The organism is Paenibacillus terrisolis (assembly GCF_056171975.1).
On the sequence record NZ_JBKFGG010000009.1, the window covers coordinates 1 to 57,671 of the forward strand.

Genomic DNA, 57,671 nt, shown 5'->3' on the forward strand with positions numbered 1-57,671 from the left:
CCGGTATTAGCTACCGTTTCCGGTAGTTATCCCAGTCTTACGGGCAGGTTGCCTACGTGTTACTCACCCGTCCGCCGCTAAGTCATCCCCGAGGGGATAACTCCGCTCGACTTGCATGTATTAGGCACGCCGCCAGCGTTCGTCCTGAGCCAGGATCAAACTCTCCATTAAAGTGTTTGTCTTGCTCATTTAGAAAAACTGACGAGAAATAAATTTCTCATTTTAATACTCACTCGTTGTTCAGTTTTCAAAGATCAACTTCGCTTTTCTTCGTCGCTGCGTTTCAGCGGCGACTTAAATAATATATCATATTGAGAATCAGATAGCAAGCACTTTTTTGAAGCTATTTTCTCGAAAGCAGCAAGCCATCTTCCCCTGTCAGTTTTTCAACTTTTGGGGAAATTTAATATATCACACTTTTCGAGCTTACTCAAGCGATCTAGTTATGAAATTTGTCGATTAATCCCGCCAATTTAAAAGAAAAGAACGAGGGAGAAAGAACCCCTCGTTCCAATCAAAAGATTAATCATTAATCCATGGATTGCGGCGTCCTTTACTTGCGTAATTTTCGGAAGCCTGACGCGCTTGCTTTTTTCCGTTCTTTTTAGTGACTGGACTTCCGGATATTTTTACGCTTTTAGCAGATTTGGAAGATGGTTTGGACTTAATACGATTCTTTTGTTCTTGTTGTTCCAGGGCAGCTGCTTCGGATAATTCGGCAGTTTCGGCTTCCCGGCCATCCTTCAAAAATTCCGGTCCGACATAGCTTGGATTGGGCATTGAAGGGTAGTATGGCGATTGGGATATCGGGCTAACATTGGTGGGCGAGCCCGGCGCAGTCGAATATGGACTTACCGGATTGTAGGACGGCATGCCGCTTACCGGATAAACATAAGGTCCATAGCAAGGGTATGATGCACCACCTAATGGATTCCAATCGTTGCCGGGTGCGTAAGAGGCCGGGCTGTATTGCTCAGGCGAAACATACTGCGGATTAGGAAGTGGCGAGGACGATATTCCGGGATACTCCCCCATCGGAGCCTCTTGACCCATAACCATTGACGTTTGAGGCATTTGCGGCAGATCGTAGTATGAAGAAACGGGCATCGCCGGCGTTTGATATTGATAGAACAAATGGCTGCTGTCCGGCTGTTGGTACGAGTAAGGCGAAGCGCCCGAGCACCCGCATGGCGATTGTGGGTACACAGAGGACGGCATAACCATTTGAGGCTGCTCCGAGTTGTAATATTGCGGCGAATACATGCTTGGATATTCCGTTTGCGGCATATACGGCATTTCCCCATATGATGCGGGCGAAATACCGGTAGGGCCGTAACCCGTTGGACCATAACCTGCAGGGCTGTAGCTCGTCGGTCCGTAAGGCCACTCTTCACCTTTCATCGGCTCGCCCTTTAATGACTCGCCTTTTAAGGCTTCGCCCTTCATTGGTTCGTAATTGATCGGCTCGTATTTGACCGGTTCGTACTTCATTGGCTCATACTTAATCGGTTCATACTTCGGAGGTTCGTATTTAATCGGTTCATACTTCGGAGGTTCGTATTTAATCGGTTCATAATGGATCGGTTCAATTTTCGTTTCGTATTGATACTGTTCGACTTCAATTTTCACCTCAACCGGCGTCGGTTTAGGCGGTTCCACCTTAACGGGCTCTTGTTTCACCGGAGCCGGTGCGGGTACATTGATAGGCTGCGTTGGCTTGGGAGCTGTTTCGGCTTTGGGGGCCGTATTCTTCTTGCCCGGAGCATTAGGAATGTTCGACATTCCTCCGTGTCCTGGATTTTGAGGAGACATTCCGCCTGATCCGGAAGGAATGTTGACCACATCTCCGATCTTCAATTGATTGGGATCACTAAACTGCGGATTGGCGGAGATTAACGTCTGCAAAGGAAGACCCCATGCCTTGGCCAGCTTCCAGAGCGTATCGCCTTGCTTCACAACATGATTATAAGTATTTCCACCACCACTGCTACCACCGCTACCACTATTGCTACTGCCACCAGTGCCACTGCCGCTGCCGCCGCCGATTTGAACGGCTTCGACTGGAATTTTCACCTTATCCCCAATGGCAAGAACGTCGGGATTGGCGATTTGCGGGTTTGCTTCAATCAATTTCTGCAGAGGCACATTATACTTTTTTGACAATTCAAACAAAGTATCGCCTTTTCTCACAATATGGATTTTCACGCGTCAAAGACCTCCTAGGTTTCTTCTCCGGTACGTTACACATTCGCCCGGGGCCCATTTAATACATCCTATGCAGGCGCCCGGTTTTTGACATCCCTGAAAATAAAAAATCCTACCCCTCCTCTGATTAAGAGGCGGAAGTAGGAAAGGAATTTCAGGTCAGCTAGCGGACATTACCAGACTTTCAGGCCGTCTTTGTCTACGATGGCGCGGAATTCTTCCAGCAAATTCAAGGTGATCGGACCGGCATGTCCCTCGCCGATAATCCGGCCGTCGGCTTCGCGGACCGCGATAACTTCAGCCGCTGTACCGGTCAGGAACACTTCGTCTGCAACATAAATATCGTGCATGGTGAATGGCTCTTCCTTGATTTTATAACCCTTTTTGTTGCAGATTTCGATGATCGCCTGCCGGGTAATTCCGTCTAATGCTCCGAGATAGCAAGGCGGCGTTGTGATAACCCCGTTTTTGATAATGAAAATATTGTCACCCGATCCCTCGGTCACATAACCTTGGGCGTTCAGCATAATCGCTTCACCCGCGCCGGAGAGATTGGACTGGATTTTCACCAAAATGTTATTCAAATAGTTCAGCGATTTGATTTTCGGATTCAGCGCATCCGGAATGTTGCGTCTGGTGGAGACGGATACCGTTTTGAGGCCCGTTTTGTAGGCTTCCTCCGAATAGATCGCAAGTTGTTCCACAATAATGACGATCGAAGCTTTAGGGCAGCGGTTCGGATCCAAGCCAAGGTTGCCCATTCCCCGGGAAACGACAAGACGGATATAACCGTTGCGCAGTTCGTTGCGGCGCAGTGTTTCGACAAGGGCGTCTTCCATTTCCTGATAGGTCAGCGGAATGTCGAGCATGATGGATTTGGCCGAATCATAGAGCCGGTCCAAGTGCTCTTTGCATTTAAAAATATTGCCGTTATAAATACGGATTCCTTCAAAAATCCCGTCACCGTATAAAAAACCGTGGTCGTATACCGAAACCTTTGCATTTTCTTTTGTCACGAACTGCCCGTCCAGGTAAATCACTTGCTCTGCCACTCTTACTGCACCTCCGATTTTTGTACCTCAAAAGAATAACTGGGATAGCTTCCTAAAATGCGCATCTGGCATCCGAGCGCCTCAATTTCCTCGATAGCCGAGGGAAGCAGTACGGAACCCATATCCGCGAGTACATCCATAACAAAATAATAATTCCCCAGGCGTTTCTTGGTCGGCCGCGATTCGATGCGAGACAAATTCAGTTTGCGCCAAGCAAACGCGGACAATACTTGATGAAGCGCGCCCGGAAAATCATCCGGCAAGGTGATAAGGAGACTCGTCTTAGGGTGAGAGTTCCCCGCCGGAAATTCCAGCGGCTTAGGCCCGATCAGAACGAACCGGGTGTAATTGTTGTCATGATCGGTAACTTTGCTCGCAAGAATGTCCAATCCATGCCTTACCGCTCCCAGCGCGGTTCCCACGGCCGTCCAGCCTTTGCCCGGATGCTGCTGAACAATCTCGATCGCTTCCGAAGTGCTTCCGACATGCTCCAGCTCCGCGTTTGGCATCCGCGAACGAATGAACTGCAAACATTGGGCCATCGCGACCGGGTGAGACATGACCTTGGTTACTTTAGAGTAGTCCACCGCTCCCGAAGGAGCCGCCAGTTCATTGAACCGTCCGATCAAGTTCTGAATGGAAGGGTATACCCATTCCACCTGCATTGGAATATCCACCTCGTGAACCAGCCAATCCATATGCAGGCTCACCGAACCTTCAATCGTGTTCTCCATCGGAATAACGCTGTAATCGCTTTTGCCGCTTGCCGTCGCCAGAAAGACGTCGGAAATTTGCTTAAAATGAAGCAGTTCTACCGGCTCATCGCCGAATAGATGCAGCGCCGCTTCATGGGATACCGTTCCTTCAGGCAACAATGCTATCCGTTTCATGCCGAGACTTCCCCTTTGATGATATCCAATAATGAACCTTCCTTCTCCATAGTAAGCTCCATGACCCCAAATGTGCAAGGTTTGAGCCGCATTGTCCGTGCATGGATCCCCTGTTCGCCTAAGACGCCCAGCAGAAACTTCTCCAAATCAGAGAAAGATGATCTCCTCCGGTCGACCAAGGCAAGCAGCGTCGGACCCGCTCCGCTAAGCGCAGCCCCTAATGCGCCATGGTTGGTTGCCTCCTCCAAAATCCGGGCCATTCCGGGAACCAGCGCCGCCCGGTAAGGCTGATGGAGCCGATCGCGCATCGCCGCTTGGATCAAGTCCAGCCGTCCCGCGGCAAAAGCCGCAGTTAGCAGCGAAGTCCGGCTGACGTTATAGATGGCGTCACCCAAGCTTACGCTGGCCGGAAGCGCCTGGCGCGCTTTCGACGTAGACAATTGAAAATCCGGAATGGCGACAAGCACGTCCAAATCGGCCGGTGGTTCGATACGCAGAACATCGGCGTGGGTTCCGTCCCATACGGCAGTAACGATACCGCCAAAAAGCGAAGCGCCTACATTGTCGGGATGATCCTCCAGTGCGGTTGCCATATCGAACAGCTTTGCTTGATCCAAAGGCGATCCGATCAGCAGGTTGGCGGCGAACAGCGCTCCGACGATTGCCGAAGCGCTGCTCCCAAGCCCGCGGGTAAGCGGAATATCCGAATACATCGAAAGTTCCAATTCAGGAACAGTAACGCCTGCCTCGGCAAAAACCGATTGGGCTGCTTTATAGATCAGGTTGGTTTTGTCTTGAGGCAATCCCGTCATTTCATTTCCGTAAAAATGAAAAACCGTCGTTTCCGCGGGTTTCATTTCAAGATAGGCGTAAAGGGAAAGCGCCATCCCCAGCGTGTCGAAGCCAGGGCCCAAATTTGCCGTACTGGCCGGCACCTTCACTCGCACCCCTTCTCTGCGAATCATGCCTGTGCTCCCTGAAGCTTGGCGATTGCCGCCAACACGGCTTCTTCCGTATCCTGCACGACGAGAGGCTCTCCGCCCACGCTTTTGATCGCGATGTTCGGATCTTTCAGACCGTGGCCGGTCAATACGCAAACTACCGTCTCGCCGCCTTTAAAATAGCCTTCCCGTTTCAGCTTGTATACGCCGGCAATGGAAGCAGCCGAAGCCGGCTCGGCGAAAATCCCTTCGCGGGAAGCGATCGTGCGGTAAGCGGCCAAAATTTCTTCGTCGGTCACATAATTGATTTGTCCGCCCGATTCTTCGGCCGCGGCAACCGCCGTTTTCCAGCTTGCCGGGTTTCCGATGCGAATTGCTGTCGCAATCGTTTCCGGCTCAAGGATTGGCTTGCCTTTCACGATCGCCATAGCTCCTTCCGCCTCAAAGCCGACCATGCGCGGCAACGAAGATGATTTGCCGGCCGCAAAGTACTCTTTGAAGCCTTTCCAGTAAGCCGAGATATTCCCGGCATTCCCAACCGGAATCGCCAAGACGTCAGGCGCTTTACCGAGCTGGTCGCACACCTCAAAAGCCGCGGTTTTCTGGCCTTCGATCCGGTACGGGTTCACGGAATTTACCAGCGTAATCGGATGTTTGGCGGTAATGTCACGGACAATTTCAAGCGCACGGTCGAAATTGCCTTCGATAGCAATGACTTTAGCGCCATAAATCATGGCCTGAGCCAATTTTCCAAGCGCAATATTGTTATTCGGGATCAGCACGATGCAATCGATGCCCGCGCGTGCGGCATAGGCGGCGGCGGCGGCCGAGGTATTGCCCGTCGAAGCGCACATGATCGTGCGGCTCCCCTCTTCCACCGCTTTGGCAACGGCCATTACCATACCACGGTCCTTAAAGGAACCCGTAGGATTAAGTCCCTCGTATTTAAAGTAAAGATCCAGTCCCAGTTCCTCCGATAAGTTTTCGGCCCGGACCAGCGGCGTGTTACCTTCTTGCAGCGTGAGGGCCGGCGTTTTGTCGTTCACGGGCAAGTATTGTTTGTGCGTTTCCAGCAAACCTAGATATCTCATGCGATGAACCCCTTTATGTGAATTTTATTAGCCTTCAACCCGGTACACGCTTTTGATCCGATGAATAACATCAAGCGATTCAAAATGATTGAGCACCTTATCCATGCTTGCTTTGCTGGCGTTATGGGTCACGATCATGATTTCTGCCCCAGGTAGATTCGTATTCGGCGTTTGGACCACCGATTCAAGGCTGACCTCAAACTCCGCAAACACCTGCGTGATTTGAGCAAGTACCCCGGCTTTGTCGTCGACGTGGAGTAAAATAAAGTTCTTATATGCGATCTGTTCGTCGCTTTTCAGCTTCTTCGGCTTGTAAGGAACGATTGCTTTCAGGCCGTTTACGCCCAGTTTCAAATTCTTCACGACCGCGACAAGATCAGCCACGACGGACGTCGCCGTAGGCAGTTCCCCGGCACCCGCTCCGTAAAACATCGTCTCGCCCACCGCTTCGCCGAACACATAAACCGCGTTGAACACCCCGTTTACCGCCGCGATCGGATGCGTCTTTTTGACCATCGTCGGCTGCACGGTAATGCTGAATTCCTCATCCTGCCGGTCGGCGATGCCCAGCAGCTTCATTTCGTAACCAAGTCTTTTGGCGTACAAAATATCCTCTTTCGATATGGAAGAAATGCCGCGGACTTGCACATCCGCAAGCTCCACATTCGCCCGGAATCCCAATGTGCTCAGGATCGCCATTTTTCTGGCCGCATCCAAGCCTTCCACGTCGGAAGTAGGATCCGCCTCGGCATACCCAAGCTGCTGCGCTTCCTCAAGCGCATCCTCATACGATGCGCCCTCCTGGCTCATTTTGCTCAAAATATAATTGGTCGTTCCATTAACGATCCCCATGATCTTCATAATCCGATCGGAAGAAAAGCCCTCAATCAGCGTGCGGATAATCGGAATGCCGCCGGCAACGCTTGCCTCATAAAAAACATCGCATTGATTTTCCATTGCTTTGGCCAGAATTTCGGAGCCATGCAGCGCCATTAAATCCTTGTTGGCCGTAACGATATGTTTCCCGCGTTCCAGCGCCTCAAGAATATAGGTCTTGGTCTGCTCAACGCCGCCCATAACCTCTACGATCACGTCGATTTCAGGGTCGCGGATCACTTCCCACGGATCCTCCGTCAATTTGCTGCGGTCCACCTCGATGTTTCTGATTTTATCCAACGTCTTAACCGCGATTTTCTCAATAAGAATCGGAGAACCGACCTGACGGCTTAAATCCTCCTGATTCCCTTCCACAATCCTGACGACGCCGGTTCCGACCGTGCCAAGACCAAGCAGACCTACTTTTACCGGTTTCACTCGCAATCCCCTCCCGTTGCCCTCATGCGCTCTATCTCTAAAATCCGCTTAACCTTGCCCGACGATTTGCGTTCTCTTTACGCCGGGAATTCCCTGCAGCATTTGCAGCATATCATCCAATTCTTCCGTCAAACGCGAGGTTTCCACGGAGATGACCACATTCGCTTTCCCCTGCAGCGGGATGCTCTGATTGATCGTCAGGACATTTCCTCCCGAACCGGCAATCAGCGCAAGCACCTTGGAAAGAATGCCCGACCGATGCTCAAGATCAAAGGAAACGGTCACGATGCTCTCACGTTCAATCTGGTTAAGGAGGTGAATTCCATCCTTATATTTATAAAAAGCGCTGCGGCTTAATCCAACCTGCATCACGGCTTCATGAACCGTCTTCGCATCTCCGGCGGCAAGCAGTTGTTTCACTTGCAGCGTCTTCACTACGGCTTCCGGCAAAATGTCCTCTCGGACCAAATAATAACGTTCCTTCACAAACGTCCTCTCCTTAGAGACTATTGTATTCATATAGTGGACATTATAACGAATAAAAAAGGTTCCGGCAATCCCTTTCGGCACAAATCGGCGCGGAATTTTTTATGAACATTGCTATGTAAAACAAAGAAAAGCACCAAACGGTGCTCTTCTTCAACTCAATAATAGTAACTGCTGCCCTCTACGAATTCGAACTCGAAATCGCCGATCCGGACGATGGTGCCGTCTTTGGCCCCGCGGTTCCGCAGCTCCTCGTCCACACCCATATGTCTGAGCGTTCTGGCGAGCTTCAAAATCGCATCATGCGAATTCAGCTGCATCCGTTTCATCATCCGCTCGATTTTCGCGCTTTCCACCACGAACATTTCGTTCTCCCGCGTGATCGTAAAGCTGTCATCCTCCGCCTTATCCAGCTTGTATATCTTGCGCTCGCTGAGCTCGGTGACTTCTTCAATTGCAGGGGCCTCCGGAATTTGATCCAGCATATCCGCCGCGCGGTACATTAATTCCTGCACGCCTTGGCGCGTCAGAGAAGAAATCGGCATGATTTCCACATCGTCCCGGACGGCCTTGACCTGCTCGCGGAATTTCTCCAAATTGTCCGCGGAGTCCGGCATATCCATTTTGTTGGCGGCAATGATTTGCGGACGATTCTCCAAATCGACGTTATATTGGCGGAGCTCTTCATTGATCTTCATCCAATCGTCAAACGGATCGCGGCCTTCCGAACCGGCCATATCCACGACATGGATTATCAGCCGCGTCCGCTCCACATGACGCAAAAATTCATGCCCGAGTCCGACCCCTTCGTGAGCGCCTTCGATCAGTCCAGGCAAATCGGCCATAACGAAGCTTCTGCCCTCATCAACGTCAACTACGCCAAGATTCGGTGTAATCGTCGTAAAATGATAGGCGCCGATTTTAGGCTGCGCGGCGGATACCACCGATAGGAGCGTTGATTTCCCCACGCTTGGGAAACCAACGAGCCCCACATCCGCCATCACTTTCAGTTCCAGCACGATCCAGCGCTCTTCGCCTTCTTCCCCGTGTTCCGCCAGCTCCGGAGCCGTGTTGTTCGATGTGACGAAGCGGGTATTGCCGCGTCCCCCACGTCCTCCGCGGGCGACGACGATCTGCTGGCCGTGCCGCGTCAAATCGGCGAGCACTTCCTGCGTGTCGTCATCGATGATGACCGTGCCCGGAGGAATCCGCACAACCATGCTCTCGGCATTGGCGCCGTGCTGGCTTTTGTTGCGTCCCTTCACGCCGCGCTCAGCCTTGAAATGCCGCTGGTAGCGGAAATCCATCAACGTCCGCAGACCTTCGTCCACACGAAAAATGACGTCGCCGCCCCTGCCGCCGTCGCCGCCGGCCGGTCCGCCTTCCGGCACGTATTTTTCCCGGCGAAAAGCAACGATACCGTCACCGCCGTCGCCGCCCTTGACATAAATCTTAGCTTTATCTACAAACATTCATTCACCTCATTTAAATTTCGCAATGCATCCTCAGCCAATAAGAAGACGACTTCGAATCGACCTGTTCGGCGCGCACCTTTTTGCCCGATATCCATTCTTCAATGTGTTGCTTCAGGCTCTCCGCGTTCCCCGGCGAGTTCAGTTGATCGAAACGGATCAGCACCTCATTGTTCTCCGTGGTTATCGATATTTTGAGCTGCAGGATTTCACCCCATGATGACCGGCCGGTAAACTGATAGACCCTCACTGTCTCGATAATCGCTTCGGTCAGTTCTTCCGCGTCTTCCGCAGACAGCAGCTTACCCAGCTGCAGGTCGTCTTCAATCTCGATCTCAAGTTGAACCGAACGGTTAACCTCGCGGAACGATTGCAGATAGAAGATCAGAGACGGAATTCCGAGTCTGGAGATTTTGCTCTCTGCAGCCATTCGTCCTTTTATTCTTTCCACGCAGTCGGCCAGTTTATCAATTTTGCCGAGCTTAATATACCCGTACAATATTTGCAAATCGTTCATCCAGTCATGGCGATGATGACCAAGCGTCGCCGTAGCCGTTCGCTGGATAGATTCCAGCAAATGCTTCCGCTCCTCCGCCGCCTGTTTTCCGGTATGCCGTATGTACCACCAGAAAATAGCCAGCAAACATAATCCCAATATAACATGCCCGATCGGCGATTGGGCGAAATAAATAAGGACCAGACACGCAATTATCAACAGCAGAACAATGGCCGGCGCCGTGAACCGATGTTTCATGAGTTTCCCCGTTCCTCTAACAGATTGGGTGCGATTTCCACCCTGACATCAATACCCAGTATATCATAACCTCGTCCTAATATCGCTACAACAATCCGCCTAATGCTAAAATAACCCCACACAAAGTGGGGCTGTGCTCTGAAGCCTATTCAGGCGCTTGTGGAACCCCAGGGACTTCTTTCTCACAAAAAAGCCCCGGCACCAAAAGTGCCAGGGACTTTTATAAGCATCCTAAGAACCAATCAGCTCTTAAGCTTCGACTGTTGCCGCTACAGGAGCGGTTTCCACAGGGTAGACGCTCACTTTTTTACGATCGCGACCCCAACGTTCGAATTTTACAACGCCGTCAACTTTCGCGAACAGCGTATCGTCCGAACCGATGCCTACGTTCGTTCCCGGGTGGATTTTCGTTCCGCGTTGGCGAACGAGAATGCTTCCGCCCGTAACGGTTTGTCCGTCAGCACGTTTAACGCCAAGGCGTTTCGCGATGCTGTCGCGTCCGTTCTTTGTGGAGCCTACGCCCTTTTTCGAAGCGAATAACTGGAGATCCAATTTCAACATAGTAGTCTACCTCCTTCTTCAAATATTAACGTTCTGTATCTGAATATACTCGTCGTACGTTTCTTCGATAGTCTCCAACATAACGACTAAGGAAGCAAGCAGCAACTGAGCCTTATCAAACGCCTCCGGCTGAACCTCAAGCGGAAGACTCGCGCTCAAGAACCCATCCTTCATCCTTGAATTCATCACAATTCCCGCAAGCGATTCAATGGAATTCACCGCACCTACGGTAACGGCGGAAACCCCGGCACACACGATATCTTCGCCGCGATCGGCAAAACCCGCATGACCTTCTACTTTGAATCCCTCGATGTCGTTATTTTCCCTGCGCAAAACGGAAACGATAATCACTTACCGCACCTTCTTACGCTTGGATTTTCTCGATAGTCACTTTAGTGTAAGGTTGACGATGACCTTGCTTCTTGTGGTAGTTTTTCTTCGGTTTGTATTTGTATACGATCACTTTTTGGCCTTTGCCGTGTTTTTCGACTTTCGCCGTTACACTTGCGCCGGATACCAATGGAGCTCCCGTCACCAATCCTTCACCTTTAGAAACTGCCAATACACGGTCGAACGTCACGCTTGCGCCGTCTTCTGCGTTCAATTTTTCGATGTACAGAACATCGCCTTCTTGAACACGGTATTGTTTACCGCCGGTTTCAATAATTGCGTACATTTGCTTGCACCTCCTCATGTCTCAGACTCGCCTGATTCAGGTGCACCCTGCAAAAAGAGGATGTCTTTCGAACCCGATCGGAGCGGTTACAGCATGTGCACAAGCTCACTCATGACACATACTCAAATATAATATCATGGGGCACACGGAATATCAATTTATTTTTAACGGAGTTAAGCTCCGCAGGTTTTAAATTCAAAAGTCACGGACGAGAGTTCCAGACTACATTTTCCTCGCGAATTCTTTTACGGGTCATTTCCAACAGCCCGAGCTTGGTCCAGCCCAAAATATGATGCTGCGTCCGGTCGCCGTACATGGATTGCTCCAGCTTGTCGCATACCGCATCACGGTGTTCGTCGCTCTCCATATCGATAAAATCGACGATAATGATCCCCCCGGTGTCCCGAAGCCGGATAAGCCGCGCCATTTCCTGTGCCGCTTCCAAATTGGTCCGGAAAACGGTATCCTCGAGATTTTCGCCCCCGGTAAATTTCCCGGTATTGACGTCGATCACGGTCAGCGCTTCCGTCGTGTCCCAAACCAGGTAACCGCCGCCGGGAAGCCATACCTTTCTTTGAAAATCCCGATCCAGCTGAGGTTTCACATCATAGTGCTCAAAAAGCGCAGCGGTCCCGTTATAAACAACGATCCGCGGGGATTCGCCCGGCAGCATTGCCTGCAGAAAAGCCAACGCTTCCTGCGCCTGATCCGAACAATCCATAATCAGCTCGTCCGTCTCCGGACTGTATACATCCCGCATCAATCTTTGAACCATGCTGAGGTCCTGATGCAAAAGAGCAGGCGCCTGAGCCTTTTTTGACTTGTCCAAAATGGAGTTCCACTGTCCGCGAAGCTGAGACAAGTCCTCGGCAATCGCCTCCGGCTCTTCGTACTCGGCGATCGTACGCAAAATAAGCCCTTCCGCTTCGGTGCGAATCTCTTCGCCAATGGATCTTAGCCGCTGCTTTTCTTCTTCCTTGCCGATTTTCTTGGATACGGCGACATATCCCGCCGTAGGCATGTATACAATCCACCGCCCAGGCAGTGAATAATGCGTCGTCACTCTCGCCCCTTTATTTCCGATTGCCTCCTTGATCACCTGCACAACCATCTCATGACCAGGCCTCAGCAGCTCGGTAATGGACGGCTTTTGCTTCGGCTGCTTGTCGAGATGCGGACGCAGCACGTCATCGATATAAAGGAATGCGTTTTTCTTCTGTCCGATATCCACAAAAGCCGCCTGCATGCCGGGAATGACATTCACGACTTTTCCTTTTATAAAACTGCCAACCAGTCCCCTATTCTGAGAACGCTCCGCCGCATACTCTACCAGTCTGCCGTTTTCCAGAAGCGCCATCTCGGTAGAGCCGGGCTCGCAGTGAACAATCATTCTTTTCATGATCTCACCCTTCGTCTACGTTCTAACAGAAACATTGTCCCATTTATTATACCATGACTTCCCCTTTTAGGCTTCGGGCCCCCCTTTTAAGTAAGAGGTGATCACCCTCTGTTCCGGCACAACGGCAACGATATTCCCTTGATGATTCATTACATATATAAAATGGTATTTTTCCCGTTTAAACAGACGTAAGATATGGTCCAAAGGTTTCGACTTGTCCGCGATTATCGGTTGAGCCAGACTCCCGTGCAAAAGATGCCTGGAAAAACTCCGGTCCCGGCTCATCAGAAAACGCAAAAAACGATATGGAATGTTGCGGTAATCCGCAAAATTGGAGTACAAAAGGAAGATGCCGATCATCAGCAGATTCAGCTGCATACCCCCTTGTCCCCCAAGAAAAGGCATGACCGCATAAAGGATAACCAGTAGGCTGAACAATAAGCTGACTCTAAGCGACCAGATGAGCGCAGCATGATAAGGAAGGGCGAAGCTGTAGACGGCTTGGCAGACTTTTCCGCCGTCCAGAGGCAGAATCGGCAGCAGGTTAAACAAAGCGATAAGCAGGTTGCTCTGCACAAAATAAAGCAGAAACGGCCCGTCCCAAATCCCGGCGGCATGTACAAGCCAGCTCGCGCCGATCAGCAGTAAATTTTGCATAGGGCCTGCCAAAGCAATGGCGATCTCTTTCCAACCCGTCAAATAGCCGGTATCGTCCATCACGGCCACACCGCCAAAAGGAAGCAGCTGCACCGACAGAACGGTAACTCCAAAGATCCTCGCCGCCGCAATATGTCCAAGCTCATGAATAAAGACGATCACAAACAGCGCAAGCAGTTCCAGAAAATGCCCCGTCAAAACCGAGGCTAGCATAATGATGACGAACAGGGGATGAAACGAAATCGTGATGCCGCCCCATTTAATCAAAAGGTATCACATCCGCAGGATCAATATATTGGTCGTTCTTTTTCAAGGCAAAATATAGCGTGGTCAGCGGCGGTTCCGACACCGGAGCAAGCGTGCCCACAGGATCGCCGCCTTCCAGCCAATCACCTTTCTCGACGGAAACCTGATCCAAGTGGCCATAGATCGACACATACCCGCCGGCATGCTGAACAGTCACCGTCCGGCCCGTCAACGCATCCTGAGTTACGGTTAGGACCCGCCCGGTCTCCACGCTTTTTACCAGTGATCCTTGACCCGCTTCATCATTCGGGATAATCTCCACCCCCTTCAAGCTGAGAGCAAAGGAACCGGCAAGCGTCCCGCCGAGCGGAGCGGTAAATGCCCCCGAGGCGCCGACCTTAATTCCTTTTTCATCTCGATGCTTAAAGATCGGTATAAATGAAGGGGCGCCGCCGAAATTACGTTCGTACCAAGCTTGGGCAGCCCCAAAATCCATCTCCTCGGTCAGCGACTGGGCGACAAAAGCGCGAAAGGGCAGCGACCAGGAAGGCTGGTACCGCTCCATGCCCCAAATCCCGGCAAACAGTATGCCGGAGATCACGAGACGAACCAGCAATGCCCTCATAAAAGGGTGCCGCTTGCCGCCCTCTATATCATCCCCGCCCGTCCCCGAGCTAAAACGGCTTCCCGTTTCTTCCCACCGTCCCTGACCCATTTTCCACAGCAGTTCGGGATCCGGCTCCTCTCCGTTTGAGACAATCGGAGCTTTCGCCGGGACCGCATACCTAATATTACGTGCTACCGACTGGCCCGCTTGTCCCTTCCTATGCTCCGGGGGGATCGTTCCAACGGCATCCTCCATCGTCAGTTGCCGGATACGTTCTTCCCTCCGCTTCTTCACGTTTGACTTCACGCTCATTATTCTCATCCCCCGGTCAACTTGTTCTCATATAAAGAAAGTCTTCAACTACGAAATGTTTCCTAAACCTTAGTCCGGCCGTCCTATCCCGCACCGTGTTGTACTTATACATATGAACAGCTTGGCCGGAATATGAACAAGCTTAGAGGTTAGTGAAGGAGGAACTACCCGTGCCTTTTGCTCATCCAATCGTTGATATTGCCGGATTATCTCATTTAACGAGTAGAGGAGAATAACCCACCCGGGGCATAGCGACCACTAATGTTCCGACACAGCACCATGTTGCATAATACGCATCATTTTTGACGGTAATGGGCCGCTGCATCCTGTTTTGTTGCAGAAAGTGCAACATTCAGCACGGGATGGCAGCCAAAAGGTGGCATTAGGCTTAAATTTGCTGCACTTAGTACAACATTTCATGCGTTTCCCCGGATTATGGCTCAAAATGATGTATGAAATACAATATTGACGGTCGCCTTTGCCGCCGGATGGTCCCCTCTAAAGAATCTGCTTAATCCAAACCATCCGGCGGCAACAGCGATCGCAGGCCCAAGCTTTCTCGCAGGTACAAATAAGCACCACATATAGTTGTTCTTCAAAAGGAACTACGTCCCACCCGCCTCTTTAGGCAGCAAAAAACCGGCGCCAGAGCACCGGTTGCTTTATTCCACCTTATACTTTTCCTGATGCAGCATAATACTAAACGCAAGCCCAATACAGAGCATGTTGATCAGCAGCGAAGTACCCCCGTAGCTGATAAACGGGAGTGTGATTCCGGTAATCGGCATCAAGCCAATCATCATCCCCACGTTCTCAAAAATCTGAAACAGGAACATGGCGACGATACCGACGATCATATACGCGCCCCGTTTGTCGATACAGTGCAGAGCAATAAGGATCATCCTATAGATAAACAAGAAGTAGACCAGCAACAGCACCGAAGCCCCGAGAAAGCCGAACTCCTCCCCAACCACGACAAAGATTGAATCTGAATATGGATAAGGAACAAACTTTTTGTTTTTCAGCTCGCCTTTCATATATCCGTCGCCAAGCAGTCCGCCGGACCCGATCGCGATTTTGGCATAGTTGGACTGGTGTTTGTCATCGCTCGAGGCTTGATCCGGATTAATAAACGTATTGATCCGCTGATACCAATGCAGCTTCTCATGCTTCTCCATGTAATCGTGAATCTGCTGATTATATGCGGTAAAAAGCGTGACAAACAAAATGAGCGCCGCAACAATCGCCGTGAGAGCAATCAAAACGTGGCTGTATTTGGCGTTGCCGATCCACAGCATGGCGACAAGCACGACAAGATAAATAATGGCGTTCCCGAGATCGGGCTGAATCAGTACAAGCAGGAAAGGCAGGAGCGTGACGAGCGAGATCGGGACAATATCGCGCCGAAACCGCAGGTTTTGTCCTTCCCTCTGCCCCAGCAAATAAGCGGTAGTTAAAATCAAAATGACTTTGACCAACTCGGCCGGCTGAAATTGCAAGCCGCCCGGAAGCTTGAACCAGCTGCGGGCCCCGTTGATTTCCGGAGCAAAGAGATAGACCAGCACAAGCAGCACGCAACCAGCAGCGTATGCATACCAGCTATAACGCAAAAGGGTACGGTAATCCACCAGCGCCAGACCGAAAACAACAATAAAGCCGGCGATATAAAAGAAGACGGTCTTTAGATCGTATCCTTGGAACTCGCCTTGATAAGGAGCGATCGCACTGCGAACCAGCAGGGTGCTGAACAGCATGAAAACCGCCAGGATCCCCACCATAATCCAATCCATTTTCTTAATTTTAAAAAACAATGAAGATCAACCCATTCCGAAAAACTTCTTGAAGCGCGTAAATACACCCTTTTTCTGATCCAGCAGCATCAGCGGCACGGTATCGCCTAAAATGCGGCGTGCAATGTTGCGATAGGCAATGGCTGCCGAAGAATCCGGATTCATGACGGTAGGCTCCCCGCTGTTTGCGGCTTTGATGACGAGTTCATCATCCGGAACGATTCCGATCAAGTCGATATTCAGCACTTGCAGGATTCCTTCGATATCCAGCATATCTCCGGCTTTCATCATGTTAACTTTGATCCGGTTCACGATCAATTTCGGCGAGCCGATGTGCGAGCTTTCCAGCAAGCCGATGATCCGGTCGGCATCGCGAACGGCCGCATGCTCCGGGGTTGTTACGACAATGGCCTGATCGGCCCCGGCAATCGCGTTTTTGAACCCCTGCTCAATTCCGGCAGGACAATCGATAATGACGTATTCGTAATCCTTTTTAAGTTCCAGGATAATATCCTTGACTTGCTCCGGCGTAATTGCGTTTTTATCTTTCGTTTGCGCTGCGGGAAGCATGTACAGCTCATCAAAACGCTTGTCCTTGACGAGCGCTTGGTTCAGCCGGCATCGTCCTTCGGCCACATCGATTAAATCGTAGATAATCCGGTTTTCGAGCCCCATCACGACATCCAAATTGCGCAGGCCGATATCGGTATCGACCAAACACACCTTTTTGCCAAGCAGCGCCAGCGCCGTACCGATATTGGCCGAGGTCGTTGTTTTGCCGACGCCTCCCTTGCCCGACGTGACAACGATAGCTTCTCCCATCATTTACACCCCTTTAAACACGTTGAAATCCGGTCTGACCCGGGTCATATTGATGATCTTATCAATCTGCATTTTGCCATCCAGCAAGAAAGCAAACTCCATGCTGGTTTCGCGATTCCCCCATTCGTCCGGCGGCCTGCTGATCGTTTCGGCGATTCTTAGCTGCGTCGGAGCGAGATAGGAAGCCGCGATGACCGCCTTTTCATTACCGTCAACTCCCGCATGGGCCATCCCTCTTAAAGCGCCAACAATCATAATATCCCCGGTACAACTGATCGCCCCCCCGGGATTTACGTCTCCGAGGAATAACAGATTACCTTCATGGCGAAGCACTTGTCCCGAACGAACGATCCCCGCAATGGTATCGAAGCGGCCCTCCTCGTTTTCGCGGACTTTAAGCGCCGGCGTCTCGATAGAGCGGACAAGCAAATTGCCTTTTTGCTTCAATATATCAAGAATCAGCTCTTTTTGATCTTCCGTTACCAAGCGGTTTCCGAGCTTTACATCGACATGAATGATAGGTCCGGTCAAAATGTTCTGGTGGGTATGCTCTAATTTAAAACGAAGCTCCTCCAGAAGAATTGAAAAATCGCACTTGTCGTCCAGCAGGAAAACCAGGCCATCCTTCATGCCTTTAATCGTCACGTGGTTGGATTTTACTGTCATAAGCCTGTCCCTCCCTCCTATTCAATTCGCGCAAAAACTCGGAAGTTCCTGCTTGGCGCGAGGAAAAGTCCGGGAGTCAAGCATTCTCTTCGGGGGAGCGTCTCTTGGATATCAGCTCCATTTGGCGCCGCATCGGAACGTAAATCAAAAGCGCAAACAAAAACTGCACGAAAACATCCGGAATAATGTGGTTCATCAGCGCCCAGGTGTACGGCTCGTGCGTAAGCTCAAACAAAGAATAGGTTCCGAACAGAATCGAGTCGAGCAAAACGCTACCGAGCAGGACGATGATCATCATCAGCGGAAGGGGCGCCCGCTGCGACCGGGACAACAATCCCATCAAATAGCAGGTTAACCCCATGGCAAAGGAATAAGGGCCGATCATGGCTCCGTAAAACACGATGTCCTGCAGCAATCCGAAAGAAAGTCCAAGCAAAAGTCCCATATGCCGGTCGTGATACACCGAGAAAAACAAGATGCCTACAAATACCAGATGCGGGATCACCCTCGTCTGCCAACCCGGCGGAATCAGCCATGGAACGATCGATCCTTCAAGAATAAACAGGACAAAAAGCAGCAGAATCAGAATGAACTTTCGTTTTCTCACTGCTCCTCACCATCCGGTACGAACACGACAAACAATTCCTTCCAGTCCGTAAAGTTGGCCGCCGGTTCAATCGAAGCCGTATAAGTAAGTCCGTACTCTCCAACCGCAATGTCCTTCACCTTGCCGACCACAATGCCGCGGGGGAATGTACCGCCGATGCCTGACGAAACGACCACATCCCCTTCCTTGATCGGCTTGGGATCTTGAACCCGGCTCATCAGGAACATGTTCTTGTTCTTATCGAACGTTTCAATCATCCCGAACACGTCGTTCTCCTTGCCCTGTACCGTAACGGCGATTCCGTTCGAGTTCGGATCCTTGGCGTCCATGGAGGTAGCAAGCTTGACCGTCGAAGTAAAGTTGCTGACATGGCTTACCACACCGACCAGTCCTTTATCCGAAGCTACGGCCATGCCTTCTTTTACGCCTTCGCGCGCGCCGATGTTCACAACGATCGTCCGGTTCACCGGATCATCGTTAACGCTGACAACTTGGGCGATTTTCCAAGTATAATCGTACTGTTCTTTCTGCGCATTCGTGAAGTCGAGTTCCTTCTGCAGGCGTTTATTCTCCTGGTCGATCCAGTTGTACGTGGCCTTATCCCGCGTGTAATGGGCAAGCGCAATTTTAAGCTGCTCGTTTTCTTCCTCCAGCGCACGCAGGTTTGAGATATCCTCAAACAAGCCCGCTACATAGCTAGCGGGCTTGTAAAACACGTACTGCACGAAGCCGACGGTGTCTTTCACGAACTTCTCCGGCCACGACAAGGCGTTTCTCGGGCCTAATGTAAATCCCATGACCGCAATAAATAAAATGAGTCCCATCAATAAAACGAATAATCTTTTGTTGCCAAGCAGCTTAAACAGTTTAAGCACCCTCCAACCTACCATTTTTCTATGAGTAAAACGGCTCGGCCGCCCACAAGGTTACAAAGGCGGCGCCGTTTTATCTATGGAGTGTCTTCTAGCATGCGAGCTTAACGTTGTCTGGCCCGAAAAGCCGAACTGCTCTTCGATTTAAACAAGTGAATGTTGTCGAGCGCTCTGCCGGTACCGATCGCAACGCAATCCAGCGGATTCTCCGCGACGATGACAGGCATGCCCGTCTCGCTAGCCAGCAGTTTGTCCAGATTACGCAGGAGCGCCCCTCCTCCGGTAAGAACGATCCCCCGGTCCATAATGTCGGCGGCAAGCTCCGGCGGACATTTCTCAAGGGTGACTTTGACGGCATCAACAATCGCGCCCACCGTATCGCTGAGCGCATCGGAAATTTCATCCGAGGTGATGGTGATCGTCTTAGGCAGGCCGCTCACGAGATCACGCCCGCGGATTTCCATCGTTTCCACCTGTTCCAAGGCCAGGGCGGAACCGATGTCCATCTTCATTTGCTCAGCGGTTCTTTCCCCAATCATCAAATTATATTGCCGTTTGATGTATTGGATGATCGCTTCATCCATTTCATCGCCGGCAACGCGGACGGATTTGCTGGTAACGATGCCGCCAAGCGAAATAACCGCGACTTCGGTTGTGCCGCCGCCGATATCCACAACCATGCTGCCCGTAGGTTCCCAGACAGGCAGATCGGCTCCGATCGCCGCGGCAAAAGGTTCTTCAATCGTGTAGGCTTCGCGTGCGCCGGCTTGCTTCGTAGCGTCCTCAACCGCGCGCTGTTCAACAGCAGTAATTCCCGAAGGAACGCAGACCATAACGTTAGGATGGCGTTGAAACAGCGAGCGTTGTTTCTGCGCCTGACTGATAAAGTATTTAATCATCGTAGCCGTCGTATCGAAATCGGCGATAACTCCATCTTTCATCGGACGAATCGCACGAATGTTGCCTGGGGTTCTGCCGATCATTTTCTTGGCGGACTCGCCAACAGCGACAATGTTTTTGGTATCGGTATGAATCGCAACTACCGACGGTTCTCTCACAATAATTCCTTTACCGCGCGTATAAACCAGCGTATTCGCTGTCCCTAAATCAATACCCAAATCTTTTGTAAAGCCACCTAACATGATGTTATCTTCCTTTCCTTCTGTATCTAATCAATTATATTACATCAAGCCCTGCTCCTTCAAACTGACGAATTTCCCGTCTCCGATCACGACGTGGTCCAGTACGTCGATTCCTACGATTTCCCCCGCCTGGCACAGTCTTTTGGTCATTCGGATGTCTTCCGCGCTTGGCGTCGGATCTCCGCTTGGATGATTGTGCGCACAGACGACGGACGCGCTGCTGCATTTGATTGCGGCGCGGAACACCTCGCGCGGATGAACGATAGAAGCGTTCAGGCTTCCGATAGAAAGCGTCTCCTGAGCAATGATATGATTTTTCGTATTCAAAAAAAGGCAAACAAAATGCTCTTTCTGCAAGTAGCGAAGCTGTTCCATGAGATGGTCTGCCGCATCCTTCGGACTGCGAATCACCATCGTTTCCGGCAGTTTGGTTCTGGCCAGCCGCTGCCCAAGTTCAATTCCCGCCTTGAGCTGAATCGCCTTGGCCGGTCCGATTCCCTTCAGTTTCAGCATCTCTTCCACGCTTAAATCCACCAGGCCGCGAAGGCCGCCGATTCCGGCTAGCATACGCTGCGCCATATGAACCGCAGATTCGTGACGCGTTCCCGTGCGAAGCAGTATCGCAAGAAGTTCCGCATGGCTGAGCGCTCCGGCTCCGTATTGGATCATCCGCTCGCGCGGCCGTTCCTCCGTAGGAAGATCCCTTAGCATATAGGGTGTAGATTGCATAAATATCCCTCGCCTCCGAATGTTTTGGCAAAGCCTCAAGCTTGAGCAAGACTTCGTCGTCCAATCATCGGAAGGATATGCTTTATCACTTCCACTTTCAGATAAGAACACTACAATACGCGAATGCCGAACTCCGACAGCATCTCGACCAGAAGAGACAGCGGTAAACCCACAACGTTAAAGTAGCACCCTTCAATCCCGGTCACGATCGTAGCGCCAAGGCCCTGAATCGCATAGGCCCCCGCCTTGTCCAATCCTTCGCCGCTGTTCGCGTAAGCCGCAACCTCTTCGGGCGACAAAGGCCTCATCGTAACCAGGGTAGAGCGAAAATCGATTTTTTGTTTCCCGGTAAAGCCGTCTATGCAAGCTACCCCGGTAAATACCTGATGGTTTCTGCCTTGCAGGGAGTTCAGCATTTCCGCCGCCTCCTGACGGTTCCTCGGTTTGCCAAGCACGACTCCGTCTCTTACCACAATCGTATCGCTTCCAACAATGACGACATCCCGTTTCGTGATATCCAAGCCGTGATAAACCGCCTCCGCTTTGCGCCCCGCCAGTTCCATCACAATTCGTTCCGGAGCCCATGTTTCTGGAGTTGTTTCGTCGGCATGGCTGGGAACGATATCAAACGGAATATTCAGGGATGCGAGAAGTTCGCGCCTGCGGGGAGAAGTCGAAGCAAGAATAATGCGGCGTACAGCTATGGAATCCAACAGCGGGACACTCCTTTTCTGACGAATTCAAGTCGTAAATGAGCCGTCATTTACAAGAAAAAACGGCTTCCAGCGCCTCTCTTTGGGCGGGCCCGTTTCTAAAACTGCGCGGAATCGACAACTTAACGCTGTCATCCTCGCCATTTTTTGACACTTTATTATTATACGGTTAAATCATTCCCAATACAAACACAAAAAAGGCGGGGGAAAGTATTTCCATTCCCCGCCTTTTCCAGTCATTCACTCGAGTTAATTGGATCGGTTGAATAGCATTTGTTCCGCCATGATAAACCGCATCGTCTCGTTTTGTACTTCCCAGAGCAGCGTTTTGGCTCCGCTTTTGTTGTATTCGGCCATTCCTTCCACGGCGCTGTTCATCGCTTTTTCCATCACGCCCGCCTCCGTCTCCTTATCCTGGGACCATTTGCCCCGGACGGCCGACGCACTCTCCGTCCACAGTTGGTGCTTTTGAATGATTTGCTGCATCTCGTCCGCTTTCTGCTCTTCCGGGACAGACCCGCTTAACAAGGAAGCGGATGACGAACTGAGCAGCCCTATAAGCTCGGCGCTTTGGGCCAAATAGCGCTCTAGAACGGCCGTATCCCCGTCAAATTGCAATGCGGCGGAAGCCGGCAGCGTGATTTCATGCAATATGAGGTGCACTCCCGCGGATTTTAGCTGGCCGCTAAGCAGCTTAGCCTGCTCCCGGTCCGTGGAAACCCCGGCGTATACGCGTTTTTCGTCCATCGAATCCCGCGCGGCCGCAACCCCGGAGGCTTGCAGCTCTTCCTGGGCCAATTGAACCCCCTGGGACGTGCTGAAAACACCGTATTGCAGAAAATAGTACGTTTGCTCCGGAAGAGCCAGATTGACTACCGGGATGTTTTTTTCGGGAGCATCTTCGTCCGTGGTTATCCCCTCAATCGGTCCCATGACGGAAACGTCGGCGGTTTCTTCCGAGGCAATCTTGTCGGAGGAGCCAAATCCCGGAATCGGGACGGTGACCTCCTGATTAAATATCGAAAGCACCACGAATCCGAACAGCACTCCCGTCAGGATAGCCCCGGTCAATGAGCCGGCCACCTTCCACCCGGAATTTTTCCGTGGCCGGGTCGGATATTCCTGGTAATCTTGAAGATAGCTGCTCCTGTGGTCCTCAAGTACCGGGCCGAGCGCATGATCTTCATCCGGGCGTTCGTCGTACCAATAGTTTTGCGGATATTCTTCGAACTCCCTGCGTTCACCTTGTGTTTCAAGCCTTGTTTGTCCATCCGGAAAAACGGCTACCCCCATGCCCATGTGATTCGTAAACGGATCTCCCCACTCTTCCGGCGCCTCCACCGCCCTGTAGGCGATTGGTTCCACGGGCACAAGCTCCGGCACTCCCCGTGTGTCCTCCACTTTTTGCGGGAATTCGACAATGCGAGTTTCCGGCATTCTTCGCGGCTCATCTCTGCCTGCCGCTGGGCTATCAGGCTGATCCGGCCGAATTTCCCGCCCTTGACCATCAAACCGGAATGTCATTTTGGCTTTGTTCACGGTCCGCACGCTCCTTGTCCATTCTTCTAACATACCATATGAACTTTGAGAGCTTTATATGCCATTTGCCGAGCGGGTTTGTCTTTCATTTTGGGCCGGTTTTGTTCCAAACGTAAAGAAAGAATGCTCCGAAGAGCATTCTTTGCGCCAGCTAGTATTCAGATAAGCCGACCCGGTTACTTCGATAATCCCTTGGCCAGTTCGTATCCTACTTTATAAATATCTCCGGCACCCATGGTAAGCACCAGATCGCCAGGCTGAATCCGTCCCTGCAAATCGGACAGCACATCCTGTTTCGTGGACAAATAACGCGCTCCGGCATTGCTGTTTTCCTTGATCAAGTCAACCAGCTTTGAGGAGTGAACGCCTTCGATCGCTTTTTCTCCGGCCGGCGAGTAAATATCGGTGATAATCACTTCGTCCGCGTCGCCAAACGCCCGGCTGAAAGCATCCAGCAGGAAGAAAGTCCGCGTATAACGCTGTGGCTGGAATACAGCAATGATCCGCTTACCGGTTGCTTTTGCGGCAGCAATCGTCGCCTGAATCTCCGTTGGATGATGCGCGTAATCATCGATGACCAGAATGCCGTCCGTTTCACCAAGGACCTGAAAACGCCGCTTGGCCCCGTGAAATTGATGGATCGCTCCGGCAATTGCCTCAAACGGAATCCCCGCCTCCAGGCATACGATAACGGTTGCCATAGCGTTATAAAGATTATGCCTGCCTGGCACGGACAACTCGATGGTTCCTAGCATTCGCTCGCCGTGGTTCATAGTAAACGAAACGCAGCGGTCGCCAAGCTCGATATCGCTGGCCGAATAGTCACATACCGTTTCGATGCCGTACGTGATGGTCCGGCTGTTCAGTTTGGGCAAAAGTTCACGAATGTTAGCGTCGTCTCCACAGATGACCGCTTTCCCGTCAGGCTTGATTTGGTTCAGGAATTGAACGTAAGCTTCCTTAAGCCGCCCGAAATCGCCGCCGTAATTTTCAAGATGATCGGCTTCGATATTCGTGACGACACCTAGCGAAGGGTGGTACTGCAGGAAGGAGCCGTCGCTCTCGTCGGCTTCCGCTACTACGAATCTGCCCTGGCCCGCTTTGGCATTGGTTCCAACATCCATGATTTCTCCGCCGATAATGTACGTCGGATCGGTTCCGCACTGTTCCATGACCAGCGCGATCATGGAAGACGTCGTCGTTTTTCCGTGCGCACCGGCAACCGCTACGCCGGTCCGCTCATTCAGCAAACGAGCCAGCATTTGCGAACGGTGCAGAATCGGAATGCCCTGCTCCTGCGCTTCAATGCGTTCCACGTTGTCTTGCGGCAGCGCGGTGGAGTATACGACCAAGTCAGCCCCATGGACTTGCTCCGCCGTATGACCGATATAAATTTTCGCCCCTTTGGCGGCGAGTTTCTCCGTAAGCTCTTGGGCAGCGACGTCCGATCCTGTCACCGTGTAGCCCATCTCCAGCATAACGCGGGCTATGGCACTCATGCCATAACCGCCGATGCCGATAAAATGTACGTGTTGTTCCGTTGTATTTAACAAAATGGTCACCAGCCTTTTTCAGAATCGGTTTGATGCAAAAGGGTTGCCCGCACATCCGAAATCATATACAGCGTGCCCGTCACCACCCCAAGATCTTCCCGTTCCGTCCGTGACTCCAAAAGCGAAAGGGCCTTTCTCCAGTCACGTTCTACGATGATTTCCAAATCCGCTTTCGCTTCCGTCCCCTTAAGTTCCGTCACGAGATCGTATAACGCCTCGGCATCCATTTTCCTGCGAAAATCGGGCTCGGTCAGAATAAGCGTATCCACTATTGGTAATATATGCTTTAAGTAGCCACGATGATGCTTATTGGCCAGCATCCCCATCATCAAATGCAGCTTGCGGTAACGGTAGACTTCAGGCAGGCTTTTCGCCAGTACTTCAGCCCCTTCCGGATTATGGGCGCCGTCCAGCACAATGCGCGGTTCGTCGCTCACCTGCTCCAAGCGTCCCGCCCAAAACGTATCGCGGAATCCTTTCAGCAGCGGTTCGTCCTCCAGAATGAAAGCCATATACTGTCTTAGTATTTCCAAAACCATCATAACGCCGGCGGCATTTTTACATTGATGTTCTCCCTGCAGACCGATCGTGAGATCAATCTCCCGAAATGGTCCGCGAAACCGGAGCATTTGCTCTTTTTCACCGAGCTGCTGCCGACCGAAAGAGAAGTTCTCCTCCATCAAGTACAAGGCCGAATGCTTCGCCGCTGCCGTTTCCTTCATGACAGCGACGGCTTCCGGCTGCTCCACGCAGCTGACGACCGGAACTCCCGGCTTAATAATTCCGGCTTTTTCGCGGGCGATTAATTCAATGGTGTCCCCAAGCACGTCCGTATGATCATATCCTATATTTGTAATTAATGATACGATAGGCGTCACAATGTTGGTAACATCCATCCTGCCCCCAAGACCGGTCTCCCATACCACGACATCGGGATAGCAAACTTCCGCAAAATACAAAATGGCAATCGCCGTGCTGACCTCGAACATCGTCGGCGATCCCTGTTCGGTTCCGGCAATTTCCCGCACGAGCGGAAGCACCCGGTTGGACAATTCCAGCAACGTCCGTTCAGGGATATCCGCACCGTTAAATTGAAACCGGTTGGTGAATTTGGTGATATACGGAGACGTAAACGTCCCCACCTGATAACCGCATGCCATCAGCGTACTGGTCAAAAAAGCGCAGGATGAACCTTTTCCGTTCGTTCCTGCCACATGGATGAACTTAAGCCTCCGCTCCGGATGCCCAAGCCGCTCCATCATGAGCTCGATCCGTTCCAGCCCCGGGCGGATTCCGAATGGAATCAGCCCATTAATCCAATCTACCGCTTCAGCATAACTTCCGATCTGCAGCGGTTGTATTTCTTCGTCGGTTTGATCCCCCATGCTAGTCACCTTCATCTATTTTGGTTTGCTTAGCCTTTCAATTCTTCGATCCGGGCCAGCACTTTATCGCGTTTTTCGCTATAGTCCGCCATTTTGGCGCGTTCTTCCTCGATCACCTTCGCCGGCGCTTTTGCAACAAAACCCTCGTTGGCGAGCTTTTTCTCCACGCGCTCCACTTCATTATTCAGGTTATCGAACTCCTTGTTCAAACGTTCGATTTCCTGCGCGATGTCGATAAGGCCGGAGAGCGGCAAATAAAGTTCGGCTCCGGTCACGACCGCGGTCATGGCTTTATCCGGCACGGCGGCCGATAATGAAGCCTCATATTCCGAGGTGTTGCAGAAGCGGCGAATATAATGCTCGTTGCGGCCAAGAATGTCCAGCAATTCTTCGCTGCCCGGTTTGACAAGCAGTTCGATCTTTTTGCTCATCGGCACGTTGACTTCGGCGCGAATGTTGCGGACCGAACGGATAATGTCGATCAAGAGACTCATTTCCTGAACGGCATCCGGTGCTTCCAGCGCCGGATCGTATTTCGGCCATTCCGCTAAGGTGACCGTTTCGCCACGATGCGGCAAATGCTGCCATATTTCCTCGGAAATAAACGGCATGAACGGGTGAATCAAACGCAGCGTACGGTCAAGCACAAAGCTAAGCACGGATTGGGTTTTCCGTTTCGCCCCGGCGTCTTCCCCGTAGAACGACAGCTTCGCGAATTCGATGTACCAGTCGCAAAGGTCATCCCAAATAAAGTTATACAGCACCCGGCCGGTCTCGCCGAATTCATAAGCATCGATCAAACGGGTAACTTCCTTGGCCGTTTCATTGAACCGGTGCAAAATCCAGCGGTCCGAGGTGGACAAGTCTCCGCTGATATCGATATCCTCGTAAGTTACGCCTTCCAGATTCATAAGCGCAAAGCGCGATGCGTTCCAGATCTTGTTGGCGAAGTTCCGGGCCTGCTCGACGCGTTCCCAACGGAAACGCAAATCCTGCCCCGGGGTGCTGCTGGTTGAAATCATATATCGCATGGCGTCCGCGCCATATTTATCGATAACTTCAAGCGGATCGACACCGTTGCCGAGCGATTTGGACATTTTCCGTCCTTCGCTGTCACGCACAAGACCATGCATGAGAACGTCCTTAAACGGAATTTTGTCCGTAAATTCAAGCGACGTAAAGATCATCCGGGCAACCCAGAAATAAATGATGTCGTAGCCGGTTACCAGCACGTCTGTCGGGAAAAAGCGCTTGAAATCTTCGCTGTCCGTATTCGGCCAGCCCAGCGTGGAAAACGGCCAGAGCGCGGAGCTGAACCAGGTATCGAGCACATCCTCGTCCTGCTTCAAATCGTCACGGCCCAGTTTGGCGCGGGCTTCCTCTTCGCTGCGGGCAACAACCATTTCACCGGTTGCTTCGCAGTACCACGCCGGAATGCGGTGTCCCCACCACAATTGGCGAGATATACACCAGTCACGGACATTTTCGATCCATTGCAAGTAGGTTTTATCGAAACGATCGGGAACAAAGTTAACGCCTTTGCCGGATTTTTGCGCTTCGATCGCCACTTCGGCCAATGGCTTCATCTTCACGAACCACTGCGTGGACAAATACGGTTCTACGACAACGCCCGTACGTTCGCTATGTCCGACTTGATGCACATGATCTTCGATTCTGATCAAAACGCCCATATCCTGCAAATCCTTAACGATTTGCTTACGGCATTCGCTGCGGTCAAGTCCTTGGTACTTGCCGGCGGCGGCATTCATCGTGCCGGTTTCGTCCATAACGGTGATTTGCGGCAAATCATGGCGAAGCCCAACCTCGAAGTCGTTCGGATCATGCGCCGGGGTAATTTTAACCGCGCCGCTGCCGAACTCTTTCTCGACGTATTCATCGGCGATGATCGGAATTTCGCGGTTCACGATCGGCAGCAGCAGCGTCTTGCCGATGAGATGGCCGTAGCGCTCGTCTTTCGGATGAACCGCCACCGCGGTATCGCCGAGCATCGTTTCCGGACGGGTGGTCGCAACCGTAATCGAGCCGCTTCCGTCGGTCAGAGGATACTGCAGGTGATACAGATGACCGTTAACCTCTTTATACTCAACTTCAATATCGGATAACGCCGTACGTGCCGCCGGATCCCAGTTGATGATATATTTGCCCCGGTAGATCAGGCCTTTTTCATAGAGTTTGACGAATACCTCGCGGACCGCTTGCGAGAGCCCTTCGTCAAGCGTAAAACGCTCACGGGAAAAGTCGAGCGAGAAGCCCATTTTCGCCCATTGCTCGTGAATCGTTTCGGCATACTGGTCTTTCCATGCCCACACCTGCTCCAGGAACTTTTCGCGGCCGAGATCGTAGCGCGTAATTCCTTGTTCGCGAAGTTTTTGCTCCACCTTGGTTTGGGTAGCGATGCCCGCATGGTCAGAACCGGGAAGCCATAAAGCGTCAAAACCCTGCATCCGCTTGGTCCGGATCAGGATATCCTGCAGCGTAAAGTCCAAAGCGTGGCCGATATGAAGCATGCCGGTAACGTTTGGCGGCGGAATAACGATCGTAAAAGGTTTGGCTTCCGGTCTTTGACCGGCTTTGAAAAACTCGTTCTCCATCCAGTAGCTGTACCATTTCTGTTCAGCCGCTTTCGGATCATACGTGGTTGGCATTTCTGCCATGGACTGCTGACCTTGGTTTTCTGTCATATATTCGACCTCCATCACAATTAAGCATAGCCTTGAGCAAGCAGCAGCATCCCTTAAGATTTGCGGCAAGGACTTCTTTCGCGTCCGCTCGGCCATGGTTTATCCACTCTTTAAGGCGGAAAACAGAAAAAGCCTCTCGTCGCAAAGGACGAAAGGCTTGCTTTCGCGGTACCACCTTTGTTTCGCAAGGCCCGGAATTCCCAAATCAAATCGGAAAAAGCACCGGCGGCACTCGCGACACTCATGCAAATAACGGCTGCGGCCGGCCTGTTCTAACAATGGCGTTTCAACTGCTCAAACAGGCAACTCCCGGGCGACTTCGGCCAGTTCATCATCCTACGGAATCTTCCAGCGATTCAATCCCGCTCTCTGAAGGGTTCACTGCCTACTCTTCCCATTCGACGTTGATTGTCAAGTCATTTCTTGTTTATCTGTATTATCATATCCCGAATGCGCGCAGGAGTCAATATTTGACACAAAAACGGGCGGCAGGGCCTATAAACACCCGCAAAACAAAAAACTGCGCGAAATCATGCATCGCGCAGTTTTAATAAAGCGTGTCGGCCATGCCGGCGATTATGGAAGGTACAAAACTTGACCTTCCGCCAGATGATGCTCGGAGAGGCGGTTATAAAGCTGCAATTCCCGCGAACTCAAATGATAGCGCTGAGCGATATCATCCAGCGTTTCCTCGCGCTGAACGATAACCAGCCTTACTGTGCGGAACGGGGTTTGTTCCTCCGAATTGCCGATAAACAGGTTCTTCCAGCGCAGCTCTTCGCCGTCGCCCAAGTCGGAGGAAGCTTCGGCAGAAGAGTAGGAGGCCTCGAAGGTTTGCTCGGGCTCGCCCGGAGACCGGTGAGAAATCAGCTTCTTTAATCCGAAAAATTCGCCCGATTCGCTTTCGCTTTTCTTTTTGCTGCCAAGCGCGATTTTAAGCTCCTTTTTCTCTTCCGGCTGCGCCGCTTTCGGAGCCTCCGATTCCCCGGCAACTTCTTCGTTTGCTTCCTCATTGGGTTCGGCTTCGATTTCCGTGCCTTCGACTTCTTCGTTCGCTGTTTCCGTCTCGGCTTCAAAGCCCGGATTTTCCGTTATTGGATGCGCCTCTTCCGCCACCGCTTCCTTAATGCGCTCCTCAATATACTCAGGCTGAGGCTGCGCTTCCGCGAAGGGACGAATTTCCCCTTGAAACCAGACGTTTCCCTCCGGCTCTTGCGCAGGATGAAATTCCTGAATCCCGTAGTGGTTTTCCTGCGGAGCGGATTCCTTGTCCGCCCATAACTTAGGCGTTTGATAAGCGGAATAATCCTCCGTCCATGATAGAACTTCTTCCGGCTCGTCCGCACTCCGCTCTTGCTCCGGCTGTTCTCCGGAGAATGTCTGCCATTCGGCAATACTTTCCGCCGGGAACGAATAAGGCGTTTGGGATTCACCCGCGAAGGCGGCGTCTTCGGTCGTTTCCTCCAAAGCCTCTTCGGCCCGGATGTCCGGCACCACATGCGCCGTCGTAAACTCCCGGTCTTTCCACTCATCCGTTTCGGCCAACAGAGAAGAGGTTTCAACCCCTTGGAGCGACAGCACCCCCGTGATGTTGAGGCTGCGGCTGCTCAGCAAATCCACGTCGAAATTCTCGATTTCCACCGTAATATCTTCCAGTTTGTTCACCCGGCTGAGCGGAATCGTAATTTCGACCGGAATCCAATGCTCCAGTTCGCGGGTTTCCCCGTCCCCCCGGTACAGTCCCGATAACAGTAAATGACCGCGCAGCGCGGCATATTCATCTCCGGGCACCACCTGGATTTTCGGGTAGAGCTCGATTTCCTCCAGTTCCTCGATACCGATCACTTCTTCCGATAAATGAACGCGTTCATAAATATCGAATCGAAGACCATAGGATTGATCAACCAAATGCATTACCTCCCTTCAGCATATCGAAAAAACATGATTCAGCATCCATGATCCAATGACCCAAATCATCACTCGTTTTATCTATATGCTTAAAAAAGAGGCACATGCCTGCTTTTTCCCCGAAACGGCGGCGAATCCCCCAGCTACAGAAGTTTGTCCCTGAGATTTTCCCATGCGGTCGGCCAAGGATCAGAAACCTGGACGGCATCGCTTGTCAGCGGATGGGGAAAAGCAAGGCTTTCTCCATGAAGCGCCTGATAGTGGAGCAGCCTGGTGCTGCCTCCATACAACGCGTCTCCGATTAGGGGATGATCGGCATGGCTCATATGTACACGGATTTGGTGGGTTCGCCCCGTTTCCAAGGTCAAACGTACCAAAGAAGCTTGTCCGTTAGGAAAAGTCTCCAGCAGTTCGACATGGGTGACCGCCGGCTTGCCGGACGATGTAACCCGGCGCCGTTGATTATGATGCCGGTCCCGGCCGATCGGCTGATCGATCCTGATCAACTCGGAACCGACAATCCCCTGGACAAAAGCAACGTATGTGCGCCCGATTTCCTTGCGGCTCATCGCCTCGTCCAGCTTAAGCTGAGCGTATTCGTTTTTGGCATACAGCACCGGCCCGGACGTGTTTTCGTCGAGACGGTGGATATGCGCGGGAGCAACCGGTTCACCACGCAGGGAATACAGCGCGGAAACCATGTTGGCCAGTGTAGCTTGGGACCCGCCAACGCCGTCCGGATGCACTTTGACGCCGGCGGGTTTATGGACAACGAGGCAAAAATCATCCTCGTATAAAATGGAAAGCTCCCGTTCATAGGGAGCGTATTGCGATGTTTTGGGCGGAAAGAGGTGCAGGCGAAGCCGGTCGCCGGCAAGCTTGATGCCGTTTTCCGCCAGAAGGCGGCGCAGCAGCTTGGAAGGGGCGCCCAGCGACCCTTCCAGCCAAGACACGGTGGCTTCGAGCCGGTCGCCGGTTTCCGTGCGGGACGGCTTTCCCGGCATGAGCTCAAGCCATTCCCCGCGCCGAACCGCGGATACCGAGGGGCTCACAGCTTTTGCAGCGCGAGGCGATGGGCCTCGATCGTCGCTTCGATATCCTCGTCCGTATGTACCCCTGAAACGAACATGCCTTCAAACTGCGACGGCGCCACGCTGATCCCTTCTTCCACCATCGCGGCGAAATACCGGCGGAACAGGTCGAGATCGCTGCTCTTGGCCGCCGCGTAATTGATGACGTTTTGTTCGGTAAAAAACGGGCAAACCATGGAGCCGACGCGGTTGATCGTACACGGGATCCCGCGCACTTCGGCATTTTTCGCAAAGCCGGCTTCGAGCTTCGCGGATAATCTCTCCAGGCGGTCATAAACCTCCGGAGTAAGCAGGGACAGCGTTGTAAAGCCGGCCACCATCGCCAGCGGATTGCCGCTCAGTGTACCCGCTTGATAAATCGGACCCGACGGAGCAATTTGCTCCATGATTTCCCTTTTCCCGCCATAGGCTCCAACCGGCAGCCCGCCCCCGATGACCTTACCCAGGCAGGTCAAATCCGGAGAAATGCCGAAGCGGCCCTGCGCGCAGTTCAGACCCACGCGGAAGCCGGTCATCACTTCGTCGAAAATCAAAACGCTGCCATATTGCGTCGTCAAACGGCGCAGGCCTTCGAGAAATCCCGGCAGTGGGGGCACAACCCCCATATTCCCGGCAACCGGCTCCACGATTACTCCGGCGATTTCTTCTCCGAAGCGTTCAAAAGCCAGTTCTACGGATTCCAGATCGTTATAGGGCACCGCAACCGTATTGGCGGCCACGCCTTCGGGAACACCCGGACTGTCCGGCAGGCCAAGGGTGGCCACGCCGGAGCCGGCCTTGATTAACAGGCTGTCGGCATGTCCGTGATAGGAACCTTCGAATTTCAGAATTTTGCTGCGCCCGGTGTACCCTCTCGCCAAACGAATAGCGCTCATGGTCGCCTCCGTTCCGGAATTCACCATCCGCACAATGTCGATCGACGGCACGCGCTCAACGACCAGCTTGGCCATTTCCGTTTCCAGTAAGGTCGGAGCGCCAAAGCTTGTCCCTTTGGCCGCGACCTCCTGCAGCGCTTTGACAACCTCCGGGTGGGCATGCCCCATAATCAGCGGCCCCCAAGAGCATACATAATCAATGAAGTTGTTTCCGTCGATATCATAAACCCGGGAGCCCACCCCATGATCGATGTACATCGGTGTCATACCAACGGATTTGAATGCCCGAACGGGGCTGTTCACTCCGCCCGGCAGCACTTTTTTCGCTTCCTCAAAAGCCTGCCGCGACCGTTCTTCACTGCGGCGTCCTATCGTTTCATTCATTTCGAGAGTCACTCCTCGCCGAATTAGTCTTTATTTCCCTTCGCGCAGCCAGCGCGCCATATCCTTGGCAAAATAAGTGATGATAATGTCCGCGCCGGCGCGTTTCATCCCGAGCAGCATTTCCGTTACGATTGCGCGTTCGTTGATCCAGCCCTGCCGCGCGGCAGCCTTCACCATCGAGTATTCGCCGCTGACGTTATAAGCGACGAGCGGTAGGTCAAACTGGTCTCGCAGCATACGAAGAACGTCCATATAAGCGAGAGCCGGCTTCACCATCAGCATATCCGCGCCTTCAAGCACGTCGGACTCGGCTTCTCTCAGCGCTTCGCGGGCGTTGGCCGGGTCCATCTGGTACGTCTTGCGATCGCCGAATTGCGGCGCGGAATCCGCCGCTTCCCGGAACGGACCGTAAAACGCGGAAGCGTATTTCACGGAATAGGACATGATCGGCACATGGCTGAAGCCCGATTCATCCAGACCGGACCGGATCGCCTGAACGAATCCGTCCATCATATTGGACGGGGCGATGATATCAGCACCCGCCCGGGCTTGGGAGACGGCTGTTTTGACGAGCAATTCCAGCGATTCGTCATTCATCACGTCGCCGCAGACATGGCCGTCCCGTTCAAACGTATGGACCATGCCACAGTGTCCGTGATCGGTAAATTCGCACAGGCAGGTATCCGCAACAACAAGCAGGTCGGGATACAGCGATTTGATTTTGCGCGTAGCCTCCTGTACGATGCCGTCCTCGGCGTAAGCGGAGGTTCCGACGCTGTCTTTCGTCTCCGGAATGCCGAACAGCAGCACCGCCGGAATGCCAAGCTCGGCAATTTCTTTCACTTCTTCCTCAAGCGTGTCCAGCGAAAAATGAAACACGCCGGGCATGGAGGAAATTTCGTTTTTCACGCCGCTGCCGTAAGTTACGAAGATCGGCTGAACAAAGTCATCCACGGTCAGAACCGTCTCCCGCACCATGCCGCGAATGGCGGCGGATTGCCGCAAGCGGCGATGTCTTACTATCGGAAAAGTCATAAGTATTGCCCTCCTGTGTTCATAATTAATTCGAGATTTTAGTTTATATAAGTTGAACCAAAGATTGAATACGTATAACGGCAGCCGTGTAAAATGTTCTTTCGATCGCTGTTGTTCCCGAATTTCTTTAATTGATTACATTCAAATGGAGTAGATATCCGGTCACAAAGGCGAACGCAAAGCATTTGCTTCCGATGCAGCTTTCTTTCAGAAAGCTTTTAGCTTCTGCCAGACCATTCCACACTCTTGCCAAGTTACTTTTTCATTGGTTCAACTTATATAGTTTTCGAAGTCGGTCATTTATTCCTTGGACGTTCGCGCTTTCCAAGCGCATAGCGCTTGCAGCAGACTGTCAATGGTCGCCGATTCCGCGAGAATCGACACCTTCAGTCCGGCCGCTTCGGCCGTCTGCGCCGTGATCGGTCCGATACAGGCGATCTCGACGCTCTCCAGCGCCTTCACGGGATCCGCGACACCCATCTTCTTTAAAGCAGCCAGCAGGTTGGTCACCGTTGAAGAGCTGGTAAACGTAACGGCGTGAATACCGCCTTCCTCCAGCAGCTTCAGCAGTTCGTCGTCCTCTTCTCCGGCGGGAACGGTGCTGTACATCACGGCTTCCGTCACGAGCAAGCCTTGTTCCCGCAACGTCTCCGGCAGCGAAGCCCGGGCAAGATCGCCCCGCGGCAGCAGCACCCGCTGCCCCGCCGTCATACGAGTGCTAAACGCGTCAATCAGCCCCGCGGCCTGGAACCGGGTCGGCAGGGCTTCCGCCGCGATCCCGTGCCGGCGCAGCGCTTCCGCGGTTGCCGGGCCTACCGCCGCGATCCGCGCCTTGAACAAGGAACGGATATCTTTTCCCAAACGCTCCAGGTGCCTGAAGAAATAATCCACGCCGTTTGTGCTGGTGAAAAACACCCAATCATAGGATTCCAAATGCCCCAGCGCCGCGTCTGTCAGGCTCAGTATTTCTTGATCCGGCGTCACGGTTTCAATTACCGGGAATTCATACGCTTCGCCGCCGAAGTCTTCGATTCCCCGGACAAGCTCGCTCCCCTGGGAACGGGAACGCGTAACAAGAATCCTCTTGCCGAATAAAGGCATCGTTTCGACCCATTTCAGCTGCTCGCGCTGCTTAACGACCTCGCCGACGATAATAACGGCCGGAGGCTCAAATCCCGCGGCAAGCACCTTTTGTTCGATATCCGCGAGCGTTCCGGTCAGCGTCTCCTGCTCGGCCCGGGTTCCCCAACGCACAAGCGCGATCGGGGTCTCGGGCGGCCTGCCGTGAGCGATCAGCTGCTTGCTGATATAGCCGATTTTGGCCACGCCCATCATAAATACCAGCGTTCCCGTAGCATTGGTCACCTTATCCCAGTGGATCGACACATCGAGCTTGTCCGTACTTTCATGTCCGGTTATAACGGAAAAAGACGAGGCCAAATCACGGTGAGTCACCGGAATGCCTGCATAGGCGGGCACCGAGATGGCTGCGGTGATTCCCGGCACGATTTCGTAGGATATCCCGTGCTTACGCAGCAATTCGGCTTCTTCGCCAACCCGCCCAAATACGGTAGGGTCGCCGCCTTTAAGACGCACCACGGTTTTCCCGGTCAAAGCCAGGTCGACCAGAAGTTGATTGATTTCCTCCTGCTTCATCGTGTGCCGGTCGGGCCGTTTTCCGACATAGATTTTTTCCGCGCCGGGTTTCATATATTTCAAAAGGCTTGGATTCGCCAGCCGGTCATATACGATAACATCGCCTTTTTCGATGCAGTCCACAGCCTTCAGCGTGATTAATCTCGCATCGCCGGGACCCGCGCCGACCAAATAAACTTTACCCGCCATGTTTCTCACTCCCGGCTTCCGACAAAATCGCGTTCGCCCCTTTGGCGATCAATTCGCCTGCGACGGCTTCCCCTAACCGAAACGCGTCTTGGCCGGTCAGGCTTTCTTTCAAGATGACGCCTCCATCCGGAGACCCCACCATTCCCGTTAAAATAATTTCCTTGAGTTCACCCGTGCCCGCACCGGTACTCAGCGTCGCGTAAGCCCCGATCGGCACCTGGCAGCCCCCGTTCAGCACGCCGAGGAATCGGCGTTCGGTCGCTACCGTGAGCGCGGTTTCCGGGTCATTATATATCGCCAATAACCTGCGCAGCTCCGCGTCGTCCTCCCGGCATTCGATGCCAAGCGCGCCTTGGCCGACGGCAGGCAGGCATACCTCGACCGGCAGGAACGAAGTGATCCGATCCTCCCAGCCCATCCGGTACAAACCGGCAGCCGCCAGAATAATGGCGTCAAAGCCTTCCGTTTCCAGCTTGCGCAGCCTGGAATCGATGTTTCCGCGGATCGGCTCCAGTACCAGATCGGGACGATAAGCGCGAAGCTGGCTGGAACGCCGCAAGCTGCTCGTGCCGACCTTGGCGCCTTTCGGCAGCTCATCCAGTGTCAATCCATCCCTCGAAACCAGCGCATCCCGGGGATCAACCCGTTTCGGAACGGCCCCGGTAAGCAAACCTTCCGGCAGCTCGGACGGCATATCCTTCATGCTATGTACCGCCAGATCGATTTCCCCGTCCAGCATGGCCTGCTCGATTTCCTTGACGAACAGTCCCTTGCCGCCGACCTTGGACAAGGTCACATCCAGAATCCGGTCGCCTTTTGTGACAATTTTCTTGATTTCAAAGTCAAACGGGATTCCATGCTCCTTCGCTAACGCCTTCAGCGCGTCAATGACCTGGCCGGTCTGGGTCAGCGCAAGCTGGCTTTGTCTTGTTCCTACCACGATGGTGCGCACCGTCATTTCCGATTCCTCCGATTCTTCTCGATCCAGGCGATCAGCGTTTCCTCACTCCAGGAAACTAGATGGCCTTCCCGAATCGATGCCAGGATATCCATTTCTCCCAATAGCGTAAACAAATGCTTCCGTTCGGACGCATCCGTAATCCTTTTTTTGATCTGTACTCTCATCTTGCTCAAAAAATTAACATACTTCTCATATTCTTCTCCAAAACGTTCATCGATTTCTCGGGATAAGCTTCGGGAAGCCGCCGGACCCGCTCCCGAGGCAGAGACGGCGATGACCAGATCCCCCCGCCTCGTCACGCTTGGAGTTATAAATGATCCCAGGCTGCCTTCGCCGGCGTGATTCGCGGGAATGCCCAATTCGTCCGCTTCCCGGATGACGGCCAGGTTAACTTCAGGCTGATCGGTGGCGGCATAAGCCAAAAAAGCTCCCTCCAAATCACCGTTCTCGTACCTTCGTTTATGCCAGACGATTTCTCCTTTGACAGCCCAAGACTCGAACCATGGCGTCGCTTGCGGACTGATGACGACCAGTAACGCCCCGGCCTCCAGCAAAGGGGTCGCTTTACGTTCGGCGACCTCGCCCCCTCCGACGATAACGCATCTCCGTCCTTGAAGCTTCAGCATGACAGGTACATAATGCGACAACGCTTGATCACTCCCGGACTAAAAAATCAATGCAGAATTTATAAGTTGGAACTTTTCACACGGGCGCCTCTACAAGACAAACTTTAAACTGACTATATATGCGCAACTTTCCCTATTGATCATAGCATACCCGACAAAAGATAAGCGGAAAAACAATAAGCCCTTCATCCATCCGCTTGTTCTTCGGGTTACTAGTGAATGTAATCCGAGGGATTAAGCGGCAGATTCCGGGCATACCTGCCAACGAAATTTCTATTTTAATAGTTAACCAAAGCTTCCCGCATATTCTCCGAAAGCTCGGCTATGTTGTCGAGAGGTGGCGCTTTTGCCTCATCATCCAAAAACTCTTCGAGGGCAAAAATTTTCGTAAACAGATTCAGCGCGTCCGGCCCATTCTGGCCTGCGGCCATTTCCTTGATTCGATTAATCGGATCGTGCATCATTTGGTTCAGGATGCTCTTGGTTAATCGCCGAATCACCTTGCGCTGGCGTTCGTCTAGCTCGGGAAGCTTGTTAAACATACTGTCCAGCGTGGTTTCGTGAATCGACACGGCTTTTTCCTGCAAAGCCTGAATGACCGGTCTTACACCTAGCGTTTGCAGCCAGCCTGAAAAAACTGCGATTTCCTCTTCGATCATCGTTTCGATCTTCCCCGCTTCCGCTCGGCGCAGCTCCAAATTGTTCTCGACGATGCCCTCCAAATCATCAATGTCGTACAGAAACACGTTATCCAGTTCGCCGATCGCCGGCTCGATGTCGCGGGGAACCGCAATATCGATCATAAATAAAGGGCGATTCGGACGGTTTTTCATGCTGCGCGCCACTTGTGCCGATGTAATCACATATCCTTCGGCTCCGGTCGAGCTGATCAGAATATCCACGTCTTCCAGCTTCTGAAGCGCTTCCTGCATGGTACAGGCCGTGCCGTTGAATTTAGCCGCCAGCTCTTGAGCGCGGGCATAGGTGCGATTGGCGACAAGCACTTCTTCCGCTCCGCCCCCGCAAAGATGCTTGGCCGTCAGTTCGCTCATTTTGCCGGCGCCCAAAATAAGCACGCGTTTTCCGCTAAAGCTGCCGAAAATCCGCTTGCCCATTTCCACGGCGGCATAACTGACCGAAACCGCGCTTTCGCCGATGGCCGTTTCGGAATGGGCACGCTTGCCCAGGGTAACAGCCTGTTTGAACAGCATATTGAACCAGGTACCGGTCGCCTTTTCCGTTTGTGACAGAAGGAACGCGCTGCGCACCTGACCCAAAATCTGCGTCTCGCCAAGCACCATCGAATCGAGACCGCAAGCCACCCGGAATAAATGATCGACGGCCCGCTCATCTTCATACATATATATATGTTGGGTAAATTCCTCACGGGGAACCCCAAACCATTGCTCCATAAAACTGCGAATAAAATAGCCGCACATGTGCAGCCGATCCACAACCACGTAAATTTCCGTACGATTGCAGGTTGCCACGATAACGCCTTCCAATACACTCTTGGTGCGTTTCAGCTCCTGCAGCGCTTGCGGCATATCTTGTTCCGCGAAGGAGAAACGTTCTCTCACTTCCACAGGCGCCGTTCGATAGTTTAGCCCAACCACGACGATGTGCATTGCAAGTTCACCTGCCTTGAATTAAAGTCACAACTAAGCATTAACTGCAAACAAACTATGTTAAGTATATCACAGCGGAACGCATTTCCCTTGCGATTCCGATGAGTTTTTTATGAATTATTTATGAAATCCAGACGTCATAAAAAACAAATAACCATGGAAATTCTCCATGGTTATCCTATTCTGCCCATTTTGTAAAAATCTATAAACAAAGACGACCAACAAGTATTGGTTTATACAAACTCAGGTTTATTGATATCCGGCGTAATCACTTCAATCTCGCCGATGCCGCGAATCAGCTTCTTGGCAAATACTTTTTCCGGTTGTAACACGGATACCAGGTAATCGATCGCCATTTGCGGGTCTACCGACTCACCGCAAGTATAGCAATCAATTGCAGCAAAACCTCTCTCAGGATACGTGTGAATCGAGAGATGGCTCTCCGACAGCAGCACAAGCACTGTGGCTCCTTGCGGCTCGAACTGTTTGGACTGAACGGACAGGACGGTAGCTCCCGAATAATCGGCGGCTTCCACCAGATGAGCCGTCAAAAGCTCCGTGTTGTTCAAAACCTCCAAATCGACTCCCCAAGCATCAACAGCAACGTGTCTTCCGAAAGTTGAACTATCCATCTTCCGGCTCCCCCTTCCTAGGAATAAAATGTTTGAAAAAATTTCATCCGCTAGGACCTACGTCATTCACTTCCCGAGGGAAAAATCTCTCGCAACATCTCTGTCATGAGTGAATCCTGGTTCCTATATTCTTTTCAACGAGATTAAAAATAACATCTATCCGGGACAAATGCAATACTATTTTGGGTTCCACCTAAATATTATTCGCACCCCCCGTATTTCGTGAGGAAATTGCTCATTTTTTTCATAGAAAACTTCGTGTTTTTTGCACAAAAAAGCCCGCCGATCCAAGGTGATTTCCTTATACCGGAGGGCTATGTTTCATCGTGCAATCACGCTTCAAGCACAAACAACCGATGCGTGCATCCGCGAAGCTCGTCATCTATCTCGCTAACCGTTTCGTTCGCGCTCGCCTTAAGTCGTTGATCGAGCAAGCGATTGATCTTGGTGTGGATCGTTTCGATTTCCCTTTCCGCTTCGTTGCTGCGGTAGATCTGCTGCAGCTCGCTGACGGTATCCTTGTATTCAAACACCAGTTTGTAGGAATCGCGAGAAAACTCCACGATTTTGCGGACACGGCCTTCTTGATAATAATACATCATCATGAATCCGTTATATATTCTCGTTACCATGCCCGAGCCTTTGAAGGCGGAGAACAAAAGCCTCATTACATTCGTCAAATGGGGTTGTTCCAAGCGGAAAGACAATTCACAGACGTAATAACCGTCAATCCGGTCAAAAGGCAGATGCACTTCCTCACCGCCGTCATCCTCCAGCACCACCACCTGACCGCCGTTTTCGAGCACTTTCACCCGTTGGCGAACATGAGGATCATACACTTTGTGAATAAACTGCGACATCTGAACTTCCGACAAACGCATACTGGCATTAACATACTCTGTGGCTAACCGCTGAGCCATAAAAATCTCCTCAATTCGTTATAACAATCCTTTAATAATAATTATACACTACTCTTCAAAACCTTTGCTCAGCGATTAAAAGGAGAATTCCCGCCATTTTTCAGAAAAAAACGGATTAAGCCGTTTTTAGCTTAAGAAATCCCTCATCATGCTCACTTTCCTGCTGAAACTTCTCTAAATCCCTTCTTCATCCGCCGATTTATCCAAATTTCCATGTTCATTTACAGCGGCTTCTTCGGTTTCGATTTGAGCCTGCCGTGTAATTCGGCTCCACAATTCGTCGCGCCCGATGCCGGCTTCGGAAGAAAATAAGATGAATTCATCTCCCGCACGCATCACCAAAGCATCCTTGATGATTTTGACATGTTTCTGCCAGCGCGATTTCGGGATCTTGTCCGCTTTGGTTCCGACCACGCACACCGGCAGCTCGTAATGCTTCAACCAGTCGTACATGAGTTCATCGTCTTTGGAAGGAGGATGGCGAAGATCGACGATCAGCAGGACAAGTTTCAGCGTGTCCCTTTCCAGCAAATATTTCTCGATCATTTTGCCCCATACTTCCCGCTGCGACTTCGATACTTTAGCGTAGCCGTAACCGGGGAAATCGACGAAATACAGCCGGTCGTTGATCCGGTAATAGTTCAGGTGCTGGGTTTTGCCCGGCGTGGAGCTTGTCCGCGCCAGATTTTTGCGGTTAATCATCCGGTTGATCAGTGATGACTTCCCTACGTTGGAACGCCCTGCCAGAGCAATCTCCGGCAAGGCGTCGTCAGGATATTGATTCGGGCCTACGGCACTAATCACAAATTCCGCCTTCGTTACTTTCATCGTTTCTATTCCTCTCTAATGCACTTCAGGCCGCTCCACGAGCGCGTGCTCGAGAACTTGGTCCATGTGGGATACCGGCACGAAAACGACGTCTTCCTTCACGCTGTCGGGAATATCGCGGAGATCGCGTTCGTTGTCTTTCGGAAGCAGGATTTTGCGGTACCCGGCCCGGTGGGCGGCAAGCGATTTTTCCTTCAGCCCGCCAATCGGCAGCACGCGTCCGCGCAGCGTGATTTCGCCAGTCATGGCCACGTCCTTGGATACATGACGGTTCGTCAGGGCCGAGATGAGCGCGGTGGCGATCGTAATACCCGCCGACGGTCCGTCTTTCGGGATTGCGCCTTCGGGAATATGGATGTGGATATCGTTTTTCTCGTGAAAATCCAGCGGGATTCCCAGCTCGGCCGCTTTGGAGCGGGTGTAGCTGAAAGCGGCCTGCGCCGATTCCTTCATAACGTCGCCCAGCTTACCGGTTAAGGTCAGTTTGCCGGTTCCGGGCACGACCGTCACTTCGATCATCAGCGTCTCGCCGCCAACCTCCGTCCAGGCGAGTCCCGTTACGGCGCCGATTTGGTCCTCCAATTCGGCTACACCGTAATGATATTTCGGAATGCCAAGATAATCCTTGATTTCTTCAGGCGTAATGATCACCTGCTCCGTGTCTTCGGATACGATTTTCTTAGCTGCCTTCCGGCACAAAGCCGCAATCTGCTGCTCCAGATTCCGGACCCCGGATTCCCGCGTGTACTCGCGAATCGTCCGCAGCAATCCGGCTTCGCCGGTTTGCAGCTGCTCCGGCTTAAGGCCATGCTCGCGTTTTTGTTTGGGAAGCAAATAGCGTTCCGCGATCTGCAGCTTCTCGAGTTCCGTATACCCGGGGATAAACAGCAGCTCCATCCGGTCGAGCAGCGGGCGCGGAATGTTATGAACCGCATTGGCGGTCGTTATAAACATCACGTTCGACAAATCGAACGGCGTTTCGATAAAATGATCGCTGAATGTATTGTTTTGCTCTGGATCAAGCACTTCAAGGAGTGCCGATGAGGGATCGCCGCGGAAATCCGAGGCCATCTTGTCGATTTCGTCGAGCAGGAACACCGGATTGAGCGTACCCGCGTTTTTCATCCCCTGAATGATGCGGCCCGGCATCGCACCGACATACGTCCGGCGGTGACCGCGGATTTCCGCCTCATCCCGCACGCCGCCCAAGGACATGCGCACAAATTCCCTACCCAGAGAACGGGCGATTGAACGGGCAAGGGAGGTTTTCCCGACTCCTGGAGGTCCAACGAGGCAGAGAATCGGCCCCTTGAGCTTTTTCACCAGCTTTTGCACCGCCAAATATTCAAGTACGCGTTCCTTCGGTTTTTCCAGACCGTAATGGTCTTCGTTCAGCACCTGTTCGGCTTTGGCCAAATCCAGGTCATCTTCCGTTTTGTTATTCCAAGGGAGGCTGAGCAGCCAATCCACATAATTACGTATGACACCGCCTTCAGCGGAGCTGGCAGGCATTTTCTCCAAACGGTCGATTTCCTTCTCGACCTTCTCGTGAACCTTCTCCGGGAGCTTCTTCTCTTGGAGCTGCTCGCGCAGTTCCTCGACTTCGCCCGCCCGGCCTTCTTTTTCGCCAAGCTCTTTCTGAATGGCTTTCATTTGCTCGCGCAGATAATATTCCTTCTGGGTCTTTTCCATTTGCTTCTTGACGCGCTGATTGATCTTGCGCTCCAATTCCAGTACTTCGCGCTCGTTGTTGAGGATGTCGAGCAGCTTTTCAAGCCGTTTCCGAACATCGATGGTCTCCAGGATTTCCTGCTTATCCTTGATTTTCAGCGACAGGTGGCTGGTGATAACATCCGCGAGGCGTCCCGCTTCTTCGATGTCGGAGACCGCCGCGAGCGTCTCGGGGGTTACCTTCTTGGACAAGTTGATATAATGTTCGAATTGGGTAAGAACGGTGCGCATCAGCGCATCGACTTCCGGATCGGCCGATTCCTCCTCCGGACGTTCCTTCGCCATGACTTCGTAATACTCGTCGTTATCCAAATATTCGATAATTTCGGCGCGCTCCATGCCTTCCACCAATACCCGGATCGTTCCGTTTGGCAGCTTCAGCATTTGCCGAACTTTCGCAACAGTACCGATACGAAAAATATCTTCTTGCGTCGGTTCTTCAATGTTCACTTCGGATTGAGAACAGAGGAGAATCAAATTATCTTCAACCATTGCTTTTTCCAGTGCCTTTACGGATTTATCCCGTCCAACGTCCAGGTGAAGCACCATGCTCGGATAGACGAGAAGCCCGCGCAAAGGAAGCAAAGGAAAACGCCGGCCTTTTGATTTATGGGGTCCCAATCGTTTTGCACCTCCAAACGTTCTCGTTAGATATCATTGCTATTTTAACAAATGTTACATAAAAACACCAACGAAGAGCGGCTGCCTTAGTAGGCAGCCGCCCCGGATATTTCTTTAGCGCTGAAGCGGGGATTTTATATTACATGGCGCCGCCTTGCGCCTCGGACTCCGCGTGCAGAAAAGGAGTTGGCGCGGGCGGCGGAGCGAATAATTCCGAGCCGGCCGGAAGGCCGAAACTTTTCTCCACTTCCGGGCCAAATACATGGCGGAATACTTCCGTGACCGATTCGACCGGAATCACTCGCAGACCTTCCAGACCCTCGAATAGGGACTGCCAGTTGTCCTTCGGAATCAGCACCGTCGTCGCCCCGGCTTGGAACGCGGCCTCAACCTTGGCCACGACACCGCCGACCGGCTTCACTTTGCCGTAAATCCCCAGTTCGCCGGTCATCGCAATTTGGTGGTTTACCGGCACGCGCTTGATTGCCGAAGCGATCGCGGTCGCCATCGCCAGCCCGGCGGAGGGTCCGTCGATCGGCGTTCCGCCGGGAAAGTTCACGTGAATATCGAACTTGGACGGACTCAGGCCGAGGCGCTGGAGTACGGTCAGTACGTTTTCCACCGAGCCTTTGGCCATGCTCTTCCGGCGAAGCGTACGGCTGCCCCCGCCGATTTCCTCTTCATCCACTACACCGGTGATGTTATAGGAGCCTTTCCCTTTTTCGGCCGGCACCGCCGTTGCTTCAATTTCGAGCAAGGTTCCCATGTTAGCGCCATACACCGCAAGCCCGTTGACCACGCCAACCTCCGAGCGTTCGGGGATCTTGCGGTCCGGCCGCGGCGGAATTTGGCTGCTGGTCGCCACCCATTCCAGGTCCGAAGCCAGCAAACTATCTCGTTTTTCCGTTAAAGCCAATCCCGCGGCAAGCTGAACCATATTGACGGCCTCACGGCCGTTAGTGGCATATTTTTTGATGACATCCACCGCTTCGGGACAAGGCTGAAAACCGATCCGTTTCACGGCATCCTCGGCAATTTGGGCAATTTCCTCGGGAAGCAAGGAACGGAAATAGATCTCCATGCAGCGCGAACGAAGCGCAGCCGGTATTTCCTGCGGCGTACGGGTCGTCGCGCCAACCAGGCGAAAATCGGCCGGCAGTCCGTTTTGGAAAATATCGTGAATATGCGCCGGAGTATTCGTATCCTCAGAGTTGTAATAGGCGCTCTCCAGAAATACTTTGCGATCCTCCAGCACTTTAAGCAGCTTGTTCATTTGGATGGAGTGCAGCTCGCCGATTTCGTCGATGAACAAAATCCCGCCATGCGCCTTCGTCACAGCCCCCGGTTTCGGCTGCGGAATCCCCGCGACCCCCATGGCTCCGGCGCCTTGATAAATCGGGTCGTGCACCGAACCGATCAGCGGGTCGGCGATGCCGCGTTCATCAAATCTGGCGATCGTCGCGTCGATTTCCAAAAATTTGGCATCAGCTTTAAAAGGCGACACCGGATTCTTCTTAGCTTCCTCCATCACAACCCGGGCCGCCGCCGTTTTACCTACTCCCGGCGGTCCGTAAATGATCACGTGCTGCGGATTTGCGCTGCATAGCGCCGCTTTTAACGCGCGCAGCCCGTCCTTTTGCCCGACGATATCGTTCATTGAAGCCGGACGCGTGCGCTCCGCCAGCGGTTTCGTCAGTGAGACGGCCCGCAGCTTGCGCAGTTTCTCCATCTCTTTGCGCGACTCCCGGTCGACCGCAACGCGGCTTCCTTTTTGGCTGCGCAGCTGATTCCAGAAATAAAGCCCAATCACAACCGCAAAGAACATTTGCACAGACATCAAGATGACATTGAGTTCCATATCACGAAGCCTCCCACTCTTTGACTGATACTTGGTAGTATAGCCTTTTCGCTCCATCATAAAACGCGGTTTGCGAAAGAGAGTTTGAAAAATGCCGCTTTATGCAATCGTATCTGAGCAAGCTGAAAAGCCGGTGAAATACGGAAGTACCCTCATGGATTCCTTACGAATGTTGTACTTTAAGCAATATTTCTTGGCACAATGAAGCCTAGATTCAGAAATGTTGTATTAAATACAACAAAATTGAGGTGAAAAAAGAAAAATCCTCAAATTCCCTTTAAATTGTTGCATATTGTGCAATATTGGGTGCGAACTCGCTTCCCCTTTTAAGATAATGTTGCACTTTATACAACTTCCCAAAGTTCAGGGTAATCAGAAAACAAAAAAACAGACCGCACGTCAGCAGTGCGGCCTGATTATATAAGTGCAGATTTACAGTTTCACAAGCTACGTTATGATTTTACGTGAGGATGGTGTTCTTTGCGGCCCGGAATTTCGCCGGTAGCTTCATACACCTCGACGATATGATCGATTTCCTTCTTCAGCTCGGTAAGGAGCTCGGCCTCCGGCACTTTACGGATCATCTCTCCGTAACGGAACAGCAAGCCTTCGCCGCGAGCGCCGGCGATGCCGATATCCGCTTCGCGGGCTTCGCCCGGACCGTTAACCGCACAGCCGAGGACGGATACTTTGATCGGAACCTTCAGCCCCGAAATATAATCCTCGACTTCATTGGCGATCGAGAACAGATCAATATCCAGACGGCCGCAAGTCGGGCAGGAAACGAGCGTTGCCGCGTTCGTGATCAGACCGAACGTCTTCAGCAGCTCACGGGCAACCTTCACTTCCTCCACGGGGTCGGCGCTCAGCGAAATGCGCAGCGTTGAGCCAATGCCCATCGACAAAAGGGCCCCGATACCCGCAGCACTTTTGACGGTGCCGGAGAACAAGGTGCCGGCTTCCGTGATCCCCAAATGAAGCGGATATGGAATGACTTCGGCCGCTTTCGTATAGGCTGCGATCGCCATCGGAACATCGGAGGCCTTCAAAGACACGATGATATCGTGGAAATCCAATTCTTCCAGAATGCCAATGTGATACAGCGCGCTTTCCACCATCGCCTCAGGCGTCGGATAGCCGTATTTCTCCAGCAAATGGCTTTCCAGCGAACCGGCGTTAACGCCGATTCGGATCGGAATACCCCGCTCCTTGCAGGCGTTGACCACCGCTTCCACCTTTTCGCGGCGGCCGATATTGCCAGGATTGATACGCACTTTGTCGATGCCGTTTTCAATCGCCAGCAAGGCCAGCTTGTAATTAAAATGAATATCGGCCACGAGCGGAATATGAATCTGCTTCTTGATTTCCTTGATCGCCGCAGCCGCTTCCTCGTTGTTCACCGTGACGCGCACGAGTTGGCAGCCCGCCTCTTCCAGACGCAGAATTTCGGCTACCGTCGCGGCGACATCCGCCGTTTTGGTCGTACACATACTTTGGATGATGACTTCGTTGCTGCCGCCGATCGTCAGATTGCCGACTTTGACCGGCCGCGTATCTTGTCTCAAGAATGTCATTTCCTTAGTCTCTCCCATAACGTCAAATCTCCACCCCTGCGGCAATTACCTGTAAAAGCGCACCGCCGTATGAGTGGAGAATTCAACATTTATTTTTTCGCAAGGCTTATGACGCAGCTAACCTTACGCGCTTTCTTCCTGCTTCTTGCTTTTCTTGGTCGCCAGCTCAGGTGCCGTTTTTTCCAGCACCACTTTTTCGGTAATCACGCAATCCGTTACATCCTCGCGGGAAGGGACTTCATACATCACATCCAGCATAATGCCTTCAATGATGGCTCGCAGTCCGCGGGCTCCGGTGTTGCGCTTAATCGCTTCGCGGGCAATCGCTTCGAGCGCCTTCGGCTCGAATTCGAGCGATACATTATCGAGTTCAAGCAGCTTTTGGTATTGCTTCACCAAAGCGTTTTTCGGCTCGGACAAAATGCGTACCAGCGTTTTTTCGTCAAGCGGCTCCAGCGTCGAAATCACCGGCAGACGTCCGACGAATTCCGGAATCAGACCGAATTTGAGCAGATCCTCAGGCAAGACCAAGGACAAATATTCGCCCGGCTTAAGGTCTTTTTGGCCGTCGTTTGAAGCGTTGAAGCCGATCACTTTTTTACCGATCCGGCGTTTGATCATTTGCTCCAGGCCGTCAAAAGCGCCGCCGCAGATGAATAGGATATTCGTCGTATCGATTTGGATGAACTCCTGATGCGGATGTTTGCGTCCGCCTTGAGGCGGCACGGAAGCGACCGTACCTTCCAGAATTTTCAGCAAAGCTTGCTGAACGCCTTCCCCGGAGACGTCACGGGTAATGGACGGGTTCTCCGATTTGCGCGCTACTTTATCGATTTCATCGATATAAATGATGCCGCGTTCCGCTTTTTCCACATCATAATCGGCGGCTTGAATAAGCTTCAGCAGAATATTTTCCACGTCTTCGCCCACGTAACCGGCTTCCGTCAAAGAAGTCGCGTCCGCGATCGCAAACGGCACATTCAAAATTTTGGCCATGGTTTGAGCGAGCAGCGTTTTGCCCGAGCCCGTAGGTCCAAGCAGCAAAATATTGCTCTTCTGCAGCTCTACGTCTTCAATTTTGCTTTGGGTGTTGACCCGTTTGTAGTGATTGTATACCGCTACGGACAGTGATTTCTTCGCTTGTTCCTGTCCGATGACGTATTGATCCAGGATATCCCGGATTTCTTTCGGTTTTGGAATTTCCTTAAGGTCCAGCTCTTCTTCGTGTCCCAGCTCTTCCTCCACGATTTCCGTGCAGAGCTCAATGCATTCGTCGCATATATAAACGCCTGGTCCGGCTACAAGCTTGCGTACCTGCTCCTGCGATTTGCCGCAGAACGAACATTTCAACTGGCCTTTTTCGTCGTTGAATTTAAACATGTAAACACCCCTTTATGAATTTATGGGCTTCGAAATCACCTGATCGATAATCCCGTAGGCCTTTGCCTCTTCCGCGCTCATGAAAAAGTCGCGGTCTGTATCGCGTTCGATTTTTTCAAGGGGTTGACCCGTCCGATCCACATAGATCTGGTTCAGTTTTTCTCTCGTTTTGATGATCCAGTCGGCATGGATTTTAATATCCGTCGCCTGACCGCGAACACCTCCGAGCGGTTGATGAATCATCACTTCGCTGTTGGGAAGCGCAAACCGTTTGCCCGGAGCGCCCGCCGTCAGCAAAAGCGACCCCATGCTTGCGGCCATTCCAACGCAGATCGTGGACACATCGGGTTTGATGAATTGCATCGTATCATATATTCCCATCCCCGCGGTGACTGAACCACCCGGCGAATTGATGTACAGGTGAATATCTTTCTCAGGATCCTCCGCCGCCAAGAACAACAGCTGGGCAATCACGAGATTGGCAACTTCATCGTCAATAGCGTTGCTGAGAAAAATAATACGATCCTTAAGGAGTCTTGAATAAATATCGTAAGAGCGCTCTCCCCGATTCGTTTGTTCTACAACCATAGGTACCAGACTCATGTGACCAACCTCTTTTCCTTTTCAAATTCCCTAACGCTTACAAAATCATTCTATCATGTTCAAACGCGCATGTCATTTTTCACACAGTACAGTTTATGTTTGCTTTAACACATTATATAACTGTCAGCTTGTCCCATGCCAAATGGAAATAAATGTATCGTCAAAAGGTGAAAAATTAAGGCACGCATTGGAGTATACGTGCCTTAAAGTTAACCATGATGTCTATAGGGTGCCAAACTCGGCTGAAAAATTATTCTTCGTCTTGTGCTTCTTCGGCTTCTTTTTTATCCTCGTCGGCTTTAGGTTCCGCTTTAGCCGCTTTTTTCGTCGTTTTCTTGGCAGGCTTGCTTTCTTCCTTCGGAGCATCCGCATCAGTTTGTTCCGCTGGAACTTCTTTGCTGTTTTCAAGCAGGAATTCGATCGTTTTGCGGATCAGAATTTCCTCTCTCAAGCTGCCCAAAGAACCGTTAGCCGCCAAAATGTTGCGGATATCATCAGGCGTACGTTTGTATGCGTTCGCCATATCGGTAAGCTCTTGGCTGATTTCGTCTTCGGAAACTTCGATTTTTTCGGCTTTGGCGATTTGCTCAAGCGCCAGGTTGTTGCGAACGCGTTTTTCGGCATCTCCATGCATTTGTCCTCTCAAATCTTCTACAGTTTGACCGGAGAAGCCCAGGAACATATCAAGATTCATGCCTTGGGAACGCAAGCGATTATCGAAATCGCGGACCATGTTTTCAACTTCACTGTCGATCATGGCTTCCGGAATTTCAACTTCCACGCTTTCGCCGATTTTGTCAACGAGCGCGGATTCGCGGGATGCTTTGCCCTCTTGTTCTTTACGGGACGCAAGTTGTTTCTTCAGATCTTCTTTGTATTCATCCAAAGTGTCGAATTCACTGACATCCTTCGCAAACTCGTCGTCCAATTCAGGAAGCTGCTTGCGTTTGATTTCATGAACTTTCACTTTAAATACGGCTTCTTTGTTGGCCAATTCCACTGCTTGGTAGTTTTCGGGGAAAGTAACGACAACGTCTTTGAAGTCGCCGGTAGCGAGTCCTACCACTTGATCCTCAAAACCAGGGATGAACGTGTTGCTTCCAAGCTCCAGGGAATAACGTTCTGCTTTTCCGCCTTCAAAAGGAACTCCGTCTACGGATCCGTCAAAGTCGATAACAACAGTGTCGCCGCTTTGAGCCGCTTCTTCGTCGATGACAACGAGTTCAGCGTGACGTTGTTGCAAACGTTCCAGTTCTTGGTTCAATTCTTCTTCGCTGATTTCGGTGTTTACGGCAGGAACTTCCACGCCTTTGTATTCGCCAAGCTTCACTTCCGGTTTAACCGTAATTTTAGCTTTGAACTTGAAAGGTTGTCCTTTGGCAAATTGCTCTACGTCAACTTCAGGACGATCAACCGGGAAGATATCCGTTTGATCAACAGCTTCCGAATAAACTTCAGGAAGCAAAATATCGATAGCGTCTTGATACAAGCTTTCTACGCCAAAACGCGCTTCAAAAATCGGCCGAGGCACTTTGCCTTTGCGGAATCCTGGAACGTTAGCTTTCTTTACCACTTTTTGAAAAGCTTTATCCAGTGCAGCGGATACGCGCTCCGCGTCCACTTCAACCTCTAGAACGCCGAGGTTCTTCTCTATTTTTTCCCAAGTTGCTTTCATTTTATGCCTTCCCCTCCAAATTTCACATATACTTTAAATACTGAAACCGAATCGCGATAAAACAGCTATCAGTTCCAGTATAGCTGTCCTTATGAACACGATCAGAATAACCATTATATTATAAACAACAAAACATCATTTTACAAGAGTCCTCGAAAGCCGGAATCTCCGCCATTTTCTAGCATAAGGCGCCGCCGGAACTCCCTTCCGTCGCTCTATCTGCCGTTCGCTCCGGTCGCGGCAAACTGCCGCATCGAACGGTAAGCCTGCTCGAAACGCAGGCGCAAACTGTCGGTGATGCCATACAATAAACGGATTTCCTCTTCGCTTTTCCCGCCCGGGAAGCTGTCTGCAACCGTCCGATGCAGCGCAGCGGCCCAAACATCGGTAGCGTCGTCGTCTTCGCTGAGTATCGATCGGTAATCAAGCGTGCCGTAAACCGCCATAACAAACTGCGACCATAATTCCTGGGCAAAATAAAACAGCGTCGGGTCATGCACTTGAGCCTGATCTCCCACTCGTTCCAGCACCGCTTGGACGGCCTGCGGAAAATCCTCCGTTCTAAGCGGTACAAGTTCGATTTCAATTTCAACCTGCTCACTGCCGCGATAAAGATATAAAGTCCCTTGGGTTCCGCGCCGCCGCAGCGTTTGCAGCACGCGGAATTGCAGCAGCGGGTGCAATTCCTTGCGGTTTAGCCAGTCGATCAGCGTGTCGTCCACTTCCGGCCGGTCCAGATACGCCAGCTGTTCCAAAGCGAGGAAGGTATGTTCCGACAAGGGCTTGTCGATAACCGCCTGAAGCAGCTTATTCGCGTAATCCTCGTCTTCGGCCAGCTTCGCTTCCACATGCCGCCGGGCCATCTGCTCTTCAGCTTCGTCGTCCGGAGACTCGATATATTCCTGAATGCCGTAACCGCCGCCTGCGCCCGGAAACGCGCTGGTCAGCCAATCCAGCAGGGATTGCCATTCCTCATAATGCCTTGGATCCTCTCCTTGGCACTGGAGCAAAAATTTCAGGAGATCGACCGCCTCCCCGTATCTCTCCGTTTCCAGCATGCGGGTCAGTTCGATCTGGTAATAATCCAGCGTTTTGGGAAATAAAACGATATTGTCTTTCTCATCGGGTCGAAAACTGCTGATAAGAGCACCTCCTCTCTGCCGAACTGCAATTTCTTCTGAGATTATAGCATAGACAGGAGGGAAGACAAAAATTCCCGTCCGAGAATATGTGACATAATTCTTACCCTAATATCCGGAAAAGAAAAATCCAAAAAAACATTGCCTATCCTCCTCAGCTATGTTATCATATTTTTTGCTTGAATTTTTCTTATCTCCCATGTCCCAGTAGCTCAGCTGGATAGAGCAACGGCCTTCTAAGCCGTCGGTCACGCGTTCGAATCGTGTCTGGGACGTATCTCAATAATAAATGCCTCAATCTGATGTGAGATTTCTCCGCATTCAGATTGAGGCATTTTTCGTATTTTCTTGCCTATATACCGTACTCCTCCACCCGATCCAGCCATTCGTTGACGAGTGCATCAAAAAGTTCGGGCTGCTCAATCTGGAGATTATGTCCGGCCCTGTCCAAAACCGCAAAGGTCCCCCGCGGATATTTATCCATGATGGCCAGCGCGTCTTTAAATCCGGCGGATGCGTCCTGCTTCCCCAACAGAAAAAGGGACGGTTTCGGAAACTCGCGTTCATCGACCGGAAAAGAAAAGCCGTACTTTTGTTTGATCCGCGCCAAAAACGGCTCATCGGCAAGAACGCAGCCGGACAGCACTTCGCTGACATATCTTTTCCAGTTCGCTTCATTTAAAACGACGCCCATCGAGCTGAATTCTTCGATTTCCTCACGGGAAAGCGTAGACAAAAACTCGGCGTCTTTATGTATAACCGTTCGCCCCGGCAGCGCCCTGTCCTTCTTCTCCGGCAAGATCGCCGGGCAAATAAACGCTGCGCCCCGTATCCGCTCCGGCTCCTGCGCGATGATTCCCCGGGCCAGATACCCCCCGTAGGATTCCCCGGCCACCAGGAATTCTTCGGACCCGGGAACCCTCTCTTCTATAAAAGAGAGGACGGCCTCGAGCATCCCGTCCGAGCTGTTAATGCCGGCGTAATTCTGCGTCCGTCCCATCCCCGGCAGATCGAGGTAGATTCTTCTCCAACCCGGCCGATCGCGAAAAACCGGCTCCATACAGCCGCTCATCAGCCGATGGTCCGGTGTAAACCCATGAATCATCAATATCGGCGTACCTGTCCCTACTTCTTCATAATAAAGGTTTGTGTTATTAACCTGGCAAAACGGCATTGTCTGGCACCTTCCCTTCGTAATTTATAATCCATTATAATACGAATGTATGTTCCCGTTCAATAAAATAGTCAACCCCCGCTTTCCATGATAAGCGGGGGTTGATCTTATCTCGGTTTTTAAGCCTGCAGACTGCTCATCGCATTTTTTAGAATGCCGCAGGATATATCGAATTTGCTTTGTTCTTCTTCCGTCAAAATCAGCTCCACAACTTCTTCGATCCCGCCATCGCCAATAATGGCCGGCACTCCCGTGCATACGCCGGATTGGCCGTATTCCCCTTCGAGAACCGCGGAGACGGCGATAATCCGGTGTTCGTCGTTCAGGATGGAACGGACGATATAAGCGAGGGCATTCCCGATGCCAAACTGCGTGTTTCCTTTGCGGGTAAAGATCTCCCACCCTGCGTCCTTCGTTTTACGGGCGATCTCATCCAAGCTGACATGGCGAAAACGTTCCTTATGCTGATCCAAAATATGCAGCAGAGGTTTGCCTCCGATCGTCACATGCGACCAGGCGACAAACTGCGATTCACCGTGCTCCCCAAGCGCATATCCGTTTACGCTGCGCGGATCGATGGAGAAGACGTCCGAAAGCAGCGTTTTAAGCCGAGCCGAATCGATCGATGTTCCCGTGCCGATCACCCGGTTGCGCGGAAACCCCGATATTTCCCTAACAAGATAGGTCACAATATCAACCGGGTTGGCCGCGACGACAAAAATGCCGTTAAAGCCCCCCTCTACGATAGGGGTAACGATATCCCGGGTGATTTTCTCGGCGTCATGGAGTAAATCCAGCCGCGTCTGCCCGGGTTTCGTCGGATTGGCCCCCGCCGTAATCACTACGACATCGACGTCGCGGCAATCTTCCAGACGCCCGGCGACCACTTTTGTCCGGGTAGACGTAAAATCCATACAATGCGACAGATCCAAAGCCTGCGCCACCGCACGGTCGTATGTTCGGTCGATCATCATAATTTCATCGCACACCGACTGATTGATCATCGAATAAGCGCAAGCCGCTCCCACCAAACCCGATCCGACAATCGTCACTTTCCTCGACCTTCTTGCCATCTCACCAACCTCCAATGTTCCATTGCTGTTCCATATATCTTATTCCTTAAATTATAACCGCAAACGAAATAATAAACGATCCATATGTAACGTAATCTGACATGACGTATGTAATTTATTCTACAATATATGCATCATACCGTCTTCAGGTAAGCGGAAAGAGGGTGCCTCAAAAGTAAATTGGTTCATTTTTCGAACCCCTCGCTTACATGAAAAGGAATCAAAAGTGGAAAAATGAAAGTTCTTGCCTGGAATCAATGATAACCGGTAATTTCTCGAATAGCGGTATAAAATGACCTTATTTCACTCGGAAACCGCATTTTCCTGAAAATAGCGGTGCAAAATGGTCCTATTTTCGGCAAAACGTCCAAAACCGAGGGGAAAAGGGACTATTCTGAAGAAATAAGACCATATAACGGCGCTATTCATTCAGAATGGGGCTCTCCCTTGGAAATAAGGCCATAAGATGCCGCTATTTTAAGTGTCGGAGGGATGCGATGTTTGGGGACGCCGTTGACCAGAGTTAACAATTTGTTCTGACGCAAATCCTCGAAGTCGGTCAGGTATTTGGCAGCGATCAGGCGTTTTTTTCGCTATGTTGTTAGATAAGTTTTAAGGGTGTCCCAAAAGCCATCATAGATGACTCTTGGGACACCCTCTTCGGACTACGCGTAATGGACTACGCGCTATTCCCTTTCCGGGGAGGCCACAGCCAAATGTTCGGAAGCGTTGGCCGTCTCTTTGTTTTTATCCAAAAGCGCAATGATGGCGGGCAACACAATTAATGTACTGAGCAGGCATAACAATGTATCTGTAACCGTAGTCACCCCAAACAGCTTCACAACCTCGAAATTGGTGAACAACAGGGCGCTGAAGCCGCCGACAACCGTGAGGCCGGAGGCTGAAACGGCGCGCCCCACTTTAGTCATCGCCGTAATAATGGCCTCATCGGTTGCCAATCCCTTCTCCTTCTCTTCCAAATAGCGTTCCATCAATAGAATAGTGAACTCCGTTCCGATTCCGAGCACCAAAGAACCAAGCACCGCAGTTAATGGATTGATGGCGATGCCGAGCAGGAACAGCAGTGCGGTCGACCATCCATTAACTAAAACGATGGGGAGGATCGGAAAGAACGCCCGCTTTATATTCCTGTATACAACAAGCAATCCAATCAGAATAGCGAGCAGCCCGGTAATCAACGACGTATGCCGGCTATTCGTCAATCCGTTCAAACTTTTTACCTGGAGCACCTGAGTGCCTACGGGATTAGCGCTCACTCCGCCCGGAAGATTCATATTTTGTTCCAGCTTGTCGATCAGCTTCTCCTGCTCCTGTGTGCTGATATTCTCCAAAGTAAACGCGATGTGCGCCATTCGCCGATCATCCGACAACAGCGGGGCGGTCAGCTCAACCGGAATCTGGTTTAATGCATTCGCGATCTTGGATGAATCCGCCCCGCCGACATCGGGCTGGACAGCCGACATGGCGCTGATGATGCTCGAACTGCCGATGATTTCCGGGTTTTCCGCAAGAGCGCGTTTTTGAAAAGCATCCATCCACTGAATCACATCCGGACGGGTTACGTCATCCGCCTCAACCACCCAGTCCAAGGTCAGCGTATTGCCCAAAATCTCACGAATCTCGTTCATTTCCACCAACGCCGGCGCATCCTGAGGCATTAGTTTCTCAATATCGCTTTCTACATTCAGCCGATGATCTGCGGAGAAGCCGGCGACGGCGATAATGATGGGAATCACCAACATCAGCTTCGGGCGACGGACCACGTTTTTCGTCAATGCTCCAAGACCTCGCTCTACCATATTCCCCGATTTTCCGCTGCGAAGCTGGATCCCCTTGCGGTCTCTCAGCACCAACAATGGAAGCAAGAAGAAAAAGCTCATCATGTACATAATGCAGACCCCGACCGCCAGCATCAGGCCGAAATCCTTGATCATCGGCATTTCCGACAGCAGCAGCGTCAGAAATCCGGCCGCCATAATGATGACCGCAATGCCAACCGCCGGAGCCATATGTTTTACAACATGGACTACCGCTTCGGAGGAATCTTCCGTTTTGGCGAGTTCCTCCTCGTATCGGTTATGGAACTGCAGGGCAAAGTCGGTCCCCAATCCGATCAGGATCGGCAGCAGAGCCATCGTTGCAATGCTAAGCGGCATGCCAATGTAACCCATTAGCCCAAAAGTCCAGATCATGCCGGTCAGGACAACCGGAAGCGAGAGAAGGCGCCATCTGACCGGAAATACGATCAGCAGTACAATGACCATCAAAACAACGACCGTCAGCAGCATCGTTACAATATCCTTGGAAATAAAATCTTCAATGGTCTTGGAAATGGCGGGGATACCCGAAAATAAGGACTTGGAATGCTCGATCGGATGATTTGCGATGATACGCTGCAATTCGTCGGTGACGTCCGCCATTTGCTGCAGCGTAAGTCCGCTGTCCAATTGTATATTAAACAACACGCTTCTTCCCTCTTCAGGCAGCAGTGCCGCCACGGCTGATTGAGGGGTGCCGGACTCGTCAAACAAGGCGTAACGCACAAACGCCGGATTGTTTGCGGAGAATTCACCAATCTCTTTCATTTGGCGGATTTGCTCTCCGTATTGAGCGGCAATCGCCTGCTCCGTTTGCAGCTTCGCGGCTTGCGCCTCCCGGGTCTGCGCTGCTTCATCTCCTCCGTTTGCTTTTGCGGCGGCGGCTGCCTCAGTCATCGCTTTCTGAACTTGCTCTGCCGTCTGCTGCTCCATCTCCGTCATTTGCCGTTTGGCCTGCCCGGCAAAAACATCAACCATGGAAACCGGACTGGTTACCGAATATACCCGATCAGCGGCGGCCAGTTCCTTCTGCAATGCGGTTATTTCCCGCAGCGCATCTTCGTCAAGCAGCAGGTTGTCATCGCCGCG

General features: G+C 51.9%; 48 protein-coding genes, 1 tRNA gene, 1 rRNA gene and 2 other annotated features (1 of these 52 running past the window's edge). Of the genes, 1 reads left to right on the forward strand and 49 read right to left on the reverse strand.

The window, feature by feature from the left end:
* From ACI48K_RS10740 to ACI48K_RS10965, 46 genes are all read right to left on the reverse strand, one after another.
* Positions 1-171: ribosomal RNA gene (locus ACI48K_RS10740) — 16S ribosomal RNA — on the reverse strand; the annotation flags it as partial.
* 351 nt (positions 172-522) lie between these two features.
* Positions 523-2,205, reverse strand: a complete 1,683-nt coding sequence (locus ACI48K_RS10745; RefSeq protein WP_475027599.1) for a LysM peptidoglycan-binding domain-containing protein — start codon at positions 2,203-2,205, stop codon at positions 523-525.
* 173 nt (positions 2,206-2,378) lie between these two features.
* A complete protein-coding gene (gene ilvE, locus ACI48K_RS10750) occupies positions 2,379-3,257 on the reverse strand; it encodes a branched-chain-amino-acid transaminase (protein ID WP_475027600.1) in 879 nt (292 codons plus the stop codon).
* 2 nt (positions 3,258-3,259) lie between these two features.
* A complete protein-coding gene (gene pheA, locus ACI48K_RS10755) occupies positions 3,260-4,147 on the reverse strand; it encodes a prephenate dehydratase (RefSeq protein ID WP_475027601.1) in 888 nt (295 codons plus the stop codon).
* A complete protein-coding gene (gene thrB, locus ACI48K_RS10760) occupies positions 4,144-5,112 on the reverse strand; it encodes a homoserine kinase (RefSeq protein WP_475027602.1) in 969 nt (322 codons plus the stop codon). Before thrB ends, pheA begins: the two co-directional genes overlap by 4 nt.
* Positions 5,109-6,179 carry a threonine synthase gene (thrC, locus tag ACI48K_RS10765; RefSeq protein WP_475027603.1) on the reverse strand — a complete coding sequence of 357 codons (1,071 nt, stop codon included), beginning with the start codon at positions 6,177-6,179 and terminating at the stop codon, positions 5,109-5,111. The genes thrB and thrC overlap by 4 nt, the downstream gene beginning before the upstream one ends.
* A 27-nt stretch (positions 6,180-6,206) precedes the next feature.
* The gene (locus tag ACI48K_RS10770) at positions 6,207-7,493 is read right to left on the reverse strand and encodes a homoserine dehydrogenase (RefSeq protein ID WP_475027604.1); all 1,287 of its coding nucleotides are present in this window, start codon (positions 7,491-7,493) and stop codon (positions 6,207-6,209) included.
* Between the two features lie 48 nt (positions 7,494-7,541).
* Entirely contained in the window at positions 7,542-7,979 is a 438-nt protein-coding gene (locus ACI48K_RS10775) for an ACT domain-containing protein (protein WP_475027605.1), read from the reverse strand.
* Positions 7,980-8,137: 158 nt separating this feature from the next.
* On the reverse strand, positions 8,138-9,451 hold the full coding sequence (gene obgE / locus ACI48K_RS10780) for a GTPase ObgE (RefSeq protein ID WP_475027606.1): 1,314 nt from the start codon (positions 9,449-9,451) through the stop codon (positions 8,138-8,140).
* A 13-nt stretch (positions 9,452-9,464) separates the two neighbouring features.
* Positions 9,465-10,205, reverse strand: a complete 741-nt coding sequence (locus ACI48K_RS10785) for a Spo0B domain-containing protein (protein ID WP_475027607.1) — start codon at positions 10,203-10,205, stop codon at positions 9,465-9,467.
* A 249-nt stretch (positions 10,206-10,454) separates the two neighbouring features.
* Positions 10,455-10,766 carry a 50S ribosomal protein L27 gene (gene rpmA, locus ACI48K_RS10790; RefSeq protein ID WP_475027608.1) on the reverse strand — a complete coding sequence of 104 codons (312 nt, stop codon included), beginning with the start codon at positions 10,764-10,766 and terminating at the stop codon, positions 10,455-10,457.
* Between the two features lie 18 nt (positions 10,767-10,784).
* A complete protein-coding gene (locus tag ACI48K_RS10795) occupies positions 10,785-11,117 on the reverse strand; it encodes a ribosomal-processing cysteine protease Prp (RefSeq protein ID WP_475027609.1) in 333 nt (110 codons plus the stop codon).
* 13 nt (positions 11,118-11,130) lie between these two features.
* A complete protein-coding gene (rplU, locus tag ACI48K_RS10800) occupies positions 11,131-11,442 on the reverse strand; it encodes a 50S ribosomal protein L21 (RefSeq protein ID WP_059040908.1) in 312 nt (103 codons plus the stop codon).
* A gap of 13 nt (positions 11,443-11,455) precedes the next feature.
* Positions 11,456-11,540, reverse strand: a sequence feature (ribosomal protein L21 leader region).
* 104 nt (positions 11,541-11,644) lie between these two features.
* Positions 11,645-12,841 (reverse strand): Rne/Rng family ribonuclease, encoded by a 1,197-nt coding sequence (locus tag ACI48K_RS10805; RefSeq protein WP_475027610.1) that lies wholly within the window; start codon positions 12,839-12,841, stop codon positions 11,645-11,647.
* Positions 12,842-12,907: 66 nt separating this feature from the next.
* Positions 12,908-13,765, reverse strand: a complete 858-nt coding sequence (locus ACI48K_RS10810; RefSeq protein WP_475027611.1) for a M50 family metallopeptidase — start codon at positions 13,763-13,765, stop codon at positions 12,908-12,910.
* On the reverse strand, positions 13,758-14,663 hold the full coding sequence (locus ACI48K_RS10815) for a peptidoglycan DD-metalloendopeptidase family protein (protein WP_475027612.1): 906 nt from the start codon (positions 14,661-14,663) through the stop codon (positions 13,758-13,760). The genes ACI48K_RS10810 and ACI48K_RS10815 overlap by 8 nt, the downstream gene beginning before the upstream one ends.
* Positions 14,664-15,325: 662 nt before the next feature.
* Positions 15,326-16,474 carry an FtsW/RodA/SpoVE family cell cycle protein gene (locus ACI48K_RS10820; RefSeq protein WP_475027613.1) on the reverse strand — a complete coding sequence of 383 codons (1,149 nt, stop codon included), beginning with the start codon at positions 16,472-16,474 and terminating at the stop codon, positions 15,326-15,328.
* A gap of 6 nt (positions 16,475-16,480) precedes the next feature.
* The gene (gene minD / locus ACI48K_RS10825; protein ID WP_475027774.1) at positions 16,481-17,275 is read right to left on the reverse strand and encodes a septum site-determining protein MinD; all 795 of its coding nucleotides are present in this window, start codon (positions 17,273-17,275) and stop codon (positions 16,481-16,483) included.
* A 3-nt stretch (positions 17,276-17,278) separates the two neighbouring features.
* Positions 17,279-17,941: a septum site-determining protein MinC gene (gene minC, locus ACI48K_RS10830; RefSeq protein WP_475027614.1), complete on the reverse strand. Its 663-nt coding sequence runs from the start codon at positions 17,939-17,941 to the stop codon at positions 17,279-17,281.
* 76 nt (positions 17,942-18,017) lie between these two features.
* Positions 18,018-18,548 (reverse strand): rod shape-determining protein MreD, encoded by a 531-nt coding sequence (gene mreD, locus ACI48K_RS10835; protein WP_475027615.1) that lies wholly within the window; start codon positions 18,546-18,548, stop codon positions 18,018-18,020.
* The gene (gene mreC, locus ACI48K_RS10840; protein WP_475027616.1) at positions 18,545-19,423 is read right to left on the reverse strand and encodes a rod shape-determining protein MreC; all 879 of its coding nucleotides are present in this window, start codon (positions 19,421-19,423) and stop codon (positions 18,545-18,547) included. Before mreC ends, mreD begins: the two co-directional genes overlap by 4 nt.
* Before the next feature lie 101 nt (positions 19,424-19,524).
* Positions 19,525-20,562, reverse strand: coding sequence for a rod shape-determining protein (locus ACI48K_RS10845; RefSeq protein ID WP_475027617.1), 1,038 nt, complete (start codon positions 20,560-20,562; stop codon positions 19,525-19,527).
* A gap of 39 nt (positions 20,563-20,601) precedes the next feature.
* Positions 20,602-21,291: a RadC family protein gene (radC, locus tag ACI48K_RS10850; RefSeq protein ID WP_475027618.1), complete on the reverse strand. Its 690-nt coding sequence runs from the start codon at positions 21,289-21,291 to the stop codon at positions 20,602-20,604.
* 110 nt (positions 21,292-21,401) lie between these two features.
* Entirely contained in the window at positions 21,402-22,004 is a 603-nt protein-coding gene (locus ACI48K_RS10855; RefSeq protein ID WP_475027619.1) for a Maf family protein, read from the reverse strand.
* 249 nt (positions 22,005-22,253) lie between these two features.
* Positions 22,254-23,543 (reverse strand): SPOR domain-containing protein, encoded by a 1,290-nt coding sequence (locus ACI48K_RS10860; RefSeq protein ID WP_475027620.1) that lies wholly within the window; start codon positions 23,541-23,543, stop codon positions 22,254-22,256.
* A gap of 176 nt (positions 23,544-23,719) precedes the next feature.
* Positions 23,720-25,042 carry a UDP-N-acetylmuramate--L-alanine ligase gene (gene murC, locus ACI48K_RS10865; protein WP_475027621.1) on the reverse strand — a complete coding sequence of 441 codons (1,323 nt, stop codon included), beginning with the start codon at positions 25,040-25,042 and terminating at the stop codon, positions 23,720-23,722.
* Between the two features lie 59 nt (positions 25,043-25,101).
* The gene (locus ACI48K_RS10870; protein ID WP_475027622.1) at positions 25,102-26,481 is read right to left on the reverse strand and encodes a bifunctional folylpolyglutamate synthase/dihydrofolate synthase; all 1,380 of its coding nucleotides are present in this window, start codon (positions 26,479-26,481) and stop codon (positions 25,102-25,104) included.
* Between the two features lie 29 nt (positions 26,482-26,510).
* On the reverse strand, positions 26,511-29,183 hold the full coding sequence (locus tag ACI48K_RS10875; protein WP_475027623.1) for a valine--tRNA ligase: 2,673 nt from the start codon (positions 29,181-29,183) through the stop codon (positions 26,511-26,513).
* 141 nt (positions 29,184-29,324) lie between these two features.
* Positions 29,325-29,594 (reverse strand) — a binding site (T-box leader).
* A 165-nt stretch (positions 29,595-29,759) separates the two neighbouring features.
* The gene (locus tag ACI48K_RS10880) at positions 29,760-31,091 is read right to left on the reverse strand and encodes a LysM peptidoglycan-binding domain-containing protein (protein ID WP_475027624.1); all 1,332 of its coding nucleotides are present in this window, start codon (positions 31,089-31,091) and stop codon (positions 29,760-29,762) included.
* 143 nt (positions 31,092-31,234) lie between these two features.
* The gene (locus tag ACI48K_RS10885) at positions 31,235-32,095 is read right to left on the reverse strand and encodes an RluA family pseudouridine synthase (protein WP_475027625.1); all 861 of its coding nucleotides are present in this window, start codon (positions 32,093-32,095) and stop codon (positions 31,235-31,237) included.
* Positions 32,096-32,139: 44 nt separating this feature from the next.
* Complete coding sequence (hemL, locus tag ACI48K_RS10890; protein ID WP_475027626.1) at positions 32,140-33,441, reverse strand: glutamate-1-semialdehyde 2,1-aminomutase; 1,302 nt, start codon at positions 33,439-33,441, stop codon at positions 32,140-32,142.
* Positions 33,442-33,471: 30 nt separating this feature from the next.
* Positions 33,472-34,476 carry a porphobilinogen synthase gene (hemB, locus tag ACI48K_RS10895; protein WP_475027627.1) on the reverse strand — a complete coding sequence of 335 codons (1,005 nt, stop codon included), beginning with the start codon at positions 34,474-34,476 and terminating at the stop codon, positions 33,472-33,474.
* A 300-nt stretch (positions 34,477-34,776) separates the two neighbouring features.
* Positions 34,777-36,321, reverse strand: a complete 1,545-nt coding sequence (gene cobA / locus ACI48K_RS10900) for a uroporphyrinogen-III C-methyltransferase (protein WP_475027628.1) — start codon at positions 36,319-36,321, stop codon at positions 34,777-34,779.
* Positions 36,311-37,273, reverse strand: a complete 963-nt coding sequence (gene hemC, locus ACI48K_RS10905; RefSeq protein WP_475027775.1) for a hydroxymethylbilane synthase — start codon at positions 37,271-37,273, stop codon at positions 36,311-36,313. The genes cobA and hemC overlap by 11 nt, the downstream gene beginning before the upstream one ends.
* Positions 37,274-37,275: 2 nt before the next feature.
* Positions 37,276-37,929, reverse strand: a complete 654-nt coding sequence (locus ACI48K_RS10910) for a precorrin-2 dehydrogenase/sirohydrochlorin ferrochelatase family protein (RefSeq protein WP_475027629.1) — start codon at positions 37,927-37,929, stop codon at positions 37,276-37,278.
* A gap of 257 nt (positions 37,930-38,186) precedes the next feature.
* Entirely contained in the window at positions 38,187-39,536 is a 1,350-nt protein-coding gene (gene hemA, locus ACI48K_RS10915; RefSeq protein WP_475027630.1) for a glutamyl-tRNA reductase, read from the reverse strand.
* A gap of 233 nt (positions 39,537-39,769) precedes the next feature.
* Complete coding sequence (gene speD, locus ACI48K_RS10920; RefSeq protein WP_475027631.1) at positions 39,770-40,168, reverse strand: adenosylmethionine decarboxylase; 399 nt, start codon at positions 40,166-40,168, stop codon at positions 39,770-39,772.
* Between the two features lie 332 nt (positions 40,169-40,500).
* On the reverse strand, positions 40,501-41,088 hold the full coding sequence (locus ACI48K_RS10925) for a non-ribosomal peptide synthetase module (protein ID WP_475027632.1): 588 nt from the start codon (positions 41,086-41,088) through the stop codon (positions 40,501-40,503).
* Between the two features lie 174 nt (positions 41,089-41,262).
* Positions 41,263-41,916 (reverse strand): ribosome biogenesis GTP-binding protein YihA/YsxC, encoded by a 654-nt coding sequence (yihA, locus tag ACI48K_RS10930; protein WP_475027633.1) that lies wholly within the window; start codon positions 41,914-41,916, stop codon positions 41,263-41,265.
* Positions 41,917-41,931: 15 nt separating this feature from the next.
* The gene (gene lon / locus ACI48K_RS10935) at positions 41,932-44,268 is read right to left on the reverse strand and encodes an endopeptidase La (RefSeq protein ID WP_475027634.1); all 2,337 of its coding nucleotides are present in this window, start codon (positions 44,266-44,268) and stop codon (positions 41,932-41,934) included.
* Between the two features lie 139 nt (positions 44,269-44,407).
* A complete protein-coding gene (lonB, locus tag ACI48K_RS10940; RefSeq protein ID WP_475027635.1) occupies positions 44,408-46,126 on the reverse strand; it encodes an ATP-dependent protease LonB in 1,719 nt (572 codons plus the stop codon).
* Positions 46,127-46,578: 452 nt separating this feature from the next.
* The gene (gene ispG, locus ACI48K_RS10945; protein ID WP_475027636.1) at positions 46,579-47,700 is read right to left on the reverse strand and encodes a flavodoxin-dependent (E)-4-hydroxy-3-methylbut-2-enyl-diphosphate synthase; all 1,122 of its coding nucleotides are present in this window, start codon (positions 47,698-47,700) and stop codon (positions 46,579-46,581) included.
* A gap of 123 nt (positions 47,701-47,823) precedes the next feature.
* Positions 47,824-49,080, reverse strand: a complete 1,257-nt coding sequence (clpX, locus tag ACI48K_RS10950) for an ATP-dependent protease ATP-binding subunit ClpX (RefSeq protein WP_475027637.1) — start codon at positions 49,078-49,080, stop codon at positions 47,824-47,826.
* A gap of 12 nt (positions 49,081-49,092) precedes the next feature.
* Complete coding sequence (gene clpP / locus ACI48K_RS10955) at positions 49,093-49,683, reverse strand: ATP-dependent Clp endopeptidase proteolytic subunit ClpP (protein WP_475027638.1); 591 nt, start codon at positions 49,681-49,683, stop codon at positions 49,093-49,095.
* Positions 49,684-49,933: 250 nt separating this feature from the next.
* Entirely contained in the window at positions 49,934-51,358 is a 1,425-nt protein-coding gene (gene tig, locus ACI48K_RS10960) for a trigger factor (RefSeq protein ID WP_475027639.1), read from the reverse strand.
* A 215-nt stretch (positions 51,359-51,573) separates the two neighbouring features.
* Positions 51,574-52,416 (reverse strand): hypothetical protein, encoded by an 843-nt coding sequence (locus ACI48K_RS10965; protein ID WP_475027640.1) that lies wholly within the window; start codon positions 52,414-52,416, stop codon positions 51,574-51,576.
* A 282-nt stretch (positions 52,417-52,698) separates the two neighbouring features.
* Between ACI48K_RS10965 and ACI48K_RS10970 the strand changes: the two genes are divergently transcribed.
* A tRNA-Arg gene (locus ACI48K_RS10970) sits at positions 52,699-52,772 on the forward strand.
* 77 nt (positions 52,773-52,849) lie between these two features.
* Here the strand turns inward: ACI48K_RS10970 and ACI48K_RS10975 are convergent.
* The 3 genes from ACI48K_RS10975 to ACI48K_RS10985 all read right to left on the reverse strand — a co-directional run.
* Positions 52,850-53,671: an alpha/beta fold hydrolase gene (locus ACI48K_RS10975; protein ID WP_475027641.1), complete on the reverse strand. Its 822-nt coding sequence runs from the start codon at positions 53,669-53,671 to the stop codon at positions 52,850-52,852.
* A 119-nt stretch (positions 53,672-53,790) separates the two neighbouring features.
* Positions 53,791-54,744, reverse strand: coding sequence for an L-lactate dehydrogenase (locus ACI48K_RS10980; protein ID WP_475027642.1), 954 nt, complete (start codon positions 54,742-54,744; stop codon positions 53,791-53,793).
* A gap of 686 nt (positions 54,745-55,430) precedes the next feature.
* Positions 55,431-57,671, reverse strand: partial view of an efflux RND transporter permease subunit gene (locus ACI48K_RS10985; RefSeq protein WP_475027643.1) — the 3' portion only. The gene runs 225 nt beyond the window's last position; the window shows 2,241 of its 2,466 coding nt (coding positions 226-2,466); its start codon lies beyond the right edge, outside the window; its stop codon occupies positions 55,431-55,433.

What these genes read in the sequence shown, in the direction of transcription:
- radC (WP_475027618.1), bottom strand. Translation starts at nt 21,291, where the DNA reads ATGCAATCTACACCCTATATGCTAAGGGATCTTCCTACGGAGGAACGG.
- minC (WP_475027614.1), bottom strand. Translation starts at nt 17,941, where the DNA reads ATGACAGTAAAATCCAACCACGTGACGATTAAAGGCATGAAGGATGGC.
- ACI48K_RS10870 (WP_475027622.1), bottom strand. Translation starts at nt 26,481, where the DNA reads ATGGGGGATCAAACCGACGAAGAAATACAACCGCTGCAGATCGGAAGT.
- minD (WP_475027774.1), bottom strand. Translation starts at nt 17,275, where the DNA reads ATGGGAGAAGCTATCGTTGTCACGTCGGGCAAGGGAGGCGTCGGCAAA.
- obgE (WP_475027606.1), bottom strand. Translation starts at nt 9,451, where the DNA reads ATGTTTGTAGATAAAGCTAAGATTTATGTCAAGGGCGGCGACGGCGGT.
- pheA (WP_475027601.1), bottom strand. Translation starts at nt 4,147, where the DNA reads ATGAAACGGATAGCATTGTTGCCTGAAGGAACGGTATCCCATGAAGCG.
- ACI48K_RS10980 (WP_475027642.1), bottom strand. Translation starts at nt 54,744, where the DNA reads ATGGCAAGAAGGTCGAGGAAAGTGACGATTGTCGGATCGGGTTTGGTG.
- ACI48K_RS10845 (WP_475027617.1), bottom strand. Translation starts at nt 20,562, where the DNA reads ATGTTAGGTGGCTTTACAAAAGATTTGGGTATTGATTTAGGGACAGCG.
- clpP (WP_475027638.1), bottom strand. Translation starts at nt 49,683, where the DNA reads ATGAGTCTGGTACCTATGGTTGTAGAACAAACGAATCGGGGAGAGCGC.
- thrB (WP_475027602.1), bottom strand. Translation starts at nt 5,112, where the DNA reads ATGATTCGCAGAGAAGGGGTGCGAGTGAAGGTGCCGGCCAGTACGGCA.
- ACI48K_RS10815 (WP_475027612.1), bottom strand. Translation starts at nt 14,663, where the DNA reads ATGAGCGTGAAGTCAAACGTGAAGAAGCGGAGGGAAGAACGTATCCGG.
- thrC (WP_475027603.1), bottom strand. Translation starts at nt 6,179, where the DNA reads ATGAGATATCTAGGTTTGCTGGAAACGCACAAACAATACTTGCCCGTG.
- yihA (WP_475027633.1), bottom strand. Translation starts at nt 41,916, where the DNA reads ATGAAAGTAACGAAGGCGGAATTTGTGATTAGTGCCGTAGGCCCGAAT.
- ACI48K_RS10805 (WP_475027610.1), bottom strand. Translation starts at nt 12,841, where the DNA reads ATGAAAAGAATGATTGTTCACTGCGAGCCCGGCTCTACCGAGATGGCG.
- hemL (WP_475027626.1), bottom strand. Translation starts at nt 33,441, where the DNA reads ATGAATGAAACGATAGGACGCCGCAGTGAAGAACGGTCGCGGCAGGCT.
- lonB (WP_475027635.1), bottom strand. Translation starts at nt 46,126, where the DNA reads ATGGAACTCAATGTCATCTTGATGTCTGTGCAAATGTTCTTTGCGGTT.
- ACI48K_RS10785 (WP_475027607.1), bottom strand. Translation starts at nt 10,205, where the DNA reads ATGAAACATCGGTTCACGGCGCCGGCCATTGTTCTGCTGTTGATAATT.
- rplU (WP_059040908.1), bottom strand. Translation starts at nt 11,442, where the DNA reads ATGTACGCAATTATTGAAACCGGCGGTAAACAATACCGTGTTCAAGAA.
- ACI48K_RS10965 (WP_475027640.1), bottom strand. Translation starts at nt 52,416, where the DNA reads ATGCTGGAAACGGAGAGATACGGGGAGGCGGTCGATCTCCTGAAATTT.
- cobA (WP_475027628.1), bottom strand. Translation starts at nt 36,321, where the DNA reads ATGGCGGGTAAAGTTTATTTGGTCGGCGCGGGTCCCGGCGATGCGAGA.
- hemA (WP_475027630.1), bottom strand. Translation starts at nt 39,536, where the DNA reads ATGCACATCGTCGTGGTTGGGCTAAACTATCGAACGGCGCCTGTGGAA.
- ACI48K_RS10975 (WP_475027641.1), bottom strand. Translation starts at nt 53,671, where the DNA reads ATGCCGTTTTGCCAGGTTAATAACACAAACCTTTATTATGAAGAAGTA.
- hemB (WP_475027627.1), bottom strand. Translation starts at nt 34,476, where the DNA reads ATGACTTTTCCGATAGTAAGACATCGCCGCTTGCGGCAATCCGCCGCC.
- rpmA (WP_475027608.1), bottom strand. Translation starts at nt 10,766, where the DNA reads ATGTTGAAATTGGATCTCCAGTTATTCGCTTCGAAAAAGGGCGTAGGC.
- murC (WP_475027621.1), bottom strand. Translation starts at nt 25,042, where the DNA reads ATGAGTGCCATAGCCCGCGTTATGCTGGAGATGGGCTACACGGTGACA.
- speD (WP_475027631.1), bottom strand. Translation starts at nt 40,168, where the DNA reads ATGGATAGTTCAACTTTCGGAAGACACGTTGCTGTTGATGCTTGGGGA.
- tig (WP_475027639.1), bottom strand. Translation starts at nt 51,358, where the DNA reads ATGAAAGCAACTTGGGAAAAAATAGAGAAGAACCTCGGCGTTCTAGAG.
- ACI48K_RS10875 (WP_475027623.1), bottom strand. Translation starts at nt 29,183, where the DNA reads ATGACAGAAAACCAAGGTCAGCAGTCCATGGCAGAAATGCCAACCACG.
- clpX (WP_475027637.1), bottom strand. Translation starts at nt 49,080, where the DNA reads ATGTTTAAATTCAACGACGAAAAAGGCCAGTTGAAATGTTCGTTCTGC.
- ACI48K_RS10925 (WP_475027632.1), bottom strand. Translation starts at nt 41,088, where the DNA reads ATGGCTCAGCGGTTAGCCACAGAGTATGTTAATGCCAGTATGCGTTTG.
- ACI48K_RS10885 (WP_475027625.1), bottom strand. Translation starts at nt 32,095, where the DNA reads ATGCCGGGAAAGCCGTCCCGCACGGAAACCGGCGACCGGCTCGAAGCC.
- ispG (WP_475027636.1), bottom strand. Translation starts at nt 47,700, where the DNA reads ATGACATTCTTGAGACAAGATACGCGGCCGGTCAAAGTCGGCAATCTG.